At 29.6% G+C, this 57,671-nt stretch carries 47 protein-coding genes, 3 pseudogenes and 1 riboswitch (2 of these 51 only partly in view); of the genes and pseudogenes, 11 read left to right on the top strand and 39 right to left on the bottom strand.

The features are described from left to right. Both mgtA and ABDZ93_RS09585 read right to left on the bottom strand, forming a co-directional pair. On the bottom strand, window positions 1–2,153 hold the 5' portion of the coding sequence (gene mgtA / locus ABDZ93_RS09590; RefSeq protein ID WP_343825833.1) for a magnesium-translocating P-type ATPase. 553 nt of this gene lie to the left of the window's left edge; only the first 2,153 of its 2,706 coding nucleotides appear in the window; it begins with the start codon at window positions 2,151–2,153; its stop codon lies off the left edge, out of view. Between the two features lie 105 nt (window positions 2,154–2,258). Further along, the gene (locus tag ABDZ93_RS09585) at window positions 2,259–2,381 is read right to left on the bottom strand and encodes a hypothetical protein (RefSeq protein ID WP_343825831.1); all 123 of its coding nucleotides are present in this window, start codon (window positions 2,379–2,381) and stop codon (window positions 2,259–2,261) included. Between the two features lie 123 nt (window positions 2,382–2,504). Further along, a riboswitch (M-box (ykoK) riboswitch) is annotated at window positions 2,505–2,663 on the bottom strand. 198 nt (window positions 2,664–2,861) lie between these two features. On the opposite strand from ABDZ93_RS09585, the gene ABDZ93_RS09580 reads away from it, so the two are divergent. Beyond that, a complete protein-coding gene (locus ABDZ93_RS09580) occupies window positions 2,862–3,371 on the top strand; it encodes a COG2426 family protein (RefSeq protein WP_343825829.1) in 510 nt (169 codons plus the stop codon). 154 nt (window positions 3,372–3,525) lie between these two features. On the opposite strand, the gene ABDZ93_RS09575 is transcribed toward ABDZ93_RS09580, so the two are convergent. The 3 genes from ABDZ93_RS09575 to ABDZ93_RS09565 all read right to left on the bottom strand — a co-directional run bounded on the left by ABDZ93_RS09575 (window position 3,526) and on the right by ABDZ93_RS09565 (window position 9,376). Next, window positions 3,526–5,601 carry a methyl-accepting chemotaxis protein gene (locus tag ABDZ93_RS09575; protein ID WP_343825827.1) on the bottom strand — a complete coding sequence of 692 codons (2,076 nt, stop codon included), beginning with the start codon at window positions 5,599–5,601 and terminating at the stop codon, window positions 3,526–3,528. A 306-nt stretch (window positions 5,602–5,907) separates the two neighbouring features. Continuing rightward, complete coding sequence (locus ABDZ93_RS09570; protein ID WP_343825825.1) at window positions 5,908–7,626, bottom strand: methyl-accepting chemotaxis protein; 1,719 nt, start codon at window positions 7,624–7,626, stop codon at window positions 5,908–5,910. A 451-nt stretch (window positions 7,627–8,077) separates the two neighbouring features. After that, the gene (locus tag ABDZ93_RS09565; protein ID WP_343825823.1) at window positions 8,078–9,376 is read right to left on the bottom strand and encodes an APC family permease; all 1,299 of its coding nucleotides are present in this window, start codon (window positions 9,374–9,376) and stop codon (window positions 8,078–8,080) included. Between the two features lie 336 nt (window positions 9,377–9,712). On the opposite strand from ABDZ93_RS09565, the gene ABDZ93_RS09560 reads away from it, so the two are divergent. Next, complete coding sequence (locus ABDZ93_RS09560) at window positions 9,713–9,835, top strand: hypothetical protein (RefSeq protein ID WP_343825821.1); 123 nt, start codon at window positions 9,713–9,715, stop codon at window positions 9,833–9,835. 159 nt (window positions 9,836–9,994) lie between these two features. Here the strand turns inward: ABDZ93_RS09560 and ABDZ93_RS09555 are convergent, their stop codons facing one another. From ABDZ93_RS09555 to ABDZ93_RS09520, 8 genes are all read right to left on the bottom strand, one after another. After that, window positions 9,995–11,170, bottom strand: coding sequence for an amidohydrolase (locus ABDZ93_RS09555; protein WP_343825819.1), 1,176 nt, complete (start codon window positions 11,168–11,170; stop codon window positions 9,995–9,997). Between the two features lie 151 nt (window positions 11,171–11,321). Continuing rightward, window positions 11,322–12,059, bottom strand: a complete 738-nt coding sequence (locus ABDZ93_RS09550) for a lysoplasmalogenase family protein (protein ID WP_343825818.1) — start codon at window positions 12,057–12,059, stop codon at window positions 11,322–11,324. Between the two features lie 239 nt (window positions 12,060–12,298). Next, window positions 12,299–13,366, bottom strand: coding sequence for a PTS sugar transporter subunit IIC (locus tag ABDZ93_RS09545; RefSeq protein ID WP_343825817.1), 1,068 nt, complete (start codon window positions 13,364–13,366; stop codon window positions 12,299–12,301). A 201-nt stretch (window positions 13,367–13,567) separates the two neighbouring features. Next, a complete protein-coding gene (locus ABDZ93_RS09540; RefSeq protein WP_343825815.1) occupies window positions 13,568–14,425 on the bottom strand; it encodes a response regulator in 858 nt (285 codons plus the stop codon). Then, window positions 14,397–15,734 (bottom strand): ATP-binding protein, encoded by a 1,338-nt coding sequence (locus ABDZ93_RS09535; RefSeq protein ID WP_343825813.1) that lies wholly within the window; start codon window positions 15,732–15,734, stop codon window positions 14,397–14,399. The genes ABDZ93_RS09540 and ABDZ93_RS09535 overlap by 29 nt, the downstream gene beginning before the upstream one ends. 439 nt (window positions 15,735–16,173) lie before the next feature. Continuing rightward, the gene (locus tag ABDZ93_RS09530; RefSeq protein ID WP_343825811.1) at window positions 16,174–17,391 is read right to left on the bottom strand and encodes a nuclear transport factor 2 family protein; all 1,218 of its coding nucleotides are present in this window, start codon (window positions 17,389–17,391) and stop codon (window positions 16,174–16,176) included. 469 nt (window positions 17,392–17,860) lie between these two features. Continuing rightward, on the bottom strand, window positions 17,861–18,325 hold the full coding sequence (locus ABDZ93_RS09525; RefSeq protein WP_343825808.1) for a hypothetical protein: 465 nt from the start codon (window positions 18,323–18,325) through the stop codon (window positions 17,861–17,863). A gap of 285 nt (window positions 18,326–18,610) precedes the next feature. Continuing rightward, the gene (locus ABDZ93_RS09520; protein ID WP_343825806.1) at window positions 18,611–18,739 is read right to left on the bottom strand and encodes a hypothetical protein; all 129 of its coding nucleotides are present in this window, start codon (window positions 18,737–18,739) and stop codon (window positions 18,611–18,613) included. A 241-nt stretch (window positions 18,740–18,980) separates the two neighbouring features. Here ABDZ93_RS09520 and ABDZ93_RS09515 point away from each other — a divergent pair, with 241 nt between their 5' ends. Further along, the gene (locus tag ABDZ93_RS09515; RefSeq protein WP_343825803.1) at window positions 18,981–20,255 is read left to right on the top strand and encodes a dicarboxylate/amino acid:cation symporter; all 1,275 of its coding nucleotides are present in this window, start codon (window positions 18,981–18,983) and stop codon (window positions 20,253–20,255) included. A gap of 285 nt (window positions 20,256–20,540) precedes the next feature. Here the strand turns inward: ABDZ93_RS09515 and ABDZ93_RS09510 are convergent, their stop codons facing one another. From ABDZ93_RS09510 to ABDZ93_RS09420, 19 genes and pseudogenes are all read right to left on the bottom strand, one after another. Beyond that, window positions 20,541–22,349, bottom strand: coding sequence for an ABC transporter ATP-binding protein (locus ABDZ93_RS09510; RefSeq protein ID WP_343825801.1), 1,809 nt, complete (start codon window positions 22,347–22,349; stop codon window positions 20,541–20,543). Beyond that, window positions 22,349–23,506 carry an ABC transporter ATP-binding protein gene (locus tag ABDZ93_RS09505; protein WP_343825799.1) on the bottom strand — a complete coding sequence of 386 codons (1,158 nt, stop codon included), beginning with the start codon at window positions 23,504–23,506 and terminating at the stop codon, window positions 22,349–22,351. The genes ABDZ93_RS09510 and ABDZ93_RS09505 overlap by 1 nt, the downstream gene beginning before the upstream one ends. 13 nt (window positions 23,507–23,519) lie before the next feature. Next, a complete protein-coding gene (locus tag ABDZ93_RS09500) occupies window positions 23,520–24,128 on the bottom strand; it encodes an ABC transporter transmembrane domain-containing protein (protein WP_343825798.1) in 609 nt (202 codons plus the stop codon). A 487-nt stretch (window positions 24,129–24,615) separates the two neighbouring features. After that, window positions 24,616–25,320 (bottom strand): 4Fe-4S double cluster binding domain-containing protein, encoded by a 705-nt coding sequence (locus tag ABDZ93_RS09495; RefSeq protein WP_343825795.1) that lies wholly within the window; start codon window positions 25,318–25,320, stop codon window positions 24,616–24,618. 170 nt (window positions 25,321–25,490) lie between these two features. After that, window positions 25,491–26,108, bottom strand: coding sequence for an HD domain-containing protein (locus ABDZ93_RS09490; protein ID WP_343825793.1), 618 nt, complete (start codon window positions 26,106–26,108; stop codon window positions 25,491–25,493). A 470-nt stretch (window positions 26,109–26,578) separates the two neighbouring features. Then, on the bottom strand, window positions 26,579–28,552 hold the full coding sequence (locus ABDZ93_RS09485) for a S9 family peptidase (RefSeq protein ID WP_343825791.1): 1,974 nt from the start codon (window positions 28,550–28,552) through the stop codon (window positions 26,579–26,581). Between the two features lie 725 nt (window positions 28,553–29,277). Continuing rightward, entirely contained in the window at window positions 29,278–29,622 is a 345-nt protein-coding gene (locus ABDZ93_RS09480; protein ID WP_343825789.1) for a topoisomerase DNA-binding C4 zinc finger domain-containing protein, read from the bottom strand. A 1,091-nt stretch (window positions 29,623–30,713) separates the two neighbouring features. After that, window positions 30,714–31,912 (bottom strand): annotated as a pseudogene (locus tag ABDZ93_RS09475) (IS1380 family transposase). Window positions 31,913–32,233: 321 nt separating this feature from the next. Further along, a complete protein-coding gene (locus ABDZ93_RS09470; protein ID WP_343825787.1) occupies window positions 32,234–32,710 on the bottom strand; it encodes an HD domain-containing protein in 477 nt (158 codons plus the stop codon). Window positions 32,711–32,778: 68 nt separating this feature from the next. Continuing rightward, window positions 32,779–34,059: an MFS transporter gene (locus tag ABDZ93_RS09465; RefSeq protein ID WP_343825785.1), complete on the bottom strand. Its 1,281-nt coding sequence runs from the start codon at window positions 34,057–34,059 to the stop codon at window positions 32,779–32,781. A gap of 136 nt (window positions 34,060–34,195) precedes the next feature. Continuing rightward, window positions 34,196–36,478 carry a hypothetical protein gene (locus tag ABDZ93_RS09460; RefSeq protein WP_343825783.1) on the bottom strand — a complete coding sequence of 761 codons (2,283 nt, stop codon included), beginning with the start codon at window positions 36,476–36,478 and terminating at the stop codon, window positions 34,196–34,198. Between the two features lie 344 nt (window positions 36,479–36,822). Then, window positions 36,823–38,193 (bottom strand): NOL1/NOP2/sun family putative RNA methylase, encoded by a 1,371-nt coding sequence (locus ABDZ93_RS09455; RefSeq protein ID WP_343825782.1) that lies wholly within the window; start codon window positions 38,191–38,193, stop codon window positions 36,823–36,825. A gap of 180 nt (window positions 38,194–38,373) precedes the next feature. Next, window positions 38,374–39,393: a hypothetical protein gene (locus tag ABDZ93_RS09450; protein ID WP_343825780.1), complete on the bottom strand. Its 1,020-nt coding sequence runs from the start codon at window positions 39,391–39,393 to the stop codon at window positions 38,374–38,376. Between the two features lie 16 nt (window positions 39,394–39,409). Next, window positions 39,410–40,123 carry a PIG-L family deacetylase gene (locus tag ABDZ93_RS09445; RefSeq protein ID WP_343825778.1) on the bottom strand — a complete coding sequence of 238 codons (714 nt, stop codon included), beginning with the start codon at window positions 40,121–40,123 and terminating at the stop codon, window positions 39,410–39,412. A gap of 50 nt (window positions 40,124–40,173) precedes the next feature. Continuing rightward, entirely contained in the window at window positions 40,174–41,343 is a 1,170-nt protein-coding gene (locus tag ABDZ93_RS09440; RefSeq protein ID WP_343825776.1) for a DegT/DnrJ/EryC1/StrS family aminotransferase, read from the bottom strand. A gap of 5 nt (window positions 41,344–41,348) precedes the next feature. Then, window positions 41,349–42,311: a Gfo/Idh/MocA family protein gene (locus ABDZ93_RS09435; RefSeq protein ID WP_343825774.1), complete on the bottom strand. Its 963-nt coding sequence runs from the start codon at window positions 42,309–42,311 to the stop codon at window positions 41,349–41,351. A 150-nt stretch (window positions 42,312–42,461) separates the two neighbouring features. Beyond that, the gene (locus ABDZ93_RS09430) at window positions 42,462–43,424 is read right to left on the bottom strand and encodes a GTP cyclohydrolase I FolE2 (protein ID WP_343825772.1); all 963 of its coding nucleotides are present in this window, start codon (window positions 43,422–43,424) and stop codon (window positions 42,462–42,464) included. Window positions 43,425–43,454: 30 nt separating this feature from the next. Then, window positions 43,455–44,576, bottom strand: a complete 1,122-nt coding sequence (locus tag ABDZ93_RS09425) for a glycosyltransferase family 4 protein (RefSeq protein WP_343826981.1) — start codon at window positions 44,574–44,576, stop codon at window positions 43,455–43,457. Between the two features lie 85 nt (window positions 44,577–44,661). Beyond that, window positions 44,662–46,050 (bottom strand): dihydrofolate reductase family protein, encoded by a 1,389-nt coding sequence (locus ABDZ93_RS09420; RefSeq protein WP_343825771.1) that lies wholly within the window; start codon window positions 46,048–46,050, stop codon window positions 44,662–44,664. Between the two features lie 792 nt (window positions 46,051–46,842). Here ABDZ93_RS09420 and ABDZ93_RS09415 point away from each other — a divergent pair. From ABDZ93_RS09415 to ABDZ93_RS09380, 7 genes and pseudogenes are all read left to right on the top strand, one after another. Further along, window positions 46,843–47,145: pseudogene (locus ABDZ93_RS09415) on the top strand (transposase); the annotation flags it as partial. Between the two features lie 71 nt (window positions 47,146–47,216). Further along, window positions 47,217–47,567: an IS66 family insertion sequence element accessory protein TnpA gene (gene tnpA, locus ABDZ93_RS09410; protein WP_343825770.1), complete on the top strand. Its 351-nt coding sequence runs from the start codon at window positions 47,217–47,219 to the stop codon at window positions 47,565–47,567. Further along, window positions 47,564–47,959 (top strand): IS66 family insertion sequence element accessory protein TnpB, encoded by a 396-nt coding sequence (gene tnpB, locus ABDZ93_RS09405; RefSeq protein WP_343825768.1) that lies wholly within the window; start codon window positions 47,564–47,566, stop codon window positions 47,957–47,959. The genes tnpA and tnpB overlap by 4 nt, the downstream gene beginning before the upstream one ends. Window positions 47,960–48,011: 52 nt before the next feature. Continuing rightward, window positions 48,012–48,269 carry a hypothetical protein gene (locus ABDZ93_RS09400; RefSeq protein ID WP_343825766.1) on the top strand — a complete coding sequence of 86 codons (258 nt, stop codon included), beginning with the start codon at window positions 48,012–48,014 and terminating at the stop codon, window positions 48,267–48,269. Between the two features lie 46 nt (window positions 48,270–48,315). Beyond that, on the top strand, window positions 48,316–48,972 hold the full coding sequence (locus tag ABDZ93_RS09395; protein WP_425544768.1) for an IS66 family transposase: 657 nt from the start codon (window positions 48,316–48,318) through the stop codon (window positions 48,970–48,972). Between the two features lie 19 nt (window positions 48,973–48,991). After that, window positions 48,992–49,363: an IS66 family transposase gene (locus ABDZ93_RS09385; protein ID WP_343825764.1), complete on the top strand. Its 372-nt coding sequence runs from the start codon at window positions 48,992–48,994 to the stop codon at window positions 49,361–49,363. A gap of 215 nt (window positions 49,364–49,578) precedes the next feature. Beyond that, window positions 49,579–49,857, top strand: coding sequence for a hypothetical protein (locus ABDZ93_RS09380; protein WP_343825763.1), 279 nt, complete (start codon window positions 49,579–49,581; stop codon window positions 49,855–49,857). A 168-nt stretch (window positions 49,858–50,025) separates the two neighbouring features. On the opposite strand, the pseudogene ABDZ93_RS09375 reads toward ABDZ93_RS09380, so the two are convergent. Beyond that, window positions 50,026–50,748, bottom strand: a pseudogene (locus ABDZ93_RS09375) (IS256 family transposase); the annotation flags it as partial. 137 nt (window positions 50,749–50,885) lie between these two features. Here ABDZ93_RS09375 and ABDZ93_RS09370 point away from each other — a divergent pair. Beyond that, complete coding sequence (locus tag ABDZ93_RS09370) at window positions 50,886–51,143, top strand: phage integrase N-terminal SAM-like domain-containing protein (protein ID WP_343825762.1); 258 nt, start codon at window positions 50,886–50,888, stop codon at window positions 51,141–51,143. On the opposite strand, the gene ABDZ93_RS09365 is transcribed toward ABDZ93_RS09370, so the two are convergent. The 6 genes from ABDZ93_RS09365 to glmS all read right to left on the bottom strand — a co-directional run. Further along, a complete protein-coding gene (locus ABDZ93_RS09365; protein ID WP_343825761.1) occupies window positions 51,088–51,501 on the bottom strand; it encodes a hypothetical protein in 414 nt (137 codons plus the stop codon). The genes ABDZ93_RS09370 and ABDZ93_RS09365 overlap by 56 nt on opposite strands. Before the next feature lie 129 nt (window positions 51,502–51,630). Further along, window positions 51,631–52,683 carry an ATP-binding protein gene (locus tag ABDZ93_RS09360; RefSeq protein ID WP_343825759.1) on the bottom strand — a complete coding sequence of 351 codons (1,053 nt, stop codon included), beginning with the start codon at window positions 52,681–52,683 and terminating at the stop codon, window positions 51,631–51,633. Next, window positions 52,673–54,835: a Mu transposase C-terminal domain-containing protein gene (locus tag ABDZ93_RS09355; protein ID WP_343825757.1), complete on the bottom strand. Its 2,163-nt coding sequence runs from the start codon at window positions 54,833–54,835 to the stop codon at window positions 52,673–52,675. The genes ABDZ93_RS09360 and ABDZ93_RS09355 overlap by 11 nt, the downstream gene beginning before the upstream one ends. Further along, window positions 54,829–55,401: a TnsA endonuclease N-terminal domain-containing protein gene (locus ABDZ93_RS09350; protein ID WP_343826979.1), complete on the bottom strand. Its 573-nt coding sequence runs from the start codon at window positions 55,399–55,401 to the stop codon at window positions 54,829–54,831. The genes ABDZ93_RS09355 and ABDZ93_RS09350 overlap by 7 nt, the downstream gene beginning before the upstream one ends. Before the next feature lie 12 nt (window positions 55,402–55,413). After that, a complete protein-coding gene (locus ABDZ93_RS09345; protein WP_343825756.1) occupies window positions 55,414–55,671 on the bottom strand; it encodes a PDDEXK family nuclease in 258 nt (85 codons plus the stop codon). 229 nt (window positions 55,672–55,900) lie between these two features. Next, window positions 55,901–57,671, bottom strand: the 3' portion of a protein-coding gene (gene glmS, locus ABDZ93_RS09340) for a glutamine--fructose-6-phosphate transaminase (isomerizing) (RefSeq protein WP_343825754.1). The gene runs 56 nt beyond the window's last position; the window shows 1,771 of its 1,827 coding nt (coding positions 57–1,827); the start codon falls outside the window, past its right edge — the gene reads right to left on this strand; its stop codon occupies window positions 55,901–55,903.

Below are 57,671 nucleotides of genomic sequence, written 5' to 3'. Positions count from 1 at the left end.
ATTGGAAGCATTGGAAGAAAAGGTAGAAATGCACTTGCTACTAATACAGAAAACATGTTTCCAAAGTTAGAACTAGCTGTCATTTTAATATACTTAATCATATTTCCAAAGGTTCTTCTACCTTCTACTACTCCATTTTCTAATACATTCAAATCTTTTTCTAATAGAATAATATCTGCAGATTCTTTCGCAATATCTACTGCCGTATCAACTGAAATCCCTACATCTGCTTCTTTCATAGCTGCAGCATCATTAATTCCATCTCCCATAAAACCAACAACATGACCGTTTTCTCTTAACACACGTACAATTCTTACTTTTTGCTGGGGTGTAAGCTTTGCAAATACGCTTGTTTTCTCTAATTTACTAGCCAATACAGAATCATTCATTTCGTCTATTTCTCCACCTAAAAGAATGTTATCTACCTCTAGGCCTACTTGATTACAAATACATCTAGTAACTCTATCATTGTCACCTGTTAGAACTTTTACTCCTACGCCATGTTCTTTCAAAGCTCTAATTGCAGCTTCTGTGGTCTCCTTTGGAGGATCTAAAAATGCTAAATATCCCATTAATACCATATTAGATTCATCTTTAATAGAAAATAATCCTTCTACGGATGGATTTGTCTTTTGCGCTACTGCTATAACACGCATACCCTTATCATTTAATTTATCTACCGTTGCTAAAATTTCTTGTTTAATTTCTTCTGTTAATTTTGTTACTTCACCTTTATATTCTGCATAGGTACTAATGTTTAACATTTCTTCTACAGCACCTTTAGTAATAAGCTGAGTCTTTCCTACTTCGTCTTTTAAAACAACGCTCATTCTACGACGGTTAAAATCAAAAGGTATTTCATCCACTTTTTCATATGTGGTATATAATTCTCTATTTCCTGTAACTTCAACATAATTAATAACAGCTAAATCCATTAGATTTTTTAGTCCTGTTTGATAATAGCTATTCATAAAGGCATGTCGTAGAACTCTTTCATCTTCATTTCCGTGTATATCCATATGATATTCTAAAACAACCTTATCTTGTGTTAATGTTCCAGTTTTATCAGTACAAAGAATATCCATAGCACCAAAGTTTTGAATTGAATTCAATTTCTTTATTACAGTCTTTTTCTTTGCCATCTCAGCAGCGCCCTTTGCTAAGCTTGTGGTTACAATCATAGGTAACATTTCAGGTGTTAATCCAACTGCTATGGATAGAGCAAATAGTAGAGCCTCCATCCAATCTCCCTTTGTAAATCCATTAATAAATAGTACAAAAGGTGCCATTATCATCATAAAGCGTATTAGTAGCCATGATACTGAGTTTACACCTTTTTCAAAACTAGATACTGCCTCTGTATCTACAATTGTCTTTGCCATAGACCCAAATATGGTATTATCCCCAGTTGCTATAACTATACATACTGCTGATCCACTAATAACATTACTTCCCATAAATGCTAAATTAGGACATTCCATTGGTGATTTATATATAATATTTTTTTCTGCCTCAACTACTTTTTCAATAGCTTCACTTTCTCCTGTAAGTGCAGATTCACTAATAAATAAGTCTTTTGCCTGCACAACTCTCACATCAGCTGGTATCATATCCCCAGCAGCTAAATATACAATATCTCCACATACAACACCTGCTAGAGGTATTTCTATTTTTCCGCATTCATATCTTTCCACAGAAGTTGTAGTTTTAACCATAGCACTTAATTTTTCTGCTGAATTATTAGAACGTATTTCTTGTATAAATCGAAGAAGTCCACTAATTGTAACCATAGTTAAAATAATTATAACTGTTGTAAAATTCTTTTCTCCTGGTTTTGCAATAATAATATCAGTAAAGATTGAAACTACTGCTATTATAAATAATACAATAGTAAATGGGTTAATAAATGATTCTATCAATCTCTTAACTAAAGAATCTTTCTTCTCATGAGTAATCTCATTTTTTCCATACTTTTCTCTCATCATCTCAATCTGATTTTCATTCAGTCCTTGGAATGAAGAATCCATATTCTTTAATACTGTAGATTTATCTTTTTTAGATGCATCTAATAATCTTTTATTAATTGCATCTACTCTGATTTTTTCGTCATTAATTCTTTTTTCTGCATTTCTGCTAATTATCTTTCTTCTCATTGGTCTTATCCTCCTATCCTACATTTAAAATAGTACTTTGAAAATAAGACACAAAATCTGACATACATATACAAAAATCAATATATTTAATTGTTAACAAACTTTTTAATGTTTATAGGTCATTTTATGAACACTAGGATTCGAAAAATGGATAGGCATAGAAGCTATCACATTCTTCTTACTACTTAGTTCATCAGATTTTGTGCCACTACTACTACCTGCTTCCATTTTCTCACCTCCATAATTTCTCGCTATCCATATAATTTCAAATATAATAGAAAAACCCTTGCCAAAGCATAAACAATGGCAAGGGAAAAAATCCGCATAAATATATAATTATATTAAAAAATATAATTATACCACCGTTTGAGCTTTAGCTTCACAGGGCGATGAAATTGCATTAAGTTATACCTTGGTTTCGATATAACCTGCTAACCTTCTCATAGTGTCTCCACTACTCCGCGGCAGCAACCCGTATCCCTGTGGTAACCTTACCTACCGGAAATATTCTATTATCTATTACAATTTAATTATAACAAATAAACCTTACTATTCAAGAACTTTTTCCTTGCATTTTTCTTGCATTATATTTTTTCCCTATAATAACCTATCATAACCTATCATAAACTGTCGACAAAACTCTATTATTATTACTATTTCAGAGTTATAATGTAAAAGTATAAAATATAGATTATAAGGAGTAACTATATGGTAGAGTCGTTAGTAAATTGGTTCACAAGTAACTTGTCAGGTTTTATGCCAAAAGAGATTGTTGTACTTATTATATCTATGGTTCCTATATTAGAACTTAGAGGCGGATTAATTGCAGCTTCTGTATTAGGTATAGATATGTTTCGTGCTATAGGATATTGTTTTGTAGGAAATATAATTCCAATTCCATTTATACTGCTTTTTATTACACCAATTTTTAGTTGGATGAAAAAAACAAAACTATTCCGTCCAATTGTTGAAAAACTTGAAAAGAAATCTATGAGTAAGAGTGACCAAATAAAAAAATATGAATTTTGGGGATTAATGCTCTTTGTTGGAATTCCATTACCAGGAACAGGCGCATGGACAGGTGCTCTTATAGCATCCCTTCTTGGTATTAAGTTAAAAAAAGCGTTTTGGGCAATATTCTTTGGATTAATTATTGCCACAGTTATCATGTGCATTTTTTCCTATGGTATTCCATGGGTCATTACTCTCATGGCTTAAAAAAGGACAACTCTATAATGAATATCCTATTCATATAATATAGGATATTCTCTCATTATTTAGATATAAAAGTTTAAGAACTGTAAAGAAAGAAACTATGGAGTTATTGACTAATATCACCATAGTTTCTCTTTTATATTAATATATTTTAGACTTATATTTTAAACTTCTGAACCACTTCATTTAATTGTTGTGCGAGTTCAGCTTGGCTTTGTGCAGTTTGAGCTACTTGTTCTATAGCTTTTGTAGTTTCATCCATGTTTTCTTTTATTGTTTCTGCTTTCTCACTAGACTCTTGAGCAGACTGAGCCATGTTTTGAATGGCGTCACTTACTTCCCCCACTGTCGCTGTAATTTCTTGTGACATAGCAGCTATTTCTTCTGACATATTGCTTACAAAATCAGAATCAACATGATATTGATTACCTGTTTCTTCGTATTCGTCATAAGTTTTCATTATATCTACGTCAATGAATTTTAATATATCATTGCCTGTTTCTATACTTTTATTAAATACTTCTTTCACTGTTTCTATAGTTTTTTGTATCTCTATTACAGCACCTGAAGATTGTTCTGCAAGTTTTCTTACTTCTTCTGCAACTACTGCAAAACCACGACCTTGTTCTCCCGCCCTTGCAGCTTCAATAGCTGCATTTAAAGCTAGTAAGTTAGTTTGAGCAGATATAGATGATATGGTATCTGCCATCACTCTAATGCTATCTATTACAGAACTTTCTTCTATAACTTTCTTCATATTAGCTTCCTTTTGAATATATAACTCTTTTGCTATCACTTTAACTTCTTTACTATTATCCTTTACCTGCCTTGCTCTTTCTTTAGCATCATTTGCATTATTACTTCCTTCAATAGCTTTTGAAGATAGTATACTTACACTTGAATCTACCTCTTCAATGGATGCAGTTATCTCCTCTGTGGCAGCACCGGATTCTTGCATGCCCCCTGCAATAGTATTGATAGCTTCATTAACATTTACAGTTTTAGCTGCCAGTTCTTCAACTGTTGCTGAAAGTTCCTCAGCAGATGCACTTATATTCTCTGAATTCTCCATTATAACTTTTACAATAGAATGAATATTTTCTGTCATTTTATTTAAATGCGTACTCATTTCACCAAGTTCATCATTACTTTTTAATTCTAGTTTTTCTGTTAAATCTCCATTTGCAATCTTCATTGCAAAAGTATTAACTTTTTTAATGTTCTTTCCTATATAATTTGCAAAGAATAATATAAATAATATTACTATTGAAATTGAAACTATTATTATAATACCTATTTCATTTCTAAGTGAATTAATTTGAAGATGAACTTCTTCCTGTGGAATACATACAGCAATAATCCACTCTGTGTCTTCTATTGTCCTATAATATACTTTTTGAATACCTTGATCATCCGTAAATGTTCCCTGCCCATTCTTTTCAGATAACATTTTTTCACCTACGGCTGCTAGTGTAGAATTTTTATCATCCTTTATGTTAGTATTCATTATTTTGGATTCATCTTCATCCGCAATATATAATCCATTTTTATTCACTAAAAATGCCCTTCCTTCATTACCTACTTTCATATTTTTAACACCATTTTGTAATGTGGATAAATCTATATCCGCCGTAGTAACTCCAATAAAATTATTATTTGAATCATAAATTGGACATGAAGTTGTTATCATAGAAACTTTTGCTACATCATCATAATAAGGTGATGACCATTCAACACTTTTATCTGTATCTTGCCCTATTTTATACCAATCACCTAATTTATAATCTGTCTTGCTGTATTCATCTGAATAAGTGGCTTTACCGTTCAACTTATAAGCATACGGCCCAAACAACTCCACGTCTTTGCTATATTTAAATGGTTCAAACCAAACACCAGCTCCAAAGGTTTCATCATTTGTCTCAATTAAACTTTCTAATATCCCTTTATAATTTTCCTTAGTTAGAGATGATACAGAATTCTGAACCACTTTAGCCAAACTTTCAGATATTTTTTGATGCCTTTCAAGACTTTTTTCAATCTCCTGTGATTTCTCATTTAACTTACCATTCATATTTATTTCAAGTTGACTACTTATTATCTTTTCTGCACTTGAATAACTCATATATCCTAGTACAAGCATAGCTACTATGATTATAGGCATAAGTAATAATATCATCTTTACTTTAATACTTTTAATTTTCACACCTTTAACTTTCATATCCTTAATTTTCATACTTTCGACCTCCTTATACATTTAGCTTATATTTAATATCTAGTGTTTTATTTATCGTATCAATCAATATATTAAAATAGTGTAAACTTATTATTTTATTATTGTTTTTTAAATTTATTTTATTTTTAATAAAAAACTGTAAACAAATACATATACAGTATTTGTTTACAGTTTTTTCAATGCTTCACTTGTAATACTAAATTAATACTTAAGCATAATTTAATATGAACTCTTTTAACTTTCTTTGGTGGTAATGGATTATCAAAATAGTACCCTTTACTTCTTTGTATACTCCCAGATAAAATTTTATATTTTAAACTCTTTAATAACTTCATTAAGCTTCTCTGCAAGCTCTGCTTGACTTCGTGCAGTTACTGCTACTTGCTCTATAGCTCTTGTTGTTTCATACATACCTTCTTTTATTGTAACCGCTTCTTCACTAGATTTTTGTGAAGCTTCAGCCATATTTCGAATTGCTTCACTTACTTGTCCAACTGTTGCTGTAACTTCTTCTGACATAGCAGCTACTTCTTCTGACATTTTGCTTACAAAATCTGAATTATTATAATACTGATTACCTGTTTTTCCATAGGCATCTAATTGTTCCTGAACCTTTGTATTTATAAACTCTAATATGGCACTACCTGTATCAATACTACTTTTAAATGCATTTTGAACTTTACCTATAGTGTCTTGAATATTTATTACTGCCTCTGAGGATTGTTCTGCAAGTTTCCTTACTTCCTCAGCTACCACTGCGAATCCTCGACCTTGCTCTCCAGCCCTGGCTGCTTCTATTGCTGCATTTAGTGCAAGTAGATTAGTTTGCTGTGCTATACTTCCAATAGTATCTGCCATAATCTTTATGCTGTCTACTACTTTCCCATCTTCTATTGCCTTTTCCATATTCTTTTGTTTTATATCATATAAATTCTTTGTTTCTGCTATAGCCTTTTCGCTATTATTTTTAACTTCAGTAGCTCTTCCTTTAAACTCATTCGCATTATTACTTCCTTCCATAGCTTTTGAAGATAATACATTTATACTTGAATCTACCTCCTGAAATGATGCACTTATTTCCTCTATCGTAGCACTTGACTCTTGCATTCCAGCAGCTATATTATTTACTGCTTCATCAATTATTTCTGTTTTTGAGGATATCTCTTCAACTATAGCTGAAAGTTCTTCTGAAGACACATTCATATCTTGTGAATTTTCCATTATTAATTTAACTAAGTTACTTACATTTTCTTGTGCAGCATTTAAAGCTAACCCGGTCTGCCCAAATTCATCTTTTCTTGTAATAACAATTGGAACTGAAAAATCATAATTTGATAATCTCTCAGCTAACCCTTTTATCTTTATTAGTGGGGTTACTATATTTTTACCTAAAATATATCCCATAAATAATATAATTAAAAATACTAGTATTGTATAAATTATTGTTTTGTATCTAACCTTATTAAACTCTGCTTCATTATTTAGATTAGTTTGTTCAGCATATTCTAGATTTATTTCAATACATCTTTCTATTTTTTCAAATGTATCGATTCTTAATGGTTCTACTTCTGAATTGTAAAGCTTAACTGCTTCATCATAATTATTAGCTTTTACAAACTCAATAACCTCATTTCTTTTCTCTCTATATTTTGATAAGTTCTGTTGATACCCTTCATAAAGTTCTTCCTCTTCTTGTGATATTTCCGGTAATTCATCATACTCATATTGTAATGTTATATCTTCATTTGTTAAATCATCTATAGCCTTTATTTGTTTATCTAATTTTGACCTATCTCTTTCAAAAAGAATTTTAGTCATATTAGTTGTAATTTCATTTATATTTCCTCTTATTCCTTCTAGATCCTTAATTGACACTAAATTATTGCTATACATTTCATTTGCATTTTCGTTTATAGTTTCAGAACTCAATATTCCATTTACACCTATCACGACTATAAAAATGCATATTATTAAAAATATTGATATAAGTTTTTTCTTAACCCCTAAATTAATAAAAAGTTTCATACTAACACACGCTTTCTTTTTTATTATAATTTCTTGTCACTTATTTTTTCCTTATATACTCCTCATAATTTAAATACAATTACTCTGTAATCTAATCCCACCAATTCTATATTTTACTATCAATTTACACTATTTTCAATATAAACATATATTTTATACCTTTGTATTTTTCTCTACTTTCTACCTTAATTATAATAAATAAACTTTTTTATAATATTAAACATTCAATATAATTATACAAATAAATTCTACTATTAAAATGTAACATCCCTCAAACCCGTATGAACAGAACAACTATTTAAATAGTTATATATTTTTATAGTTTTATATTTGTATATTTAAATAGCTTCCTAGGTATATATTTATATATAAAAAAGATTGGTTCAAATAATTATCTGAACCAATCCTTTTTTATAATAGAGTTCAAGTTCTGCTCTCACAGAGTCTGACCCTATTTTCTTTTTAGATAATAGAATATTGGAAGGCCAGCAAGAGCTATACCAATTCCTATTATGGAGTTCAAAGGTGCAGATATAATAGTACTATATAGTATATAAATTCCTCCCAATATTCCTACCATTGGAATAAATGGATAAAGAGGAACTTTATATGGTCTTTTATCTGCAGGTATTTTTTTTCTAAGTCTAAATATACCAAAGACACCCATGACAAAGAATATCCATAAAACAAATATTAATAAGTCCGTAAGAGTATTAAATGTTCCCGAAAAAATATAAATAGTGGCTAATACCCCTTCAAGAATTAATGCATTAGTAGGAGTTCCAAATTTTTTGTGTATTTTACCTAGTTGAATTGAGTACGGCAATTGCTTTCTCTGCCCCATAGCCAATGGTACTCTAGCACCTGTTAATAGATATCCATTCATAGCTCCAAATACAGATACTATAATTCCTGCTGTTATAAACGCAGCACCACCATTCCCAAATAGAGCAATCGCTACATCTGATGCTGGTGTTGTTGAAGCAACTATATTTTCAATAGGAATTACATTAACCATAGCTATACTTATTAGTGCATATACAAATATGACCGATGTAACTCCAAAAATAATTGCCTTAGGCATTTCCTTTTCAGGATTTTTTAATTCACCTGCTATATTTGTAACACCTATCCATCCATCATAAGCCCATAAGGTACCTAATACTGCAGCTCCAAAACCAGCTCCTTCAGTCATAACGGTAACGGAGCGAAAATCATGAGTTTTACCACTGATTAAACCAAATATAATAATAGCAACTATTGGAACAAGCTTACCCACAGTTGAAATAGTTTGAATTACTCCCCCATATTTAGTACTAATTATATTCATGATTATTACAAATACCAAGATTCCCACTGCTAGTAGTTTTTGCTCCATATCATTCATTGGAATAAAAAATGTAGCGTAAGTGGAAAAAGCTATTGCTAAAGCTGCTCCTGATGCCGGATACGATATCACTGTTTGCACCCATCCTAATAGAAATCCCCAGACTTCTCCATATAGCTCCTCAAGATAAACGTATAATCCTCCAGTTTTAGGTATAGATGAAGCTATCTCTGCAATGGTAAGAGCCGATGCTAAAGTTATGATACCTCCTACTATCCAAGCCACTATACCCATTATAGGAGAACCCGCATCATTAAATACAATTCCTGGTTTTAGGAATATTCCAGAGCCTATTATCATTCCAACTACTATTGCAATGGCTTCAATAAATGTCACTGATTTCTTTAGTGTTTTCTGTGTCATAATTTCCTCCTTAATAGCTTTTTATAAATTTATTATTTCTTCCAATTTGTTTTTTATGCTTAAGCCTTAACCGTATAAATAGCTGTACTCCCATAGAAAATCAAATTTTTAACATCTAAATTTCTTGTGTAATTTCACAAAATGTTTTCCTTTTATATTAATTTTAAAATTTAAAATATTTACCTTCTATTTTAGAATTTTTTTTCTAATTAGTCTAGTATAAAACCACTTAAGTAAATAAAATTTTATATAAAAATCCTTAGTAATAATTTTTTATTAAAATGAATAATATAAGTTTTTTTTGCTAATGATAAGTTAGGTAGGAGGTGATATACCATGGAAAATAACAATAATCAAAATAACAAAAATAACAAAAATAACAAAGATTGCAAAAACAATAATAATAACAAAAACAATAATAGTAACAAAAACAATAAAAACAACAATAATAACAACTAGAATTTTACAGACACAACTTATAGAAGCAAAAACTGCTTCTAATCGTAAGAAAGTGGCAATAAAATCAGTATTCACTGGCTTTATTGCCACTTTTATGGTAATAAGATCAAGAAAAAGTTGTTCAGTCTTAAAAGAATGTGTTACTTAAACTGGTTTTAGTTAATCTTCTGATTTATAAACCACTTCACCATCAATTATAGTATACATAGTTTTTGTAAATACCTCCATTGGATTACCATCAAAAATTGCAATATCAGCATCCTTCCCCACTTCAAGGCTTCCAACTCTATGTGATACATTACATATTTCAGCTGCATTTATTGTAATTGCTTTGAGCCCTTCCTCTATACCTAATCCTTCTCTTGCTGCAAACCCAGCACAAATTGCCAAATCCTGTATTCTTGTAACAGGATGATCAGTAGTAATAGCTACCTTTACACCTGCTTTATGCAGTATTCCTGCTGTTTTAAAATCCATGTTTTGTGTCTCTATTTTATTTCGTACTGATAGTGTTGGTCCAATTATAGCCGGAAATCCTGATTCCTTTATCTCTTCTGCAATTAAATGTCCTTCCGTACAATGATCAAGAGTCATTTTTAATCCGAATTGTTTAGCTATGCGGATTGCAGTTAGAATATCATCTGCTCTATGTACATGTGCTTTTAAAGGTATTTTTTTATCAAATACAGGTAGCCAACATTCTTTTCTAAATTCTTCATTAAAATTATTGTCTTCATTACCTGATTTTTGGGAGTTTTTCTTATTTTTATAATATTGCTGAGCTTCAAATAATTCTTCTCGTAAAAGAGCAGCTATTGACATACGTGTTGTTGGCATCTTATCTTTATCATTATAATTTGATTTTGGATTTTCTCCAAATGCAACCTTCATTGCAGCAGGTTCAAGAACAACCATATTATCTATTACTCTGCCATAAGTTTTAATAAAGACAAACTGTCCGCCTACCACATTTGAACTTCCTGGTCCAACCATTACCCCAGTAATTCCTGCACTCAATGCCTGATGGAAAGTAGAATCCATAGGATTAATGGCATCTAGGGCTTTTAGGTAAGGAGTAACTGGCTCAGTCATTTCGTTGCAATCATTTCCTTCAAAACCTTTCCTTTCCTCTTGAATTCCAATATGGCTATGAGCTTCTATTATTCCAGGCATAACTAAACAATTGCTTGCATCAATTACTTCAGATATATCATTGTTATCTTCATCAATATATTCTCCCACTTCTATAATTTTTTTTCCGTCAATTAAGATACATCCCTTATCATAATCTACGCCAGACATAGTTAATATTTTTCCATTTTTAATTAATACCATAATCTTCTCCTTTATAAAATAGACTATTTAGGCATCTGAACTTTTTATTAAATAGCTATAGTTTCACCTTAAGCCAATTACATATTATCATCACTTTATTTTCTATCTAAGTACTTATATTTTGTAGGATTTAAAATAATTATTCATAATATTACATAGTTGTGTATTTTTTAAAAATTTCCTCTAAATACTGAATATTAAAACCACTTAAAGTGAGCAAAAGCTGAGAAGGAATATAAAATAGCCATATTAAAAAACCCAGAAAAAATTTTATGTTACCTTCTTCTAATATATTGTAAAGTCCTACACTTAAATCGCACATGAAAAATAAAAACATCCCTAAAGCAATTATCCATGAACTTCTTTTAGGATATTTACCTCTGGCTATGGTACTTACTGCACAGTAAAGACTAGTAGTTAATAAAGAAGCATATATAAGTGCTGAAATAATTAAATCTTTTTCTATTGATGTTATTTTTATTCTTAATGAGACCGTTAAGGCTATGGTTAATGACACTATAAAAAATATTAAATTCTTGTGTTTTTTATTTTCCATAAAGCTATGCCTTATTATGTAAGTTATTTGAACTAAAGAAAAGAAAAAAATCCCCACGATATAATTACCGGAAATTGCAAGAAAATAATCTGCAATTAAAGTAAAGAACCGAGCAAGCTGAACTAAAACTTTATCCTTTTCACTATATCCATGAGATTTAATTAATAAAGATATGATAAAGCAAAGTACTATAGTTAAATATTTTAATCTTACTGAATAGACATTTCTTAAATCTTTAGATACAAAATCAATGCATAAAAAAATCAAGTAAATTATAATTATTATCATAGAACTAATTTTTATAAAATTTTTCTTACTTATAAACTTATCCATCTATATCACCCAAGTATATTTATTCCCATTAACTACGATTTATATTATTTATATAAAACTCTCTCTTTGAATTTAAAATCTCACTTATTTTATACGAAATACTAGTAAAATTTAGTTTAAGTCCATATAAACTCAGACGTAGTTAAAATATTTATGAATACCTTATAATAAAAAACTACACACCCCAACTTCATATGAGAATGTGTAGTTTTAGAACCACAATATGTATTTATATATCCTTATGATGCTTGTTCCATAGCTTCATCATCAAGTTTCTTTTCTTTCTTTTTTTCAAGCACTCCAAATATTTTTGATCCTATATACCCTGCTGATATCCCTCCTATTGCTGAACATATAAGTGCTAATATAACATTTATAGGATTATTGAAGGCAAAAGGAGCTAATAATCCTGGAATTGGTGATGCTGTTCCAGGTGCATTATTTATTATTCCAAAGTAAGCTGCTCCTATACCTGCTAAGCCTCCACCAAAAAAGTTAGAACAATAAATAGGAACAGGATTTTTAGTTATTATATCTGCTTGTGTCAATGGTTCTAACATAACAGCTATCACATTACTTGCATTTCCAAGTTTTAATTTTTTGAATATTATTCCATTAGTGAAAGATCCTCCTACACATGCTATTGATGCTATCCCCATTGCTAAGCCTTGTAATCCTAACATAGCTGTTATTGCCATAGAACTTAGGGGAGATGTACAAATCATTTTCATTATTCCACCAAGTAAGAATCCCATTACAAGGGGAGATTGTACTGATGCTACTGATATCATATTACCTATATTAAGCAATGTAGCATCAACAACTGGATTTATCATCATAGCCAAAAATCTAGCAAATGGTGCTATTAATATTGCTCCTATAACTATATCTAACCCTTCTGGCAACTTTTTTTCTAATATTGGTGCTACTAACCCTATTATATATCCTGCAAAAAAACCAGGAAGTATACCATATCCACCTAATGCTACTCCTCCCACTACTGCATAAACTGGATTAACTCCCATTGAAATAGGAACTAAAATTGCCGCTGCAACTCCTCCCATTGTTCCAGATATTGTTCCAACTTCGCTCAAAAATCTAAGACCTAAGAAATCTCCGTTTATATACTTATGAATTGCTTCTACTAAAAATGTTGCTACTGCTGCATTAGCTAAGCCAGACATAGCTTTACTACCTTTAGGAGCTTTCATACTAAAAAATGAAAAAAATACTAGAGTTACTAATAATAATCCAATACCAGTAATAACATTTAACAAAATATCACGTCCTTTCAAAACCTTCTTCATAATTTTTAGAATTTTCTAATTCCAGTTTAAACCCGCTGTTTTTAAAAGTTTCAGAAAGTTTCGAAAAATAATATTTGCTTTGTTACTCTTTATCTGATTTCTATTTAATCTAATACTTTAGAATCTATAATCTGGAGATAATAATCTCTTTACCTATTTATTCCTTGAATTAACTTTTTATAAATAATTAATTAAATTTAATTATTTTTCTTTATCACAATATAGTATTAATCCTTCTAAGAATTTTTTTACATTTACCTTCCCGCCTTCATTTCTCTTACCTCTAATAAAATCCATCTGTCTCTTTATCTCTTCAAAATTATATAAGCTAGTAGAGTATTCTAAAAATGTTTCATTCATATAATCTTCTATTCCTAAGTTAGCTAAACTTTTCATTCCAATTAACGCTGTTCTTCTAATTCTTTGCTCTATAGATTTATAATTTTTATTAAACATAGTTAACAATTCTTTTAATGTAAATTCCTCTAAATTTAGATCTTCTTTTATTGAATACAACAATATATTTTTAATATCCTTACATCCCACTTCACCTATAATACCTATTCTTTTCATCACGTAATTAATATTTTTTTCACTATTTTTTATTTTATTTTTAGTATCTACATCCTCACAAGACTCCAAGTTATTAATGTTAAATACTTCCTCTATTTTACTTAACTTTTGTTCAACCTTAATTTTATCACTAACTTTTTTTATAACATTTTCTACTTCAATAGCATTTATAGGCTTATTAATATAAAATTCCACACCATTTTCATAAGCTTTCCCTATAATATCTTTAGTGACAACTTGAGAAATCATAATAAACTTTGATTTAACAAAATTCTTTTTGCAATGGTTTACTACGGTTATTCCATCTCTTAAAGGCATTAATAAATCAACTAAAACTATTTCTGGGTTTATTTTTAATATTTGTTTTTCACCTTCCATGGGGTTTGTACAAATTTCAACAACTTTGCCTAATTGTCTATCTTCTATAATTAGCTTTAGAATTATACCAATATTAATATCATCCTCTACAATTATTATATCCATCATTAAAATTCTCCAACTCCTTTTGAGGTATGTATATGGTAAATTTAGTTCCTTGATTTTCCTTTGATTCCACCTCAATAAAACCACTTAAACTCTTATATGTTAATTCTCTAACTATACTTAAACCTAGTCCCCTATTTATATTACCTGTTTTATAATTTATCTTAGTAGAAAAACCCGGCGAAAATATATATTTTATTTCACTTTCTTTTATACCCATCCCATCATCTTCAACAGTAAATATATAGTACGGAATATCTTTTATCCGGTGTTCATATTGATGCACATAAATATTCCCCTTATCTTTAATTGCATCAATAGAATTCATTATTAAATTTCTTAAAATTGACATAATACAATAGTGATTTCTTGTATAAATATCCTTTTTGTATTTTAAAAATATCTTAACCTTTTTATTGTCTCTATTTATTTGTACTTTTAAAGAGTTTTGAAATATATCATATATTTCACTTAAATAAAGTCCTTTATCTTCTTTAGTATTCTCTAATACCTCTTCAAGTCCTCTTAATGCTAAGAGATTATCTTTCTTTATTTCATGAATATTCTTCGCTATATCTAAGGATTCTTCTGCCCATGCGTTACTATCTATATTAGTACTTATATTAGTGTATAAATTATATGCATCACCCATTAATTTCTCAGTACTTTTCATGCTTTTTTCCATCCAATATATCTCAGTTTTTAATTTGGATGTAGTATATAATAGCCTTTTATATCTATTTTCATGTTCTTTCCTTAATATAAATATTTTATATTTTGCTGTAATATTAAGATAAATCCATATAATTAAGGATCTTAATAGTGCAATTAAAATTAATCCTAATATTAATTCTGCATTAATTTTTTCTGCATTTATGAAATATCTAAATAATATTTCTATAAAGTTCCCTAAAAAATCGGCACCTAGACATATTATAAATATTTTAGTTATTTTCTTATCATACATCTTACTTGTAAATAATTTAAAAATTGCGAAATATGTAAGGTAAAAAAATATCTCTGGGAAAAAAATTTTCATTCCATTACTTAAAGCCTCTAATTCTAACCTAAAACTAAAAAAATAGGTGCAAACTCTTATAAAGTAAACAGACATGGCAGATAAAAATCCAACTTTTATTATATTAATGTTTTCTAATATATAGAAACATATTGGTAATATTATAATTGCTAAAGATATTCTAAAGTTCGACATTACTGGTTCAAAAAACACTTGTGATAATAATCCTATTATCATTGATATTAATATTGAATTTTCATAAGAATTATCCTTTATATTATAATTTAAATTCATAATGTCCCCTTAAATATTTAACTTTTTATTACCTAAATAATTATATCCTACTACAATTATAACATCATCTGTAATAAATAAATTAATTTATTATATAAATAAGCAACCTTCCCCACAGACCTATGCCTTATATGTAGCTTATGCTCGTCGAATCAGAGTTTTGCCACCGGCTTCATTTAAATTTTACATCACCGTGAACACCCTTTGATTAAACTATGCACTTGGCACTATCAACTCGCGTTCTGAACTTCCACTCGTTAGATTATACCCATGTAGGGTGCACTTAAAAAAGCTTATTCCTGTACAATACAGAAATAAGCTTTTAGATGCATAGTCTTTTTCACAATGTCCTTCAAATAGATTCCACTTTACTTCCCTACTGGCTCTTCATACTATAATATTCAACTCCTAATTTTTATCCTGAATAAATTATATGTGCTTAGATATTTTCTTCAATTAAAGATGCTGCTTCTGTCTTTCCTTCAAGAATATAATAAAAAGGAAAAGCAAATTGAAGATATTTAAATACCCAATTATTATTTTCTTTAATAAGTACACCCTCTAGTCTAAATGGCCAGACATATTCTTCACCTTTAGCATTTTCCTTGAAGGTTTCAGCAATTCTTCTTCTAATGTTAAAAAGCTTTTCTTTATCATCTAAGTTATTATTAAATATATCCTTTATTGTATTTACAGTATTTTCAAAGAACTCTTCTTCTGAAATAACTTTTTTCATAGTACCACTTATTACTATCCAAGCTGTATCCTCATTAAAATCAACTATTGAATTTTCACTGTCTAATCTCATTTCATCATAGCATTCTCTTTGATTCTCTATTAACTTCTTAATTTCATCTTTACTAGTGAATATATCTTTATCTGTATTTGCAACAAGTATATTATTAGAAGAAAAATATTTATCGACTATTAAATCGATTTCCATATTCTCATCTAAATAATCACTATTAAAGTATTTCATTAAATCTATGATTTTATTTTTCATTAACTTATTTTTATGATAAGCTTCTTCTAGTTCTTTTATTTTCTTATTAACCTCACACCTATCACAACTATCATCATCTCCCCTTACCTCTGGTAGATATCCAACTACAGGGAAAGAAAATTGCATGTGCTTTATAATCCATCTATTTTCTTTTTTTGTTAAAATGAAGGAAATACGTATATCCCATAGGTAATCTCTTTCTATACTATCCCTCTGATTTAATAAGTGGGATAAAGTCCAATTTATTTCTGTTAATTTAACCTTATTAGGTTTTTTACTATCATCAGAACTTTCATCAAAATACTCTTTAATGTATCCTAAATAGCGTGTATATGTGTCACTTCTACTGTTAAAAGAATACTTAACTGTACCTGGAGTATAAATTATAGCTGTATTATCTAGTTCTATTATAGTAGCCTCATCAGCCTTAACTCTTAAATCACCCCAATATTCCCAGTCACTTAAAAATATATCCTTAACCTCCTCATATCCTATACACCACTCGCCATCACAAGTACCTACTACAGTTACGCTTTCATCCTTATCAAATAGTTTATCCATAAAGCTATCTATTTCATTAATATCCCTTTTTATATAGGCTTCATTAAATACATTTAATATTTCCTTCAATTCATTATTTACTTGATTTTTCATATACTCATACCCCTTATCCTATTTTTTTAATTTTGACTATCTAATTTAAAGGGTTATATGTTTTACCTCTTCAACTAAATTAAAAAAGGCTGTAATAAAGCAACGCCTTATTACAACCAAAAATATCTACAATATTTTACACAACAAAATAAGTATACTAAATAAAGTGTAAAAAAAGATTTTAATTTTAGTTCTATAAACTTCACATTGCCCACTTGCAAATTTTCTAAAGAAGCACAACAAATAAACCTAAATAATTAGGTAGTTTTAAACTTCTTTTAGTATTAATTTTTATATTAAAAATTAATTAGCAAATGGCAATAATCACTTCATAGCACCTCCTATATGTTATGTGTAGATTTTACCATAGGAAACTTATAAAGTAAATAAATATTGTTATATTTGATATTTTCTTTAAAGTTGATATAACAGGTACAAGAATAATCGTCCTTTCTACTACCTATACATCCTAATCCATTAATACTAAATCATATACTTTTTTAGCTATGTCACTAACTCTATCTTTACTTGTATCTACATATAATTTTGCAGTTGTGTCTTTCCATTCAAGTAACTGCTTGTCTATCATATTTTCTACTGGCTTTGGTAAAACTCCATTCATCCTTTTAGCAAATCTAGATTTTATTATTTCTGCATCAGCTGTAAAATTTATTGTAATAGCCTCGTCAATGATTTTAAGTTTTAATATATCCTTTTTTTCTGATATTACATAGATTATTGATTTTGAGTTTAAATCTTTATTATTGCATGCTTCTTTTAATTTTTCCTCAAAAAGTTTCCATGCACTATTTTCATTTTTATCCATACGTAAATAATCTTTACCACTGTAAATCTGTACATCTGTAATTTTTTTTAATTCTGTAGCTGTTGAAGACTTACCTGAACAGCTTGGCCCCATAAATATATATAGCATAAATTCCCCTCCTAAAAATTTTAATATAAACAGAGTTCTTTGCTTCAGGGGGAGTTTTTACTCTCACTGAAGCTTACTAACAGAGTTCTTAGTATCAGTATTTTCGATACTTAGAACTCGTTGTCCTTTAGGGTAAATCGTTATCCAGGGACGTAGTAGCTCTTTATTCCCACTTTGAAGAAGATAGGAGTATTAGAGCTGGTAGTCATCGGATAAACTGTAGCTGTTAACCTATTATATTAATTGTAAAATATATACATATGAATAACAATCCTTTATACGATATTATTTAGTAACTTTCTCAAACAACTCTTGAAAACTTCCATCTTTCATTTCAACTACATTACTATTGCCCATCAAAATATTGCATATCAATTTTAAAATTCCTTCAAAAATATATTGTACCCATTTCAATTTCTATCTATTACATATCAGCTATTTAAGCTCTACACCATAACATATACCGTATTCAATCACTAATTAACATAACACCATTATAATATTTTTGAATAATACAAATCTACATGCGTCATTTTTCCAAAAATTGAAGTTTGACTTTTCTATTTATTCAATATATAATTTTATAATCATAGTATGAAATTTAATTTATTTTAATTTAATTAATATATAAAGCAAATTAGAAGGGACTGATATAATGAAAAAAGGCAAATTGAGTTTATCTACAAAAATATTTATCGGATTAATCTTGGGCTTAATAACAGGTATTATATTTAACTTTATTCCTGAGAGCTTCATTCGTGATCAAATATTGATTGATGGAATTTTTTATTTAGTTGGACAAGCATTTTTAAAAGCTATTATGATGCTTGTAGTACCTTTAGTTTTTATTTCTCTAGTTAACGGAGCTGCCAGCATGGGTGATATTAAAAAGCTAGGTAGAATCGGAGTGAAAACAGTATTATTTTACTTAGCTACTACTGCTATTGCTATTTCAATTTCATTATCATTATCTGCAATATTCAAACCAGGTGTTGGTTTAAATTTATCAAATTCTAATTTAAGTGAAGTAACTATCAAAGAGGCTACACCATTAGTTGAAGTTATCCTAGATATGATACCCAACAATCCTATTGCATCCATGGCAAATGGAAATATGCTACAAATTATTGTATTTGCAATGTTAGTAGGTGTAGGATTATCCGCTTTAGGTGAAAAAACTAAAATGATAACAAGTCTTTTTAAGCAATTAAATGATCTTATTATGAAAATTGTAGACTTCGTAATGATAATTGCACCTTTTGGAGTATTTAGCTTAATTGCTCGTACCTTTGCTACTCAAGGCTTTGATGCAATGTTACCTTTACTGAAATACATGGCATTAGTACTAATAAGCTTACTTATCCATGCTACTATTGTATATGGTGGCCTATTAAAAATATTTACAAAGCTAAGTCCTGTAAGGTTTTTCAAAAAATTCTTCCCAGCTATTTCAGTAGCTTTTTCTACTTCAAGTAGTAATGCAACTTTACCAGTATCCATGGAAGTTGCAGAAGAAAACTTAGGAATTTCAAAGGATGTTGCTTCATTTACATTACCACTAGGGGCAACCATTAACATGGATGGTACAGCTATTATGCAAGGTGTAGCTACTGTATTTATTTCTCAAATCTATGGAATTGATTTAACCTTCAGTTCTTTCTTAACCGTTATTTTAACAGCAACTTTAGCTTCTATTGGAATAGCTGGAGTTCCTGGTGTAGGAATGATTATGTTATCTATGGTATTACAATCAGTAGGTTTACCGGTAGAAGGAATAGCACTAATCATGGGTATCGATAGAATTCTAGATATGTCAAGAACTGCAGTTAACATTACCGGCGATGCAGTATGTACAATGATTGTAGCAAAAGCTGAAGGAGAATTTAACGAGGAAATTTTCAATTCTGAAGATATAAAAAGTAAATGTTAATTTTAAAATTGTTATCTGATTCTGATATGTGTACAGATTTATTAATAGTACTATAATATAAATAATCAATATAAAAAAATCATGGATGATTCAGTTTAAATAACTGATATCTGTCCATGATTTTTAAATTAAAAAGCTCTTATAACCTTTATCAATCAACTTATCTACTTTTTGCAAATTTAACCCATTGTATAAATTACATTAAGGCATCTTCAAAAAATAAATAAGTCAGAATGCTCGTATATTTGACTTATTATTTATTTTCAGATGCCTAAGTTTCCTAAATCAAACTGCCTTTTCCTCCTTGTTAGTTATATACCACTTACTTTGAGCTTCATACATCTCACTATACTTTCCATCTACACTGATAAGTTCATCATGAGTACCCACTTGTACAATTTCACCTTTGTCCATAACCACTATTCTATCTGCAATCTTAGCAGATCCAAGTCTATGAGTAACGATTATGGCTGTTTTATCCTTAGACATCTTTTTAAACTTCTTATATATCTTAGTTTCTTCTATTGGATCTATGGCTGCTGTAGGTTCATCTAGAATTATCATATTACTATCCTTATAAAATCCCCTAGCTATAGCTAGTCTTTGCCATTGTCCACCAGATAAATCTATACCATCAAACTCTCTAGATAGCATAGTATCATATCCCTCTTCAAACTTTTCCTTTGAAACCTGAAAATCTGCTTTAACTGTAGCATCCTTTAGTAGTGCTTCCTTTATTTCATTAGAACTATCACTTATTGATATGTTATCTCTTAAGGTCATTTTATATCTTTGATATTTTTGAAATACCCCTGATGTAGTCTTATATAATTCTTTAGATGATATTTTAGCTATATCCATACCATTTATTAAAGCATGGCCTTTAGTAGGACTATATATTCCTGTAATAATTCTAACCAAAGTACTCTTACCAGCTCCATTTTCTCCAACTATGGCAATGGTTTCTCCAGAATTCACCTTTAAAGATATGTCTTTTAAAGAAGTTTTATCAGTTCCTGGATAGGTAAATTCTACATTATCAATTAAAATACTAGGTACCCCTACAATTTCTACATCCTCCCCTTTTCTTTCGGGGATTTCTAAAAATCTAACAAAGTTTTTTACTGCACCTAAATTTTCAGCTATGGTTCCTATATGCATACATATTACCTCATTCATTAAAGAAAACATAAAGCCTATAGATGAAAATACCGCTCCAAAGGCACCTATTGATATAGAACCATCTAAAAGTGCATATACAAGGAGTGCTAAAACTCCCATATAACCAATAAGAGTTAACATCTTCATGGCTAGCTCTGCTAATCCTGATTTTCTTTCTGCTTGCCAATTATTCTTATTCATAAGATTTAAAGTACTTATATACCTTTTTTGGAAATAGAAGAAACCTCCTAAAAGTCTCGTTTCCTTATAATATTCTCTATCCACTATGCATTTCTCATAGTGTTCATATTCTCTTCTTATGGGAGCTACCTTATCCTCTAAATTAGTAAATACCTTAATCCTAACTAATTGTGATATGGATACAGGAATAAATATTAATATAATAGAAATAGAAAGTATAGGCTTTAATTTATAAAGATATATACCCATAAAAATAAAATATGGAATATAAAAGGTCACTATAGCAATTAATATCAAAGACATCCAAAGTCCACCCTCTAATCCCTTTTGAGCCTTATTAATATCATCAAGTAATGTTGGATTTTCAAAGTCTGTGGCATTTAACTTTGAGCTTTTATGGTTTAATATCTTACCTATAGTTCCTTTTGCCTTATTAACTAAGGCATTAGATAAAAAGTTAGATACTCCATTAAGTACTTGAGTAAGAACTAATGAAACACATAATCCTCCTAGCATAAGATATACTATTTTTAACTCTACTTTCCATGATGAAACAGCTGTAATGGAATCAAAAAACTTTTGTGTCATAAAAGTATTTCCTACATAAGTCAAGCTATGAAGTATTGTTGTTAATATAACTACTATTGTAAATATAGGGCATGATTTAAATATCATAGGTTCAATTGTTCTTACTATTTTAAAAAAAGAAATATATTTATTTTTCCCTTCCATTATATATACCAACTCCTTTGACTTTCATACATTTTTGTATAAACACCATTTTTCTTCATAAGCTCTTCATAGGAACCACTTTCTACAATAGCTCCATCTCCTATAACGAAGATTTCATCTGCAATCTTTGTTGAGCCAAGCCTATGACTGATAAATATAGTAGTTTGTCCCCTGCTTATCTCTTCAAATTTTTCATAGACATTACTTTCACTTATAGGATCTAAGGCTGCAGTTGGCTCGTCTAAAATTCTAATGGATGCAGGACTTACAATTCCTCTTGCCATAGCTATACGTTGCCACTGTCCTCCTGACAAATCTACACCATCATTTTTAATTTTTCCAAGGTTTGAACTTATACCTAAAGGTAATCCTCCAACAACATCTTGCAGTTCAACAGTTTCTATAGCCTTATTCATATTATCTAGGTTATCAAAGCTATTAATATCTCCTAATAAAATATTATCTCTAAAAGAAATATAATATCTTGCAAAATCTTGATATACTACAGAGCACATTGCTTTTAACTCTTCTTGTCCAAAAGCCTTTATAGATTTCCCATTTATTAAAATTTCTCCTTCAAAATCCTCATATAGGCCAGTTATAAGCTTAGTTATGGTAGTCTTACCAGCTCCATTAGTACCTACAAAAGCATAATGCCTTCCTTCTTCTATGACAAAAGACATATCCTTTAAAATATACTTTTCTATACCTGGATATTTAAAAGATACATTTCTAAACTCTAAGGACTTTAATTTACTAACTTCCTTCGCTGGTCTTAATAAGTATCCTTCATCGCCTTCCAATTTTAAAAAGTTAGTTAAGTCAACAAGATATTCTTTATTCTTTGCTAAATTATCTCCATACTCAGGAAGGCTCCAAGCTAAATAGTTTATTAATTCAAATACGCTATTAACAATGGACATAAACATTCCTATGGATAAAATTCCACTAGTTACAGGCCCTATTAAAATTAAAACTATTAATACAGATAAAATTGCAATAATAACCCCACCGGTTTTCATATTGACGTACCATTTAAGACTTACCTTAAGTTCATGCTTTCTAGCAGTTTCAAACTCTTTATGCCACTGGTCATTAATCTTATCAGAATAGCCAAACAAGGTTCTTTCTTCCACTGTCTCACGACCGTTTAACACTTCTTCTAGGTATTTAACTCTTCTTCTCTACTTCTCTATTTGCTTCATAAGTTTCCTTTCCACTTTTTAAAGCTATAAAAAATAGAGGTACTGAAATTAAAACAATTAAAATCGCGGACCACCATACTTGAGTAAATAAAACTACTAATATTCCTAATATTTTTAAAATCATTGCTATCATATCTAAAGAAGAAATATAAGCCTTAGTACATTGAACTTCTGGCTCTTTTATGACTCTGGATATCAAATCCCAACTATCCTGATTTTCTATATACTTATATTTTAGGGTTGCTATTTTTTCTACAATACTTACCCTAAATTCACCTCTTAATCTGTTTTTAATCTGAACCTCTGCAAACTTTGATAACTGCTTCGAAATCCAGTCATAAGCTAAAAGAATTATCACAAATAATAACGGCATTACTATATCTTTAATGCCTTTTTCTTGTTTAAATATTAAAATTGCAGTATCTAGAAACTTAGCGGTAGCCAAAATTTGTAGAGTTGGAACTACACCATCCAAAAGTTTTTGTAGCGCTATTAATATAGCCTGTGCTGGTGCAAATTTAAATGGAATTTTAATTACATCCCCTGTATTATAGTTTCTACTTTCTAATCTCATAATTTTCCCCCATTTATATACTTGTTTATATCAGAATTTTATAATATTGAATCCTCCCCTCTGAAACAATATTACATATCTATTGTCTATTCACCTCAGTAGTAGTTTACACTATATTAATGTTATTGAATTTATTAAATTATCTAACTAAATATGTATATAGTATAACACCGTTTTTACTTAAATAGCATATTTATACATAAATGTTTATTTATAATTATAAAAATAGTATTAGTGAAATCTAATTATTTATTGAAGTACAGTTTTACTCTAGAAGGCTTAACTTTAATTATATAAATGGCTGAAGGGTGCAAGAACATAAAAACATAAAAAGCTAAAAACATTGAATTTAATGAAATTTAACTTAGAGTTATATTATTTTATTTTTAATTTTCTCTCTAACTTTCTTCAAAATAAAAAAGAGAAAATCAGGTAACATTGATTTAGTTAGCCTTCTTATCTCTTACTTAAATATTTTAAAAATATTCTAATCACACCTATTGGAATTTCTTTTAATATATTGCTGTGTATATTGACATACCTCAATACACTTTCCACATAAAGACATTTCCACTCCTACTCTTTGTTTTAATAGTTCTCTTGCTTTCTTACGACATTTAAAAGGATCTAATAGTTCTTCTCTTGTTGAATTTATATTCCATAACGTACCTTTTATTGCTGTTGCTGGGCAAGCATCAACACACTTACTACATTTTCCGCACCTAGAATCATTGATAGGCATATCTGGTATGACTGGCATATCAGTTAGTACTGAAGAGATACGAACTGCACTACCATATTGTTGAGTAATTAAAAGAGCATTTTTGCCAATCCAACCCATTCCTGCCCGTGTAGCAACTGTCTTATGAGGTAAATAAGTAGTCAAATTTTCATCACTAGTAACATATGTTGAAGTTTGAGCTAATGCACTATATCCTTGCTTCTCTATGTATTTTACACAGGACATAGCAATATCATCAAGTTCTTTGTTTATTTTTTTATATTCCTCATAATATTCTTTTGTTGGCCCTTCATGAATACCCTGTATAATTTCAGGGTTAAATTTTATTGCAAATACAATACCATACTTTAGATTCTTATGCAATGAAGTACTAACGTTATTTAAATCTGCAAATCCAACCAATGATGCCCCTAGACTTTTTAGATATGACTTTAATTCATTCTCCCTCATAATACTTTCTCCTAACTCAAAGAATTGATAACATAAGTCTTAAATAGTTTTAAATCACTAATTTCGCAATTAAGTCCTTCCTTAATTTCTCTTATAATACATTCTTCAGGAGTTCCTCTTTTCTTTTTACCAATTTTATACTAACATGTTTTTCCACTTTCTTTAAAAGTTTAATTAAAAGTATTTTTCTCTATTCCTTGCAGTATATTATAAATAGATTTTCCTATTTTACCCTCAAAATATTCTTTTATCTCAAAGGTTTTCTTCCATTTCTTTAGTGTAAAATCAGTAAATCCATATCTCATAACCACATCAACCATTCTTTTTTCCACTAAACAAAATCCTGATGGAAGAGCCAGTGCATCACACAATTGAATCAATTTATCATATGAATTATATTCAATATTACTTAAGTAATTCTTCATAAATTTATACTCTGATTTAGTTAAATCCATTTCTCCACATATATCATCTATATTATTGCAAAGAAAACTATGAGTAATTGAAATTCTCGCCACAAGGTCATATCCCTTTTCCAACGCATAGTTATATCCATCAATAGCATGTCTTACACAATGCCTACCATTCCTTCTTCCAATATCATGAAGTAGTCCTAGCACATAAGCTGTATCTTCATCCAAATCTTTATCATATTTAGCAATCAAAGCTGCTGCCTCTGCTACATATCTTGAGTGTTCAACCCATGGACCAGGATTTAAAATAGACGCTTCATCTAATATTTTTTCTGCCATCTTTCGACTTGGAACTTTGTATTTCAATTCTTCCATGATTCTTCTCCTTAATTTATTCTTTCTTTTATGTGAATTTTAAAAAAGACTAGATATTTCTTTATTTAAAATGTCTAGTCTTATCTACTTTCATTTTTGTTAATACTAAACGCCGAAGTCTGGTATTAACATTATATTAAATTTTGATTCAACTTTCTTTCAAAACTACAAAATTTTGTAGGTGTTAAAAAAGTTTGATCATTTTATTTAATATATCTTTTTTTGTCCCGTAGATAAATCAGTTGTACTGAAGTATCCATTTCTTATCTCTACTTTGTATTCTAGGTCTAATTAATCTTTTATAAGAAGAAAACGTGATAAAATTGTAATTCAATGTAGTTGCTAGAGTATTATACAGTGGAAATTCACATGGAAATCATAGAGCTACAATCACAGGCTAAATAAGAAAAAAGCTTCCTTATGAAGACTGTTTCATCCTTACGTATCCTGTGAGGATATCCATTTATTAATCATAGAACCCTAAAATCTTTCATACTTTCTCCAAAAATATAATGTGAAAACCACATCAAATTCTGCTTCATAATAGCCATATTAATTCCTGGCTGGTCCGAACTATATGCCATTCCTTTAAATATAATCAATTCTGTATCAACTTTCATATCCCTTAATCCTTGATATAGCTCATATGCATTTGGAGCTGGAACTCCTTCATCCTCTTCACCATGTTGGATCAAGGTTGGAGTACAGGCTGATTTAATATATGTTATTGGTGAAGTTTTAGCATATATCTCTGGATCATTCCATGGATTATCTCCTAAATACATCGTAATAGATTGAGGTATATCTGTATTCACATAATAGGTAATCCAATCACTAATTCCACCTCCAACTGAAATAGCCTTAAATCTATCACTATATGTAGAGCAAAAGGCTGATATATATCCCCCTTGGCTCCATCCCATAACCCCTACTCTATCCTTATCTGCAATCCCCTTGTCAACTAGTGTATCCACCCCAGATATAACATCATTGTAGTCACCAATTCCCAGTTTTCTATAGTTTGCTTTTAAGAATTCATTACCATAACCAGAACTTCCCCTGTAGTTTGGTTCTAAAACTATAAAGCCTTTTTCGATAAACTGTTCAATAGGATATTTCTCATTAAAATAGTCTAAAAACATTGGAAAAGATGCCCAAGCTGGTCCACCATGGATTACCACTAATAAGGGATATTTTTTATTTGCATCAAACTCTACTGGGGTTGATAAAACTCCCTCTATTTCAATGCCATCAGTACTTTGCCATGAGATTATTTCCTTGTTACTTTTAAGCTTTCCTTTGAAAAAGCTATTTTCATTCGTTATTTTCTTATCATCTAAATAGATTTCAAAGGTTTCATTTGTTATAGCCTTATTATAGGATATATGATTTCCATCCCTTGTTATAGAAGCATCCATTATAAAGCTATCTACTTTTTCGCTTAACATTTCCACAGTGCCATTCTCAGATAGCAACCCAATAAGATAATTAGTTTTATTCTGCCATCTAATTAAAATTCCTTTAGCTGTCCATCGTAATGGAATAACCGTACTATCAAAATCTGTTAAAGGTTGAATTAGCTCTCCATTATTAATATCATATATCTCTAGCGTACTGTCTTCTATATGGGTCTTATAGTAATCCTTTTCCCTTATGCTTGCTGAGTAACATATTTTGCTGCCTTCAGGAGAAAAGCAAACACTCCCTCCCAACAACTTATCCATATTCATCTTTTGTAGCTCTCCAGCTTTAATATCTAGTATGTATAGATCTCCATTAACATAATCCACCATATCTGCGCTTGGTGTAGCCATAAATACAACCTTTTTCCCATCATTTGAAATATCAAATTCATGGATATGAAAATCCTTACCATCAGTTAGTTGATAAACAACGCCACTTTCGTGTTCATATTTATCATTTTGTATCACTTTTTCTATTTCAATGTAATATAAACAATTATTCTGGCATTCATTACCTATATGATGGAAATCTCCATATATGTCATTACGTTTTTTTATCACCTCAGATTCTTTTGACTGTGCAACATAATAAAAACCCTTGCCAGTAGGCTCCCATTTGAATTTACTGACCCCTTCTTTCTCATCGGTAATTTGAACTCTACTATAACCATCTATTGACTTAACAAAGATCTGATTTTTCTTATTATCCCCGTCACCAACTGGGCTAAGGTATGCGATATCTCTAGAATCTGGAGACCATAATGGGTATGTACTATCTATATCCTTAGTTGTTAATGGGTAACACTGCCCCTTATCTTTTTCATATATACATACATAATTTCTATATTTATTTTCTTTCCAGTTAGCTGTCTTCTTGACAAATGCTACGTTTTTGCCATCATCACTTATGTTTGTACCTGATATGGTTGGTAATGAAATACTCTCTTCTATACTTAGATATGTTTTTTCATTGATTTTCATTATTAAACCCCCTAGTAACTATAATATCATTTAACTCGTAGTAATAGCTTATATCCTTAGTTAACGTTTTATCAATTTATTCTATTCTTACCAACTATATTATATCAAATTTTTATATTAATGTAATATTTTTATAATTAATTTTTATGTAGACAAACATAGAAAAAAAGCATGAAGGAATGAAGGGTAAACGCCCTTGATTTCCTTCATGCCTTGGCCAAACTTTATTATTCGTGGACAATGTTTGTTTGATTTGGACAGAGATTGTTGTTTGGGTACAATTAGAAGATATACTCTCTTCTAAGCTAGGGTGATATGTATTAATTTCACCTACATTTATCTTCTTCTTTTTGCCATCATATCACCTCTAAAAATAAGAAAAGACTAGACATTTTCTATTTTAAAATGTCTAGTCTTATATACTTTCATTTTTGTTAATACTAAACATCTAAGTTTGGTATTAACATTATATTAAATTTTAATTCAACCTTCTTACAAACGGTCAAACTTTCTTTCAACCCTACAAAATTTTGTTGGTTTGTAATAAAGTTTGATCATAATTTTTATTACAAAGCTTGATTTTTCGTTAATTTTTACCTTTTATTTTTTAATAAAGTTTGATCAAAATAATTTCTCTTTATTACTTTTACAGTTTTTGTTTTGTAATAAAGTTTAACCAATACTAATAAAAAACATTAAGCTTTTAAGTATACTCGTGGATATTATTAATAAGCATCATCGTTACTATTTATTGACCTCGTTCCGGTACAGTCTGGATAATTTGAACATCCCCAAAATGTGGAATAAGGTCCTTTTCTCATAACCATTTTACTATTACAAATAGGACAATTTGGTCTTTTATCGTCATATTCTTGTTGTCTTCTAATATCTTCTTCGGATTCAAGATTAAAATCATCGGTTCCTTTTGATACCATTCCAACTGTAGCTCCACAGGAAGGACATGGTATTTCATGAGCTAAATCATTAGATGGATATTTAACCTTTGTAGCAAAATATTTATTTCCACAATGATTACAAGTCCCCCAACCTTCTCTCATTTCTTCCTCCATTTATAGACCCCTTTTCTAATTCAATATTTATATATCTCAATTTAAATAAGATATCTTGATTACATATAATAATAAACTATAACTAGGAAATACTTTTTGCCTTTATGCTAGTTAAATTTATTATATATTGTTATTTTATTACTATATAAAGAACACTTTAATGAATGAATTGTTAATATTAAAATTACTGTATCTTTTAGCAACTTAGATTTTAAATACTCCATCTATATAATCAGAGTTTTTCTGATTTTTAAAGCATTACATCCTTAGAATGACCTTTCCATATTTATAAAATATACAACAATAGCCTTAATTACAAGTTTTTCTTTATATAAAGTTTTGATATTATACAATATCAAGACTTAATAATATCTTCTACTTCGTTCTCGTAAAGACTCCTATCTTTGATAAATACTCCGAATATTTATAGTCAGCACGATTCTCCCAATCACATATTATTCCATCTACAAAAAAATAAATTCATTAGTAAATTTATTACATAAATTCACCTCAAAACATCGTTCATAAAAGAAAACTAATGCTGTTAATTTTTTCCTTGTTACCTTAATATGCAAGCTTGTTGTTTACTTTGTAAATGGATATTTTTCTTTATTTCATATCCTTGTGGTATACCATGTACCATACCTAATATTTTATTACTATCAGACAAAATTGCTTCAATTACCTCATTAAACTCTGATGAACCTTCAATATATGAAGCACCCGTAATATATGCTAAAGTGTTAATAGCCGTTTTAGCAACTACCTTATATATTTTCCTTTACTTGAATTCTTGCTGTAAGTTGTCCCTCTACATCTTTCTGTTTCTTGCCACTACAACCTTTATCAAAAAGAGACTTAATTTCATTCAATCTATCTGCTGATACATTGCCATTAGAACCAATATGTATTTTATTTTTAAAATAAGCCTGAATTATTCATGAACATAAAAAACTAGCATAAATAATTTTATTTCAAGTTTTTTGATTTATAACCATGGTAATATTGTATACACACCTAAAAAAGGGTATAGTGCCCCTAGGATCATTATATATTACCATTTTTTAGTTATCAAAGGTCATTAAAAGCGCCTACTCAAGCTTTGGGCGTAGCCCTCTGATGTTATTCAAGGTTTCGTAGAATTCATTTTTATATGGACAACTGCTACATAATTTGAAAGTTATATATCTTGCTGAATGTACTACTTTTGCTGCAATTTTTAATATCTTTAAGCGTATGGTATCTACTAACTGTCTACGCATGCTGATAGGTAACGCTAGTCGTTTAAACCAATTGAATATATTATATGCGAGAGCATGTACTTGAACAGGATTTGCATTAACAATTTTAGAGGAACTGCTAACGGCAGCAAAATCAAAGCCATTCTTACTTTCTTTAATAAAGTTTTCCATTGTACCACGTTTGCAGTAAAACCATATTAGCTGCGCTGGTATGGACTCCATATTGAACAGCATAAGAACAAGCATCATTTTTTGTGGCATCTGTAAGGCGTTCATCAATATGAGCTGCTAATTTTCGTAGCAATTTGTTTTCTTTTAAACCAATTACATAAGAAACACCATTGACTTCACATTGATCATAAAGCTCTGGTTTTGTAAAACCACTATCACCTCTAAGCAATAGTGGAGTATCAGGATAATTATTATGAAATTCCATTAAAAGTGGTTCTAAAAACTCTACAACACCTGTTGATGAGTAATCAGTTCCATCACGTAGTTGGATTTTCAACAAATCTCCAGTGATACCATCATAACAAACTAATGGATGATAACCATTACTTTGATAATGAAAATTGAAATCCTCTGATTCTTGATGTCCATAGGTATTAAGAAGTGTAGAATCCAAATCAAGGAGCTTTGACTGTATACACAATTTTACGAAACTTAGCCATAAGTTCATGAAATTGCTCTAAAAAGGATTCATCTATCCTATTAAAGAATCTAGATAGAGTTGGTTGCGAAGCGAGTGATTTCTTTTCCAGTTTTGCTGTGAATACTGGATCTATAGTAAGTTCATCTGCACAATCATCCTCAAAGTATACCATAATGATTTGATAAATCATTTGTAGTAAATTCTCGGCATCCTTATGATGACGAAAAATAGCAGTATCTTTAGTCTTAAAGTCTGTTTTCAGAAGTTTAACAAATCCCAATTTATTAATGAATTCTTTGATTAAAAGAAGACCTTCCTCAGAAGTTAAATCGCCTCCGGCAAAATTTATTTTAATTTTTCTATTGCTTTCAAGTGTATTAATGTTTAAAATATCCATATAAGAACTTCTCTTTTGTTTTTATTTGGGTTTCCAACTATAATTTTAACAAAAGTTTGGTTCTTTTTCTATATCACTTGATAAGTGAATTTTAAAATATAGATAAAAGCTAGAAATTGCAGGCTTTCGCCGTAATTTTATTGGCACTTATGAATAATTGAGCATTACTATTAAAATTCTATATTTTCAAATATTTTTTATTTAGATTTAGTAAAATAAAACGCCTTAACTAAAGAAAAAATAAATATATTGATCTTATTAATATGCTAATATATTTAAACAAAAGGCACCTGTGACATTAATTCTCAGACACCTTGCATATTAATATTTGATTGTGAAATTTTTTTTACTTTTTTCCCAATAACATTCTACTTCATTTTTACATGTAAAACACATTCTAGATAACTTATCACTTTCATAAAGAATATAACCTAAGTTATTATTAAACATACCTTTTCTGTGTGTTTTTATGGCATCTAAAATAGTATTTATATCTTCATTTGAAAAATTACATTCTTCTAAGATTTTCTTACCTAGAATTACACTTCCATCTTCATGTGGTATATTTTCTTCATATTGAAATACCCTTCCTAAATCATGCAGAAGTGCTGAAGCATATATGACATTCTTGCCTATATTGTAGTTTTTTTCTAAAGAAATAATGTATGCAATTCTGGCAACATCCAAAGAATGTTCTATTCCATGTTTGCAAAATGTTCTATTTTGTTCAAGAAAGTTTAGTTTTTCTAGACATTTTTTGAAATTTTCATTATTGATTATAAGTTGTATTTCATTCATAATATCTCAATCCTTAATTTACCAAAATATTATTAATAATATTTTCTTCATTTATTAATGCCACTAACTTATGCGCTGTATACTTTCCCTACTTTTTTCAATAAGGTAGTTAATAATACCATGCTGATTCCACATATAATTTGTATAATCCATGGACTAATCTGTTCTACTAATAACCCACCGACAATTGAACTTATCGGCGCCAGCCCTAAAACCAAAGTTTCAATTATACTATAAACTCTCCCTAATTTATCATTTGGAATCATTTTTTGTATAAGAATATATATAGGAACATTAACTAAAGCTTCAGCAAAGCCAATAATAAAATACAATACACCAAAAACAGATAAATACCCCAAATTACTCAAAGTAAACATTTTTTGTGACGCAATCAGCCCCATAATAAATATGGATACTGACATTATAAAAATACATTTTGTAATTCTTCTATTATTATTTTTATCACCAGCCATCTTAGAATATACCAGAGATGCAATAACTAAGCCTAATGGATACATAGTATTTAAAATGCCGTATTGCTCTGAAGAAAATCCCAAGATTTCATTTGTAATATAAGGCAAAGTAATTACCAGCCCGATTATAATAAGAGAATTAAAAAAAAACATAAAATAACACAAATTAATTAACCACTTTTGACTTTTTAAATATTTTACACCGTCAATAAAATCACTTATATGTGAACTTTTTGATATTGCTTCAGATTCATTTGTTTCCTGAACATCAACATAACTATTATTATTTACATCAAATCTTATAAATATTTCTGTTATTGCTGAGAAAATAAAAGATACTCCATTTATTACTATAAAAAAATTAATATCAATAAATGAAAATAAAATCCCGCCAAGGAAAGGTGCGCAAACTGATGCTGCTGAGTCAATCATTTGTCTCAATGAATTAACTTTTACAATACCGTCATCATCAACAATATTTGGAATTGAAGCTGCCAACGCAGTATTGAACAAAGTATTACATGCTGATAATAGAAATGTAGCAATATATATGAATATATTTTTTAATCCCCATAAACTGCTGGCACCCCAAAATAAAAGCACTATTATTCCACATAAAAAATCAAAAGACACTATTATTTTTTTCCTATCTAGTCGATCTACCACCACTCCCGAAATAGGTCCAAATATAATTCTAGGTAATATGCTGATACCAAAAGTCAATCCAAAACTAAGAGCTGAACCTGTAACTTGCAGAACGTATAAACTCATAAAAAAATTAAAAATATATGTCCCAAATAATGAAACAATCTGTCCCGCTGTATACAGAATAATATTTGTTTTAATTACCTTTTTTTTATTTAGAACATCTAACATTAAAATAAATACCTCCATCGCACAATATAAATTATTAATAAATTTATTACAGTACTAAATCTTCCTTTTATAATAAAAATTAAACTAAGATTATTGATTGTGTAGTTACAAAGCGTATATAATTCTTCTTATTATGTTAATCATTAAGAATAGTATTCACGTCGTTATTTGTATCTTGAGGTATTACCCATAAATCTTTCTGTATACACCAAATTTCACCATTGAGTATAATTATTCCATACAGCCAATAAGTGTGAGGAAGTATTTCATTTGGTATACATATTGAAGTTTTTACCTCAGCCTCTTCACCCTTGTGTATACCAACCTTTTGTACTTCATCATCTTTTTCATATTTTATATTAATTTCCAAACCTGATGATACGGCCGTTCCTGCATATCCAGACATAAACTCATTTCTATGATTAATAATTTTTATTGTTTGTTCGGATTTCTCACCTATTTTCACATAATTACTACCTTCAAAATAAATTTCTATCCCTTCATTTTCACTTGGAAAATCTTTTATGATTCCACAAGTAGAACAGCAATAATGCTTTCTTTTCATTTCACTATAAAATTCATGTTCATAGTTTAAAATATATAACTTCCTTCCACAGTTTGGGCATGTATCGTTTTCATTGTTTTCATAATTTTTATATGACAAACCATTTTCCAGGCACTGATCATCCCAAGAGTATCCTTTGTTATGCATAATAGTAACCAAGTACTTCAGTACCATTTCAGAAAGCGTTGAAATTCTATTATTTATCTTATCAACTTTATCATATAAATTCTTAGTACTGCTTAGTTCATTCAGCTTATATTTATATGTTTTAGCTATTTTCAATGCACTGTCTTTACTTTCACTTAGATAAGCCTTAAATTTGCTATTAGGATATAATCCAACACCTAAAATATAATCAAACTTTCTAATAGTAGATAACCTAATACATTCGTCATATTTGAATAGAATATTTAACGTTCCTTTTTTAATGATTGTTTTTGAAAATATCTCTAAAATCGTATGTTCATCTTCTTGTTTAAAGGCTCCATATAACTCTTTATTATTGGTGCACTTAATTTGTAATCTATATTCTAAATTAAGGAACTTTTCAGCCACATCATTATCAGAGAACTTTATTCGTATAAGATAAGTGTCCTCACATATTTCATAACTAGAATAATATTCATCTTTAAACTTCAATCCATCTATTTTATAATCTATATATTTTATCTTTTTCTCAGAATAAATTTTATTTGTAGGATCTCCAATAAGAAAATAAGACATTTCATGGCCCAGCCTACTATTATAGTAACATCTGCATATATTTGATACGGCATCCCCAAGTGAAATACCGGAAAGTATTTGTGCTGCATAATAGTAGTTCAAACATTCATGACCTGCAACCATAAATGAAGTTCCAAGATATGAAACTACATGTCCATCTAAAAATGAATATACCAAATTATAGTTATCATTAAACAATCCTTCCTCTACCTTCAAACTAAAACATGAATTTACAAAAATATGCCTTGCTAGTACATCATGTGCCCTTAATAGTTCAATTCCATGTTTAAAGCAATTACCGGTGTAAGCACAGCAAGGTTTTGCTAAGAATTTTCCATCTAATTCTTCTTTCTTGCATAAACTTCTTCCACAAATTCCTCCATTATTTGTAAGCCAAAAAATATGGTCCCTTCCATGGCCAATAATAGATAATAGATTAGTTGGATTTTGGGTTAATTCATTTCTTAAGTCACCTGTCTCTGACTTACTATACGGAAATATTTTCATTGGACCTTCAAAAGTAATATTTTCACCCTTATGATCCAAACGATCTATAATAACGCAGGGTTCTAACGTTCTCTTTTTAAATATATCATTTTTAACTATTAAATTAATTAAAGAACATGTATTTCTAGCAGTTAATGATCCAAAATGAAATTTATAGCGTCTATTTATTTGAAGACTTTGTATTTTTGAAATCTCTTTTATTTTCAAACTTTTACATTCGGAAACTATTGTAATATATTCATATTTACTTTTATCTATATAGCTTGTCAAATCACTTATATCTTCTAATAAACAAATTTTATCTCCAGTAAGTTTTGCATGATAAACTGCTATCCACGAATACATGTATTGATTTTTAAAGGCTATTATTATATTCTTATTTTTATTACATACAGAATTATGTTCCTCACATATATCTTCTAATTCTGGTGTATTGTTACTAAATTTATTTTTATTAAATTCCTCAACCTTGTATTCTATTTTTTCTAACCTTAACGTTGATAAGAATTTATTATATTCTTCTCCATTTAAAGTTGGATATATATCTTTACAATGTTTATTATCAAAAGATTGAATTGACAATATAAATTGTTCAAATTCTTCACATTTAATTATATTTATCATATCAATAATTATTCCTCTCTATATACTTTTTTAAAAGCACTAAATTGCCAATGTTTTCAGCATCCAATGGAGTAATTTCTGTCGCTTCTTCCACTCCACTTTATCTTATTAGAAAAAATATTATATATTGAAGTCAATAGAAAGTCTGCATTCTGATGGCTTTAACGCCCCCCAGACTGCCGGTATTTTACTTCTAAAAAATAAAACCCCACTATTTTGCCTTTTGATTTTAAATTCTTAAAGTTAATGTTAACTATCCAAACACATAGAATAAACATAAAAACATAATCTAAATGAAAGTCTAGTAATTACCTAAATAAGCTTATGTAACTTAAAAAAATAAATTAAGAATTAAAAATTTCCTTATTTGTCAAGTTCTTAGGATATAGATTTATCAGCCTATTATTTCTTGATTTAAAGCCGCCAACGACACATCCCTCAACTTCAACTACTCCCCATCCATTCTGACATGGATACACTACGTCATATCCTTCTAAATATTTCGCTAGTTTCTCATCATCTAAGTCAAAGCTCACCTTATTTCTAAATAATTCTCCGTAAGCCATAAAAAATTGATGATTAGGAATAATTTGACCATCTTTTAGTTCACCCAACTTGACTCCATAACATATTACATTTTTCTTAAGAACTACCTTAGATTTAGGAAGAATCCATATGTCTTCATTCTTAATATAAATTCGTTCATATTCTATGTCGACACCTACTTCATCTATAAATTCAATAACTTTATTCATTGAATCATTATTATATTTTATCTCAACTAACTTAGCTTTTGACTCTCCATCATCCTGTAGTTTTTTCATAACAGCTACAAATTGCCCTTCACCTCTAGCAATATGAGGATAGAATCGTCTAGCTTTTTCGAAATTAATATCTCCATTCAAAGGATAACCACTTGCAGTATGGTTTTTTATGGCATCATTAACGTCAATTAATTCAAAATCACTGTTTTCTTTGAGAAATGAATCTACAATTGCCTCATTCTCATCAATTGAAAAAGTACATGTTGAATAAACCAATAATCCATCCTTCTTTAACGCTTTTGATGCTTCATCTAATAATTCACCTTGAATTTCAACACATCTTTTTACATTTTTTTGAGACCAATACTGAATTAAGTTCTTGTTTTTTCTAAACATACCTTCACCAGAACAAGTAGCATCTACTAAGATCATGTCAAAATAGTTCTTAAAATTCCTGCATAGTTTATCAGCTGATGCAGACGTTATAATAACATTTTTAAGTCCTAGTCTTTCAATATTATCAACCAAGGCTTTACATCTGGTATATTTAAAATCATTTGAAATAATGAAGCCATCTTCTGATAACTCATTTGCTATTTGACTAGTCTTCCCCCCAGGTGCTGCACATAAATCAAGGACCTTCCAATCTTTTTTGATTTTTACTGAATTTACTGGTATCATTGCTGAAGGTTCCTGCATATAAAACATTCCTGCCTGATGACATGGTTCTCCACCCATCTGTATATCTTCCAATAGATAAAATCCATCATCATTATATTTAATTTTCTCCAAATTATATGGATTAAGTTCCAAAAACTTTTCTACAGATATCTTATTTTTGTTAACTCGAAGTCCCCTAACATTATCCTTTTCAATAACTTCATTTATAAATAGTGGGTATTTATCCTTTAATAGCATTTTCATTCTAGCTTCAAATTCTTTTGGTACCATAAAACATCTCTCCTACTTCATTTTTTAGTTTTTATGTGAATTTTAATTTATTATATAACTTATCTAATTACGAGTTGAATTAAACGAAAGGAGTTTACAATATTAGAAAAATAAATTCTTAAGTTTTTCTATATTGATTAAGAATTTTTATTCTCAAGGATTAATACTCACTTTATTTTTCTATCTTTCTTTTAAGCTTCTTAACTGAAAATTTAGATATTTAGAAACCTCTTCAGGCGTAATATAATCAGCCATTTTGCTTTCGCTTTTTAACACTTTTCTAATCTCCAGTTCCTCTTCTGCAATTTGATATGCAGCATTCTCGATTTTTTCTTCAGATATATTAAGCTCACTTATAATCTCGCTCAATAAAGTTATTATTTTTCTAAGATTCCTTCCTCTTCCTCTAGCTTTAACTTTTAAGCCTTCCAATATTAGTACTATTGATAAGGTCATGAAGTCGCTTAAAACTAAATATTCAACCCCTGTAAAATTAAACACAATATCATTATACAATATTTTTGAAGAAGGTAAAGCCAAAATTGGATGATACATATGGTGCATAGGAAATAATAATAAGGTTGTATCAAATGACAGCTCTATAGCAATTGGTTTATTTTCTCTTTCAATAATTATTAAATTACCTACATCTCTTAATACACCATTATTATTAATAGCAAAATTTGCATTTCTGCCCCTTACATTTTCCATTCCAAAAACATGTCTGTAATCTGATTTTTTACAGGCATCTAATTCAACAGTTACATTAGTCCTCGTAACTGCATTTACAATATCTTCATCTTCTGAATCAGCTCTAATAACAATTCTATCCAGTTCAATATTGAGGGTGTCAGCTAGAAATAATACGCCTTCTTCGGCATACTTTTCAAGGTTTTCAACGCATCCCATTGTACCCATAGATATAAAGTATGAAGTAAAATATTCCATTTGCTTATTTTCTTCCCAAAAGTCTACACCTTGTAATCCCATTGCCGGCTGAAATAAAAACACTCCATCCCCAGGAATCTTTGAACCCGACAAATATTTTTTTAGTACACTAGTAGTAGAATTAGTAAATCTTATACTTTTATCATGATGCGAAATAATGCTTTTAGAATACTCTTCTCTTAAACCAGCTTTTATGAAATGTTCTCTAAATTTATTTATTAATAAGGTTGTAATTTGGGTATTATAGTTCATATTCTAATAAATCCTTTCAGTTTATCTTGCTTTTTAAAAGCTTCCAAGCTGTCTCATAATACATGTTTTCGTTGTTTTCCTTCTGAGAATATGATCTTACTCTAATAACATCATTTTCGGTTATTTGAGACTTATAGGTATATATTAGTTTGCATTTTTCTTCAATAACATTGCTAATACAAGACTCATACGGCTCAATGTTTATAAGTTTCTTAACTTTTTCTATTCTACTAGTAATGGGCTCATAAGTGCAGTACGGTAAATCCTCATAAAAGAATACTTCCACGGAATTAAAAATATTTTTCTCACTGTTAATAAGCTTCATTGCTACATTAAATAAAAGTAAATGATCTACATGTTCCCCGATAGCTAAAGGGAAATAAATTGATGAAAATCCGTCAACTTCATCTGCAATTATCTTCGTTAATTTATTAATAATACAAGTATCTTTTTCCATATCTATTGAATCATTCCACGTTTCGTATCCTCTCAATAAAGCTTCTGGCAGATTTAAAAATTTATGTTTACAATTTAGACCTTTCATAACTTCCAGTTCTTCTCTTAGATTAAGTTCAGTAATCTTATTGTAATCATATATATTATCTAAAGCAGTCCACGCTGTATTAAAAATTGTCAATACTTTATTATTTTTATCAATGTCATTCAATAATAGCCCTCCTACAGATAAAGCTGCATCGTCTAAATGAGGAGAAATAATTAATTTAGACATTATATACCTTCTTTCATAATCTTTATTTAACAACACATATAATTTGTCATCTATTTTCTGTTTTTCAAGTACCCATAAACTTTCTCAATTGCTGTTGAAATATCGTTTATTAAATTAATATCCATACTATTATCAGTAAATAAAGTAAATAGTCTGCTAGTTACATTTTCAGTAACTGGCAAATAGTCATTATATCCTAATTTTTTAAATAAGACAGTATCATATAAAGGCTTTGGATAAGCTATATCAACGGGAACACCTTCTGCTTTCAAAGCTTCTACAAAGAAATCTCTATCTTTACTAAACTCTTCCGGTAACAAAACAGGAAAATTATGATATACGCTTTTTACATTTTCAGCTTCCTTAGGTAATACTAAATTAAGCTTAGACAGATTATTTATATAATATTCAGCATTTTTTCTACGAATTTCATTATTTCCATCAAGTTTCTTTAATTGAACTTTTCCTATAGCACCTTGGAGTTCTGTCATATTATAATTGTAACCCAAGCGTTCATATGAGTACCAAGTAGATGATGATCTAGGAGACCCATGCTCATGCACTAAGCATACACTGTCAAATAAATCTGAATTTCTAATTGTTATCATTCCGCCTTCACCACAAGACATATTCTTAGTTTCAAAAAAACTAAAACATCCAATATCACCTATGCCTCCAACTTTTTTATCATTAATAGTTGCACCATGAGCCTGGCATGCATCTTCTATGATGTATAAATTATTTTCCCTTGCTATTCTCACTATCTCAACCATATTTGCAGGATGTCCATATAAGTGTACTGGTATTACAGCTTTTGTTTTTTGTGAAATTTTCTTTTCTAAGTCTACCGGATCCATACAATAGAATTCATCAACATCAATAAACACAGGCTTTAATCCCTCTTGAAGAACTACTGAAGCAGTTGATACAAAAGTAAGTGCAGGAACAGCAACTTCGCTTCCAATTGGCAGGTTTAACGCAGCTAAAGAAGTATGCAGCGCTGTTGTTCCAGACGTAGTAGCAATAGAATTTTCAACAGAAACATACTTTGAAAATAAATCTTGAAATTCTCTAACTTCTGTGCCTCCTCTAAATGAAGACAAAGCCCCTCTTTCAAGAACTTTTTGTACAGCATTAAGTTCTTCACTTCCATATTTATTCTTCATAGCACCCAATTTTCCAATAACAGAATTGCCACCATTTATAGCTAATCTATTCATACATATCACTCCTTACAATCTTCTAATTTTAACTTTATACGTTCTATAGTTTCCATTACTTTTAAACTTTCAGACAAGTCAATCCTCGGTTTCTCATTATTGATTGTACAATTTATAGCATGTTCAATTTCAGCCCTATAAGCCGAAGGACATCGTCCTTCCTCAAATTCATTAACCAAACTGCCGTTTATTAATAATTGATTTAAATCAGAATTATAGCTTATTTCATTATCAGATGATATTGATACCTTGTTAATGATACCTATACTGCTATCCTCAGGGACATCCCAACCAAATTTGAACTGAACAAAACTCCCTTTTGATGTTTTAATTTCAACATCGAAAGCATCTAACTCTGATTTATTTACACGGACTATTTCCTCTATATCCTCTCCGGTAAACCACTGCATTAAGTCTATATCATGTATTCCTAAGTCAAACATGACTCCCCCGCCAAGTTTTTTATCAAGCAGCCACGAATTAACCGCCTGCCTTTTAGTTCTTCTAGTAAACTCCATCTTAAAAGGTGATTGTTGTGTATCCAGCCACTTTTTTATCTCTTGGAAAGGACTAAAAAATCTCTCAACCATAGCACACATAACAAATCTATCTTTATTTTCAGGCAGATTCATCAAATCTGCTAATTTTTCTGCTTCATCTAACGTTCTAGTAATTGGTTTTTCTATTAATATATTTGCTCTAGTATTCTTAATAATTAATTGGGCTGCATCAAAATGTTTAAATGTCGGTAAACATATATCAACTAAATCAAACTCAAGTTCATTAATAGCTTTATGGATGTCATTAAATATTTCAACATTGTATTTTTCTTTTATCATTAAACTTTTTTTGACATCACTTTCAACGCCGTAGACTTTAATCCCGTCACGTCCTAAACCACATAAAATTTCCAAATGCAACAAACCAATATTCCCCAGACCAACCACACAAATATTTGTATTTTTCATGACTATATTCATTCCCTTCAATAATTCAAGATACAGAATTTAACGAACCATATATTTAAGAACAATTTTTAATAATCAAGGCATAGAGATATCCTCAGACTAGAGATCATTTAGAAAATATAGTTTTATATTTAATAACTTTCACAAAAATTATTGAATACTATCAGGCTTAAACCTTCTTCCAGCTGTTAGAAACGATGCTGCTGAAATATTATCACTATGAATAGATTCATAATTATTAACTTTTACAATATAATCAACTATTTTTTTATCCAAGTATTCATTTAACTTTAACACAACATCTCTTGAAATATCTTCAACAAATCTAGGTCCGCCACCTACATACTTAAATTCACCGTCATCAAAATAACCACCTAAATATGCAACTTCAGTTACCCATTTTTCATCTGGCCGTTTCAGTATTGTATACGTCGGTGCAGAAACGCTGGCTTTAATTATATCTGCAATATCTTCAATCCATAAAGACTGGTTTTCTTTTAACTCTACCTTAACTTTTATTTCTGATTTCTGGTTATGAGCACCGAATCCACTCATTAGAATCTTATCACATAATTCCTTAGGTAATTGTCTGATAAGATTTAATTCCTTATCCTTAATATTGTTTTTTAATAAACTCATCTGTTTTGAACAAGGACATAAACTTGTTTCTACAGCTTTAACTGTAATCATGCTTCTATGTTTGTTATCTTCATACAAATTTTCAAATGTTACATTAACCGGTTCAGGAGAATAAAGATCTGTTACTGGTGTTTGTTTATCAATCATATAATCAAAATTAGCTTTAATATATACGTTATCTGCTTCATGTACATCTTTTAATTCAAGAACAAATTTCTTTAAATTATCAAAGCCATCCTTATCTTTATTATCTTTTAAAACCTTATTAATGCCCCTCCCAATTCTTGACATGTTAATTCCTTTAGTATTTTCATCTAATGAACAGTATGAATCTATATTGGCAATAACTAATTGTTTATTTTTATATTTCGACTTAATATTCATGTTTACTTTTATATTTTCGACTCCTACTTTTTCAATAAAAATATTAGGAAAACCCTGTGTATATTTTTGAACATCTGGTAACTCTAACATAAATATATCATTCCTCCGCTAATAAAATAATTACATAACTTCTTTATATACATTAAGTATTTCTGAAATATTTTTCTCTAAAGAATACCTTTCCTTAAAAATTCCCTCTGCATTTTCTGATATTTTTTTCAAATAATCTGGTGATAAGAAAAGCCTGCTTATGGCTTCATATATTTCATCTGTGGACGCTGAATTTATTAAAATTCCACTTTCATACTTGGAATTTATTAATTCTGAAATTCCCCCGACATTTGTTGCAACAATGACTTTTTTTCTCGCAATTAATTCAATTATTGATGTCGGTATACTTTCAAATAAAGATGGCTGCACAAATATATCATGTTTACCAGCAATTTGATTTATTCCTTCTATCGGTTCAAATACCCCCTCTAAAAATACACTTTTCTCTATACCTAATGCTTTAATTAAATTTTCAAGATGATTTTCATCATTTCCATGTCCGTAAATATGTAATGTTGCCGTTGGAAAATCAGCACATATTTTTTTCCATGAACCCAATAAAAAATCCAAACCTTTTTCAGGCGAAAGTCTGCTAATGCAGCCAACAGAGAACCTATTGCTATTTGTATTGTTACTATTAATTCTTAAGGGCGATTTAATCAAATGAGGAATCACCCTTACATTACCTGTATATTTAAAAAAATCTATAATACCTTCTTTTGATTTATTGCAAGTAGCTATAATACAATTCAACTTATTTATGTGTGATTTTAACTCTTTAGGATACCAATGTGCTGTATTTTTTGAAGGAGTAGTCCATTCCGTTGCAATAACAGGCACTTCTTTCTCCAGATCACTAGCAGCTTCGAACCATGATACTATCATTTTTCCTGCTGGATGTGCATGTATTATATCAGGCCTCCATTCTTTAATTATTTCTTTAACCTCTTTTATGAATTGAATTTCTATAGTCTTGTCTTCCAAATCACTATGGAAATCCTCGGGATGATAGTAATCAATCTTATTGTCTTCTAATAAGTCTAACCAATAATGTAGTTTGGGCCTTTCACCTATAAAAACTTTAACATCTATGCCTGATTTTTTAATAGACTGTGCGAGCATAAAATTATAATATTCAGTTCCTCCTAATGAATTAAAAAAATCACAAAAGATTGCTACTCTTTTCGGCACTTTTTCCAATAACTTCACCCCCCTATATTTAACATAATAAAACTAACAGTTATCTTACAGCTTCACTACTCAAATATTTTGCCATTTAATTTTTAATTGCTTTTAATGAGAAAGTCCCTGGTACAGCCGGCATATACTCAGGTGAATGCCACAAACCATCAGCCTTATTTTTTTCAAGATAATAATATCTTTTATCAACATGCCCAGGATGTTCATGTAAAAATTCTAATTTTAATCCTGTTGATGTTATTGTTGAAACTATTTCACCTAATGTTCTATCCCAAACAGTTAGTTTATTATTTTTTGTATCCTTTTTATATCTTTCATCTACACCATCAGAATAACTTCCTGACTCATCCCATATTTTTATGTCATCATTAAAATAACTGATTTTGAATATCGGAGAATATTCCGACAATACATTGGCAATAGGATGTAATTCGTTAAGATATAATACTCCATTTGGTTTTAAGCAATGATAAACAATATCAGCCCATGATTTCAAATCTGGTAAAAATATTAAAGCACCTATATTAACATACACAATGTCAAATTTTTTATTTCCAAGTACTTCTTTAGCATCATATACATTAGAACATATAAAATTACAATCCAAATCACACTTCTTTGCTATATCTTGAGCTATTTGAATAGAATTTGTTGAATAATCAATTCCGGTTACATTTGCCCCTAACCTTGCTAAAGAAACACTTTCCGTTCCAATATGACACTGTAAATGAAGAATATCTTTTCCATCAACATTGCCAATTTCCTTGATTTCATATTTTAATAATGAACTTTTTCCTTTTATCAAAGAATTTACATCATAGAAATCAGATTTTTCGTGAATAGGAGCTCTCTCATCCCAAAAAGCTTTATTAGCTTCTAGAAGCTTTTCATTGCCTTCTTCATTTTCGTCTTTCGGTATCAAGATAACAGAGGACTCACTTTCAGTCCCTTTATTGTTATCAATTTGATAATGCAATAATAAGGTGCCCTTTTCATTAATTCTATTACTATCAATAAGTATCAAGTTCTTCCTTAATTTATTTTCCAATGTTAAATGTAAGCCTTTGCCAAATAATTTAGGCTCAATAGTAATATAAAGTTCATCTACTAAATCATGTTCCAAAAACATAGTATTAGTTTGCGGCCCCCCTAATAGTGCTATATTTTGGGCGCCACTTTTTGTAATAGTATTAATAATGTCCTCTGCTTCGCCGCCTATATATTTTATTCTTTCATCCGAGCTCACCTTATTTTCTCTAGTAATTATATAATGCGGCCTATCAACCATTAATCCATCAAATGATTTCCTACCAGTTATGACTGCATCAAATGTATTTAGTATATTTTTTAGAAACCTCTGATCTTCTTTTGACGTCCAATTAGTTACATGTTCACCCTGTTCTCTCAAAACTATCCCGTCAAGAGACATTACCATAATCATTATAACTTTCGTATTAGTTTTCAAATTAATCGCCTCCATATAATACAAATTGATAATAGACATATTACAAATAAATTAATACTTAATTCTCCATAAATTATACTGTCATATTATAAATATTTTTATAGTTTACTACTATAAATCCATATAAAACAATAATAAACATAATATTTTTACTATTTTAAATAAATTAATCATTTTAACTATTTATTAAAAATACCATACTTATGTATACAATTCAATCATAATTTATTAAATAATTTCATTATATGTATAAATATGTACTATTTTTGCATTTATTGTATAAATTTAAATATAAATTCAAAAAAACAATAAATTACAACACATTTCGTCTATTTGCAACAAAATTACTTCTATCTGATATAGACGTATCGATTTGATGTTTTTCATGAAACTATAAACATGGTTCTTCATATGGAAATACAAGATAAATATAGGATGAATTTATTTAAGACTCATAAATAATAAAAGATGATAAATAAAACTTTCGCCTTATACATCACCTTTAAATGCCCTTATTCTGCTTTGTGTTACTTTACGAAGCATACTATACTCAATAAGCTTATTATAACTTGTTTTTGTAAAAAAGGAGTATTATGGATTACGTAATTTGTTCTAGCAATTAAACAAACTGTATTCTTGCAAAATCAACTTACTAACAGCTATTGCGGCACTATTAATAATTTTGTGTAAACTGAATAAAACAGACTCCTTCTTGGCAATAATTGAGATAACAAAATATTACAAGTAGGAGTTTTTATATCAAATTTGTAAAAATATTTATTAAGGGAATACATCAAAGAACAGAACTTTTCAAGTACAGATGATATTCTTAAAGGTTTAAAAGAAATGTTTAGAGATGTTTTTCAGGAGACTCTTGAAGCAGAAATGGACTCTGCTTTGGGATATTCAAAATATAACACCTCTGAAAAATCCACTGAAAATATCAGGAATGGCTATTCTAAAAAGACTGTTAAAACAGAACTGGGTCCTGTTGAAATTAATGTTCCAAGAGACAGAAATGGTGACTTTGATCCTAAAATAATTGGTAAACATTATAGAAGTTCTAATGAAATTGAAGATAAAATATTATCTCTTTAGTAAGCTATGGAACAAATACCGTCCTGTAAAACTTCCTCCTATTTGTTATACTTTGATAAAGTAAACAGATGGGAGGTTTTATTTTGAAATCAACAAATCAAGACATGGTTCTCTGGGAGCAAAGAATTAAGGAAAGGGCCACAAGTGGACTATCGGTTTCAGAATGGTGCAAAATTAATTCAGTCAAGAAAAATAGATATTATTATTGGAGCAGTAAAATAAATAAAATGCAAGTATCTGATGATACAATGGAGTTTGTTGAGGTAACATCTATTATTTCAGAGGAGCATGAAGATAAATTAATTCAAAATCATGTAGCTGATTTTCAGATATTTTTCAAAGATATTCAGGTAACAGTACCTAGCAATTTTGACAAAGATTCTTTGGCAGGACTAATGAAAGTTCTGCAACAGTTATGATGCATCATATAACCGATAAGGCTGAACATATCTACATTGCTTTAGGTGTAACGGATTTTAGGAAGCAACAAAATGGACTAGCTTCACTGATCTTTTTAAAATTTAAACTTGATCCTTATAGTGGAGAGTGTGTTTTCTTGTTTTGTAATAAAAAACATAACTCTCTTCGAGCTTTAAGATGGGATGGAAATGGGTTTGTTTTAGTTACAAAATTTCTTTCAAATGAAATGAAATTCCAGTGGCCAAAGACTCAAGGAGAAGTAATGGCAATAACAACGCAACAGCTTGAATGGCTAGTGGCTGGCTTGCAGATTGATCAGAAGAAAGCACTTAAAGAGCGTGTTGAAACACAAAATATGATTTTTAATTTCTGTCAAAACATAGTAAAATAGCCACTTTTATGGTATAATATTACTGTAATATTAACCAGAAAGGAGCCTTAAAATGCAGTGTTTAGATGAAAAAAATCAACTTATTAAAGAACTTGAAAATCAAAATAGAAAACTGCAAGATAAGGTAGAATCTCTGGAACATAATGTTCAAATTTTAACTCAAGCAGTGCTTCAAGCTGCAAAGCAACGTTTTGGAGCATCAACTGAGAAAACACCTGTGATAAGCGGACAATGTTTTATTTTTGGTGAGTTAATTGATGAAAAATTAAAAGAAACTGACAATAAAGTTATAGATATAAAAGGCCTATAAGAAAAAAAGGTGATCGTGACAAACTATTAAATCATTGCCCCACGAAGTGGTTGAATGTGTTATTAATGAAGATGAGGCTCTTTGTAAAGTTTGTGGTAGTGTTCTTAAGACAATAGGAAAGAAAAAGGTTCGATCTGAGATTGAATATATACCAGCAAAGCTAATAATGAAGGACTACGTCCAATATGTATATAAATGTATTGAGTGTGGCAAAAATGATATTAATCCATTTGACTGTATAACAAGTGCGCCCGTGCCTGCTCCTGTGCTTACGCACTCTTTTGCGTCGCCATCAATTATATCATGGGTAATGTATGAGAAATATGTAATGTCAATACCATTACACCGTCAAGAGAAGGACTTTAAAAGAATAGGTTGTGAAATCAAAAGAGATATGATGGCAAACTGGATGATTCGTAGCTCTGAATATTGGCTAAAGCCTTTATATGATGCAATGCACAAGGAATTGTTAAAATCTAATGTTATCATGAGTGATGAAACAACTTGGCAAGTAAATAAGGAAGCTGGTAAGCTTGCGTCTAATAATTCTTTTATATGGGTACATAGAACCGGAGGTTGTGAAGAAAAAGCAATAATTCTATACCAATATACTAGTAGCAGGGTTGGCGACCATGCAAAAAATTCCTTGAAGGATTTGAAGGTTTTCTTGTTTCAGATGCTTATGCTGGTTATGAAAAGGTGAAAGATATAACTCGTTGCCTTTGAGGTATTATATTGAGGCTATCCCTCTGGATTCTAAGAAAAAAGAAATACCTGGATCTGGCGGAGCCATTGGACGTAATTTCTGTCATAAACTTTTTAGATTAGAAAGAAAATGGCAAGAGTTATCACCTGAAGAGTGTAAAAAGAATAGGCTTATTAAAAGCGTCCCTGTATTGGATGCCTTTTTCGCATGGGCTGAAAATACTAACACTAATAATTCAAACTTGAAAAAAGCTTTCAAATATACTCTAAATCACAGAGAATATTTTACCAATTTTTTAATTAATGGAGAAATACCTTTATCAAACAATTTAAGCGAACAAGCTGTAAAACCAGTGGCAATTACAAGAAAAAAACTCATTATTTTCTGATTCAGTTCATGGTGAAAAAGCATCTGCTATTATATTTAGCATTGTAAATACAGCGGCAGCTAATAACATAGATGCGTACAAATATCTTGAATATATATTTAAAAATTTACCAAATAGTAAATTTCCACTCGAACCTTGGGTACTTGAGGAGTATTTACCTTGGTCAGGTAAAATACAAGCACACTGCAAAGTAAATACAGAGGAGGAATCTTACAGTGAATCAGCCTAATATTAATTTTATGATGAATATGACAAAGAAGTTTCTTAATGGAAAAATTGATGATATAGCCTATACTTTAGATTTTCCATATGAAATTGAGAAGCGCTATAATAAAATGCATCGTGAAGATGATGATTATTGTGAATTGATATACGAGTGCCTTTATGAGGAAGTCATAGCACTTTATGATGATCTATCAGATGATGAATTTAAAGAGCTTATCAGAAAACAATATAATTACATAAAGCAAATTGCCAAAGAAGGCTTTTATTAAAAAATCGAGAGTGTGAAGTTTTTTCTGTAAATTGCTCTCTATGATAAAATTTCAAGGTGTGGAGATTGTAACGAAATCTCCATACCTTAATTTTAATATAATACCTAAAAATTTACATGTCAACAACACCCTTAACCGGGTGTAATTTTTTTGTGTCTGCCGTAGGCTCTAATCAAGGCGGTTTTCAAGAATTATTGAAAGCTCGCCATAAACCTTCCCCCAATTTCTTAGAGGTAAATTCCACTTTTTTGTTGCTTCAAAAGTAGCTAAATATAAAGATTTAAGTAACGAAGTATCACTAGGGAATACGCTACGCTGGCTATTTAAACGACGATAAGTACTGTTAAGACTTTCTATAGCATTTATAGTATAGATAACTTTTCTAACGTCACAAGAAAACTTAAATATTGGACTTATGGCATCCCAGTGTGCATTCCAACTCTTCATTGCATTAGGATATTTTTCTTGCCATTTTTCAGTAACGTTAATCATATTATCATGTCCTTTTTCTTCTGATGGAGCATGGTATATAGTTTTTAAGTCTGCTGCAAATTCTTTTTTATCTTTATGAGATACATATTTTAGTGTATTACGAACTTGATGTACTATGCAGCGTTGATATTCTGTATTAGGAAACGCCACATTAATAGATTCTTTTATTCCAGTTAGCCCATCTGCACATAAAATTAAAATATCCTTTACGCCTCTATTTTTTAGCTCATTTAGAACACTTAACCAATATTTGCTACTTTCATTTTCGCCTATTTGAATACTAAGTACTTCTTTCATTCCATGTTCATTAATACCTAAAATAATGTAAGCAGCTAGTTTTTTAATGACATGATTATCCCTGACAGAAAAATGTACTGCATCAATAAACACAATTGGATAAAAGAACTAAATCGCTAAAAGCGATAGCTGGTGTAGTGATTAAATCAAATTTTATATGGAAAAAATAAGAAGTGAAGTTTCTTTCTCAAGGAAGCTTCACTTCTCACATTTTACGCACCATTAATAGGAGTGATAAAATGTATGAAAAAATAGACAAAATGATTAAAGATTTAGAAATCCGTGGACGAACACCAGATACTATTAAAAATATGGTATGGTCCATAAAAAACTTTTCTAAATTTTATAACCAGCCACCTGAATTACTAGGTGAACAAGATATTATCATCTACTTAGATTATTGCATCAATCAGAAGAAATTATGCAGGAGTACAGTAAATGCTATAAATAGTGCATTAAAATTTTATTTTCATTTTTATCTGCTTTATTCAGTGTAGTTTTTTCCCGTTTCTTTTTATCATTCAGTCCAATGGCTTCTTTCAAAACTTCCATCTTTATTGTGCTATATTCTTCATTAACCGGTAGTTTTGATACTATCTTTTCTGCTAACTTTTTTACTGTTATATTATCTAGTGCATCAAATATATTAATTGCTTCTAAATCAATCATTAAATTTTCAACAGTATTTTTTCGTCTTAATTCTACAGTCTTGCTTCTCTCTATAAATGATTCCTTGATTCTACCAGCCAGTTCAATATCTTGTTTATACCCTATAGCTATATCTTCTAAGTTAATAGAAATATCTTCATACTTCATAATTTCTGAAATATTGTTATTTCTAAGTGCTTTTATCATAGGCTGAATTATATGCAAATCTTCCTTTGCCGTTTCTCTAATTATTCTTGCATTAAGTTTTTCAAATTCTTCACTTAATGCCTTTTCTTGTGATAGTATAAATAAATTTACTGCTACAGACGTTATCCCCTAACATTCATCATAAAAAATGTCTTTTAGCTTTTGATCTAGTGGAGTATACTCCCTTAGGCATTGAAATTTCCATAATGAATCTAAGAAAAATTTCCATTCAACACTTTCTCTAGGCATTCTATCCCATATAATGGAACCTTCACTTGTGCTTCTCCTTCCCTCTCTAAAAGTATTACTAAAAAGTTTTTGTGCCTTTGAAGTGCCTATTAGTACTGTTGGTATTCCAACTGTATTACTTAGCGTAACAAAAAAATTAAGCATCTCTTCCATATCATTTTTAGCATTTAATAAATGTTGCATTTCATCTATAACAAGGACACCTATACCATACATACTTGCTAAAGATGTCATGTGAAGCATCATTGAAGATGTCATTCTATTAGAATAGCCAAATTTTTCAAGATACCGAATGTCAAGTAAATCATCTATTGCCTTAAAAAAACTCTTGCATAAAGTTGACAAACTTCCATCATAAGGACAATCTATTTTAAGCCACACTATCTGTGTCCTACTAAAATTTTGTCCATTATACTCTTCATGCTTAATTACTTGAGGATACATTAGCAAAAGTCTTTCTATAGCTGTAGTTTTTTCCATTCCAGAAATCCCAATTATAGCCATACTATCTGCCGTAGATCGTATATTGCTCATTCTTTCTTTAATTAAATTGTCACCATATTCTTTGCTATCATGTATGTCATTTAAGATACGTAGTTTTTCTAAATAGCTCTTATCCAAGGGGTTTCTCGCTAAATATCCTCTTCTAATGAGAGTTGATAATCTTCTTTCAACTACAAAATGAATAGGCAATGGTTGAACAAAATTTTTAGCTCTTTTTATAATATGATATCTAAAGTTTGTATCCATATACCTGTCTTTTTCATTAATTATAGGATTTACACTAAACTTATCTATAACATCATCCTGTGTAAAAATATTAGGTAAGGCTTCTATGAATGGATTATATGAATACTCTCTTATAATTTGCTTTTTATATTTTGCTATCTCTATATTCCCTTTAAGAACTAAGATATTTTCACTATTTCTCATACTTTTCATCTCTCTTTTTTCTTAACTTATCCATTAATTTAGACTTAGCATTTGACTCTTCATTAATATCTTTTTCTTCATTTGTAGGAAATATAATCACATTAGATTCGATGCTTGATGCATATTTTGATTCTCCTAAATCAAACGCTTCTGTAATTCTAATAACCTCCTTTTCGACTACCCTATTCCTTTTAATACCTTTAATCTTTTGATTTGCTGACAGACTATAATCTATCTCCTTTTCTTTTTCTTTTTTTGCTTGTTTAACTATTTTATCAATCTCTTCTTCTAAATTTATATTATTCTGATTTTGTTCTCTGATTTCTTTATCTTTTAATTCTGCTGCAAGCTCTTCATTAAAGATTATTTCTTCTAATATACAATTTTTATATTGCTTACTTTTAGCTAACAAATAACACTCTTCATAATCTAGCCCATTATCATGAGGTATATAAATTTTATCTATATTTCTAGGGTCATATACTACCTCTATACTTCTTATCTTAAGATTTATAAACCATTGCTCTCTTACAGCCTTGTCAGAACTATAATATAATCCTTTAAATCTAATTCCAGCTCTAGAAATACTCGCCTTTCCCTTAGGTAAAATATTAAGTCTTAATATTTCTCTTTCTACAGTTCTAAGCCTTCCTTTTTTATTTCTTATACCCCAATTCCATAAATTAATTGGGGTTGGAGTTATCTCATCAGCAATCATTTCTTTTTCTAGAGAATATTTATCTATAATTTTTCTATTATGATGCAGCACCATATTTATATAAATTTTAGTGAATTCCTCCAGTGTTAATGTAGCGTCCAATCTATAATCTCTATCTCCTCTTTTTCTATATTCTTTTAAAATAGCTCCTGGCGTTTTATGTTTTATTTTTTCATTTGTTGTTTTGAAACTTCCTTCAACTATTCCTTTTAAATCACCCCTATAAGGAGATGTATTTTCTATCTTTACATTTAAATTATTAATGATATTTTCTACTGAAAAGCCTTCAAATTCCCCTCTATCTGCGATAATAATTTCAGGGAGATGTTTGCATGGCCATTGATCTTCAGTAATTTCAATTCCATATCTTGTACAATACTCTACCTTATCTTCTATCATATTATCTAATGCCATCATAGCCCCAAGCCAAGATGGTCCCTCAAGACCAACATATATCCCTGTTACAATTCTTGAAAAAACATCAATAATAGCGTAAAGTATCGGTTTTCCAATCACTCTATTTCGATTTAATGAACTTACTAGATACAAATCAGCAATAGTTGCATCCACTTGAAATCTTGTTCCTGGTCCATCAGTTTCTTGTTTTGAGTCACTTAGTAGTTCTCTATGTTTTAAGTTAAACTCCTTCTCACTTTCTCTAAACACAATATCTCTTTGTATGTTTTCTTTCTTTTTAAACCAATAATAGAATTGATTATATGTAGGAATTCTAGACTTATCCCAAGTTACATATTTTATTTCTTTTTTTTCCTTAACAGTATCTGAATAAAATTCTCTAAGCATTAAAGTATATGTTTCTTTCAGACTTATCTTATATTTATTTCTATAATACTTATTAACCACAAATTCGATTTGCTTTTTAACATCCTCTGTTATATTTATTCCATCTAATGATTCCCCATAAAAATCTATTTTCTTAGGTCTTCCAGCTTTTATTTCTGATAATTTTCTTTCTTTTCCTTTTCCACCAGAATTCATATAGTCTGGTAATAATGAGTTTTTATTCATTCCTCTTTGCCAAAAGCGATTAAATAGTTTTTTAATTTTAGGAACACTCAACTCCTCTTCTTTCGCTATTATCTCAAAAATTTTCATCCTAGATTTCTTCTCTAATATTTCTAGTTTATTTTCTTCCCAATATTTAAGTATTATTTTCCAATCATCATCTCGCTTTTTCCTTTGTAATTCTGATAATTCTTTTTCATTAATTACTCGTGCAAACGGATCCTTAATCTTTAAAAGCTTATTACCTTCAATATCTTGTAACATGGACTGTAAAAATTCCTTTTTAGGCATAGAGGTGGATTGCTCTATCTCAACAATATATACAAAATCATTATTAATACCTATAATTCTCACTTTTTCTTCATTGCCAGTATCTATATATTTATAAACTGAATTTATATCTAACATATTTTTTCTACCTTCTTAATCTGTTCATTGTTTATTGATATAATCGGAATGATATTATTTACATTAATCTCCTTTAATATATCAATTGTTATAACCTTATTTATTAGCAAAAACTTAAAAATACTTAATCCAGAACCAATAGGGAGATCCATATCACTATCAAATTCACTAGAAATTCTTCTCACACTTCTGTTATTATCTACAATCCTTCGCATGAACTCATATATCAAATCTTGTATATCATAAGGCTCCATTACATTAAATCCATCTACACTTTTAATGTCTCTATATCCCTGAATAAAACTTATATTATGGGCCATTACTTTATCTATCTCTTCTTCAGTTACTATAGCCCAATCAACATCTTTTCTTTTCCAAAATTCACGTTCAATTTCGAATTTCTCAATTACTCTTTTGTATAATAAATCATCCTTTGATTTTATTGTTCTCGCTACTTCCTTAATGCCTTTAGTTGTTGATATAGTTATAAAAAAATCAGTAGTCATAACAACCTCTTCCCCTGTTTCTGGGTTAGCGGAATGCTTTACACCTAGCTCCTGTGCAATAGCAATAGTATCTTATATTGGCAATAAGGGATATTGCTCCCTTATATCTACTACCTTGTCTGAAAACTCTAATATATAAAAATAATTTCTTTCCATATCTGATAACAATTCATGCTGACGATTAGTTTTTATTCCCTTAACTCTAGTAACTCTGCCCTTTGAAGGAACATCTTGAATTTTAATCCATGGTTTATAATCCTTACCTACACCTGATCCATAACCTTCCTTTATCATCTTCTCAATATTATGTATCCTTTTTCTTTTTGCCATAATTTCACTCCTATAAAAACAAAAGACTAGACATTTCTATTTTTAAATGTCTAGTCTTATATGCTTCATTCTAATTTATTAATACTAAACATTAAATTTAGTATTAACAAATTATTTAATTTTGATACAACTTTATTATAAATAATATAACTTTATTATAATCGATACGACTTTATTGTAAATAATACAACTTTATTATAAACCTACATTCATATTAAACTTCTACTATCTATTCTACAGTAACTGATTTTGCAAGGTTTCTTGGCTTGTCTACATCGCAACCTTTTTCCATTGACATATAATAAGAGAATAGTTGCATTGGAATTATAGCTATAACTGGAGCTAATAAATCCATTACTTTTGGAATGTAGATTGCTGATTCTACAGACTTTTCTATATCTGTGTGACCTTCTTGAGCCACTGCAAATACTCTAGCTCCTCTTGCAATAACTTCTTTCATATTACTTACAGTCTTATCAAATAAGTCTTCTTGAGTTGCCATAGTTACCACTACTGTTCCCTCTTCAATTAAGGCTATTGGACCATGCTTTAATTCTCCTGAAGCATATGCTTCTGAATGAATATAAGATATCTCTTTTAATTTTAAAGATCCTTCCATTGCTACAGCGTGGTCAAGGCCTCTTCCTAAGAAGAACATGTCTTTTTCATCACAAGTTTTTGCTGCTAGAGCTTTAACTACATCATCACACTTAAGTGCTGCTTCTGCTTTTTCTGGAAGAGTTAACATCTCTGTTTTAATAGCTTCTATCTTATCTTGAGATACCGTACCCTTTTGCTCTGCAAAGAATAGAGCAATTGTGTACATAGCTATTAATTGAGTTACATAAGCTTTTGTTGATGCAACTGCTATTTCTGGACCTGCCCAAGTGTATAGTATATCATCTGCTTCCCTTGAAGCTGAGCTTCCAACTACATTAGTAACAGCTATTACTCTAGCACCTTTTTTCTTAGCAAGTCTTAAAGCTGACATAGTGTCTGCTGTTTCTCCTGATTGGCTAACAACTATCATAAGAGTATTTTCATCTATTATTGGATCTCTATATTTAAATTCAGATGCTATATCTACTTCTACTTGTATTCTAGCAAGTTTTTCAATAATATATTTTCCAACTAATCCAGCGTGGTATGCAGTTCCACAAGCTACTATATATACCTTGTTTAACTTTTCTATTTGTTCTTTTGTTATAGTTATATCATCAATTTTTATTGGTTGACCAGAAATAATTCTTGAAGCCATAGTATCTCTTATAGCCTTTGGTTGCTCATGGATTTCCTTCATCATGAAGTGATCATATCCACCTTTTTCAGCAGCATCAGCATCCCAAGTTACATTAAATACTTCTTTCTTAACTTCTTTTTCATTTTGATCATATATTTTTATTCCATCCTTAGTCATAACAACAAATTCTTTATCTTCTAAAAGATAAATTTTTCTTGTTTGATTTAATACAGCTGGTATGTCTGAAGCAATAAAGTTTTCTTCTTCTCCAAGACCAACTATTAATGGACTTTCATTTCTTACAGCTACTAGTTTATCTGGTTCATTAACCGCTATAACTCCTATAGCATAGCTTCCTTCTAATTTTTTAGTAACTTCCATTACAGCTTTTAGTAAATCTCCATTGTAGTAGAAATCTACAAGGTTTGGAATTACCTCAGTATCTGTTTCTGACTTAAATTCATAGCCTTTTTCCATAAGCCATTCTCTAAGTTCCATATAGTTCTCTATAATACCATTATGAACTACAGATATAGTTCCATCACCATTAGTGTGAGGGTGTGAATTTAAATCTGATGGCTTACCATGAGTAGCCCATCTAGTGTGTCCTATACCTATGTGTCCTTTAATTGGATTTTCTTCTAACTTTTCTTCTAAATTTGCAAGTCTACCTTTGCATTTTGTAAGATCAATTCCCTTATCATTTAGTATAGATACTCCAGCTGAGTCATATCCTCTATACTCAAGTTTACTTAATCCT

The organism is Clostridium subterminale, from assembly GCF_039521425.1.
Lineage (GTDB): Bacteria > Bacillota > Clostridia > Clostridiales > Clostridiaceae > Clostridium_J > Clostridium_J subterminale.
Note: the sequence above shows the minus strand (reverse complement) of the source record. Positions and strands in the feature narration are given on the sequence as shown.

What these genes read in the sequence shown, in the direction of transcription:
- ABDZ93_RS09585 (WP_343825831.1), bottom strand. Translation starts at nt 2,381, where the DNA reads ATGGAAGCAGGTAGTAGTAGTGGCACAAAATCTGATGAACTAAGTAGT.
- ABDZ93_RS09580 (WP_343825829.1), top strand. Translation starts at nt 2,862, where the DNA reads ATGGTAGAGTCGTTAGTAAATTGGTTCACAAGTAACTTGTCAGGTTTT.
- ABDZ93_RS09575 (WP_343825827.1), bottom strand. Translation starts at nt 5,601, where the DNA reads ATGAAAATTAAGGATATGAAAGTTAAAGGTGTGAAAATTAAAAGTATT.
- ABDZ93_RS09570 (WP_343825825.1), bottom strand. Translation starts at nt 7,626, where the DNA reads ATGAAACTTTTTATTAATTTAGGGGTTAAGAAAAAACTTATATCAATA.
- ABDZ93_RS09565 (WP_343825823.1), bottom strand. Translation starts at nt 9,376, where the DNA reads ATGACACAGAAAACACTAAAGAAATCAGTGACATTTATTGAAGCCATT.
- ABDZ93_RS09560 (WP_343825821.1), top strand. Translation starts at nt 9,713, where the DNA reads ATGGAAAATAACAATAATCAAAATAACAAAAATAACAAAAATAACAAA.
- ABDZ93_RS09555 (WP_343825819.1), bottom strand. Translation starts at nt 11,170, where the DNA reads ATGGTATTAATTAAAAATGGAAAAATATTAACTATGTCTGGCGTAGAT.
- ABDZ93_RS09550 (WP_343825818.1), bottom strand. Translation starts at nt 12,059, where the DNA reads ATGGATAAGTTTATAAGTAAGAAAAATTTTATAAAAATTAGTTCTATG.
- ABDZ93_RS09545 (WP_343825817.1), bottom strand. Translation starts at nt 13,366, where the DNA reads ATGAAGAAGGTTTTGAAAGGACGTGATATTTTGTTAAATGTTATTACT.
- ABDZ93_RS09540 (WP_343825815.1), bottom strand. Translation starts at nt 14,425, where the DNA reads ATGATGGATATAATAATTGTAGAGGATGATATTAATATTGGTATAATT.
- ABDZ93_RS09535 (WP_343825813.1), bottom strand. Translation starts at nt 15,734, where the DNA reads ATGAATTTAAATTATAATATAAAGGATAATTCTTATGAAAATTCAATA.
- ABDZ93_RS09530 (WP_343825811.1), bottom strand. Translation starts at nt 17,391, where the DNA reads ATGAAAAATCAAGTAAATAATGAATTGAAGGAAATATTAAATGTATTT.
- ABDZ93_RS09525 (WP_343825808.1), bottom strand. Translation starts at nt 18,325, where the DNA reads ATGCTATATATATTTATGGGGCCAAGCTGTTCAGGTAAGTCTTCAACA.
- ABDZ93_RS09515 (WP_343825803.1), top strand. Translation starts at nt 18,981, where the DNA reads ATGAAAAAAGGCAAATTGAGTTTATCTACAAAAATATTTATCGGATTA.
- ABDZ93_RS09510 (WP_343825801.1), bottom strand. Translation starts at nt 22,349, where the DNA reads ATGGAAGGGAAAAATAAATATATTTCTTTTTTTAAAATAGTAAGAACA.
- ABDZ93_RS09500 (WP_343825798.1), bottom strand. Translation starts at nt 24,128, where the DNA reads ATGAGATTAGAAAGTAGAAACTATAATACAGGGGATGTAATTAAAATT.
- ABDZ93_RS09495 (WP_343825795.1), bottom strand. Translation starts at nt 25,320, where the DNA reads ATGAGGGAGAATGAATTAAAGTCATATCTAAAAAGTCTAGGGGCATCA.
- ABDZ93_RS09490 (WP_343825793.1), bottom strand. Translation starts at nt 26,108, where the DNA reads ATGGAAGAATTGAAATACAAAGTTCCAAGTCGAAAGATGGCAGAAAAA.
- ABDZ93_RS09485 (WP_343825791.1), bottom strand. Translation starts at nt 28,552, where the DNA reads ATGAAAATCAATGAAAAAACATATCTAAGTATAGAAGAGAGTATTTCA.
- ABDZ93_RS09480 (WP_343825789.1), bottom strand. Translation starts at nt 29,622, where the DNA reads ATGGAGGAAGAAATGAGAGAAGGTTGGGGGACTTGTAATCATTGTGGA.
- ABDZ93_RS09470 (WP_343825787.1), bottom strand. Translation starts at nt 32,710, where the DNA reads ATGAATGAAATACAACTTATAATCAATAATGAAAATTTCAAAAAATGT.
- ABDZ93_RS09465 (WP_343825785.1), bottom strand. Translation starts at nt 34,059, where the DNA reads ATGTTAGATGTTCTAAATAAAAAAAAGGTAATTAAAACAAATATTATT.
- ABDZ93_RS09460 (WP_343825783.1), bottom strand. Translation starts at nt 36,478, where the DNA reads ATGATAAATATAATTAAATGTGAAGAATTTGAACAATTTATATTGTCA.
- ABDZ93_RS09455 (WP_343825782.1), bottom strand. Translation starts at nt 38,193, where the DNA reads ATGGTACCAAAAGAATTTGAAGCTAGAATGAAAATGCTATTAAAGGAT.
- ABDZ93_RS09450 (WP_343825780.1), bottom strand. Translation starts at nt 39,393, where the DNA reads ATGAACTATAATACCCAAATTACAACCTTATTAATAAATAAATTTAGA.
- ABDZ93_RS09445 (WP_343825778.1), bottom strand. Translation starts at nt 40,123, where the DNA reads ATGTCTAAATTAATTATTTCTCCTCATTTAGACGATGCAGCTTTATCT.
- ABDZ93_RS09440 (WP_343825776.1), bottom strand. Translation starts at nt 41,343, where the DNA reads ATGAATAGATTAGCTATAAATGGTGGCAATTCTGTTATTGGAAAATTG.
- ABDZ93_RS09435 (WP_343825774.1), bottom strand. Translation starts at nt 42,311, where the DNA reads ATGAAAAATACAAATATTTGTGTGGTTGGTCTGGGGAATATTGGTTTG.
- ABDZ93_RS09430 (WP_343825772.1), bottom strand. Translation starts at nt 43,424, where the DNA reads ATGTTAGAGTTACCAGATGTTCAAAAATATACACAGGGTTTTCCTAAT.
- tnpA (WP_343825770.1), top strand. Translation starts at nt 47,217, where the DNA reads ATGGGAGGTTTTATTTTGAAATCAACAAATCAAGACATGGTTCTCTGG.
- tnpB (WP_343825768.1), top strand. Translation starts at nt 47,564, where the DNA reads ATGATGCATCATATAACCGATAAGGCTGAACATATCTACATTGCTTTA.
- ABDZ93_RS09400 (WP_343825766.1), top strand. Translation starts at nt 48,012, where the DNA reads ATGCAGTGTTTAGATGAAAAAAATCAACTTATTAAAGAACTTGAAAAT.
- ABDZ93_RS09370 (WP_343825762.1), top strand. Translation starts at nt 50,886, where the DNA reads ATGTATGAAAAAATAGACAAAATGATTAAAGATTTAGAAATCCGTGGA.
- ABDZ93_RS09365 (WP_343825761.1), bottom strand. Translation starts at nt 51,501, where the DNA reads ATGATAAAAGCACTTAGAAATAACAATATTTCAGAAATTATGAAGTAT.
- ABDZ93_RS09360 (WP_343825759.1), bottom strand. Translation starts at nt 52,683, where the DNA reads ATGAGAAATAGTGAAAATATCTTAGTTCTTAAAGGGAATATAGAGATA.
- ABDZ93_RS09355 (WP_343825757.1), bottom strand. Translation starts at nt 54,835, where the DNA reads ATGTTAGATATAAATTCAGTTTATAAATATATAGATACTGGCAATGAA.
- ABDZ93_RS09345 (WP_343825756.1), bottom strand. Translation starts at nt 55,671, where the DNA reads ATGGCAAAAAGAAAAAGGATACATAATATTGAGAAGATGATAAAGGAA.